The sequence below is a fragment of the Hymenobacter ruricola genome, assembly GCF_015694525.1.
In the GTDB taxonomy this organism is placed as follows: domain Bacteria; phylum Bacteroidota; class Bacteroidia; order Cytophagales; family Hymenobacteraceae; genus Hymenobacter; species Hymenobacter ruricola.
Map to the genome: position 1 here is coordinate 1 of NZ_JADQDM010000022.1, position 56,259 is coordinate 56,259.

General features: G+C 64.2%; 49 protein-coding genes (1 of these 49 only partly in view). 20 read left to right on the top strand and 29 right to left on the bottom strand.

The genetic code is table 11. The annotated features are described in order from the left end of the window. Positions 1-950 precede the first annotated feature (950 nt). The 5 genes from I2H31_RS23155 to I2H31_RS23175 form a co-directional block, all read right to left on the bottom strand. On the bottom strand, positions 951-1,448 hold the full coding sequence (locus I2H31_RS23155) for a hypothetical protein (protein ID WP_196295441.1): 498 nt from the start codon (positions 1,446-1,448) through the stop codon (positions 951-953). 173 nt (positions 1,449-1,621) lie between these two features. Next, positions 1,622-1,855 carry a DUF3817 domain-containing protein gene (locus tag I2H31_RS23160; protein WP_196295442.1) on the bottom strand — a complete coding sequence of 78 codons (234 nt, stop codon included), beginning with the start codon at positions 1,853-1,855 and terminating at the stop codon, positions 1,622-1,624. 66 nt (positions 1,856-1,921) lie between these two features. Next, entirely contained in the window at positions 1,922-2,677 is a 756-nt protein-coding gene (locus I2H31_RS23165) for a succinate dehydrogenase/fumarate reductase iron-sulfur subunit (protein WP_196295443.1), read from the bottom strand. Between the two features lie 156 nt (positions 2,678-2,833). After that, on the bottom strand, positions 2,834-4,768 hold the full coding sequence (locus tag I2H31_RS23170) for a fumarate reductase/succinate dehydrogenase flavoprotein subunit (RefSeq protein ID WP_196295444.1): 1,935 nt from the start codon (positions 4,766-4,768) through the stop codon (positions 2,834-2,836). A 100-nt stretch (positions 4,769-4,868) separates the two neighbouring features. Then, positions 4,869-5,621, bottom strand: a complete 753-nt coding sequence (locus I2H31_RS23175; RefSeq protein WP_196295445.1) for a succinate dehydrogenase cytochrome b subunit — start codon at positions 5,619-5,621, stop codon at positions 4,869-4,871. 276 nt (positions 5,622-5,897) lie between these two features. Here I2H31_RS23175 and I2H31_RS23180 point away from each other — a divergent pair, with 276 nt between their 5' ends. From I2H31_RS23180 to fabD, 3 genes are all read left to right on the top strand, one after another. Next, positions 5,898-8,855 (top strand): T9SS type B sorting domain-containing protein, encoded by a 2,958-nt coding sequence (locus I2H31_RS23180; RefSeq protein ID WP_196295446.1) that lies wholly within the window; start codon positions 5,898-5,900, stop codon positions 8,853-8,855. Positions 8,856-9,083: 228 nt separating this feature from the next. After that, a complete protein-coding gene (locus I2H31_RS23185; RefSeq protein WP_196295447.1) occupies positions 9,084-12,029 on the top strand; it encodes a T9SS type B sorting domain-containing protein in 2,946 nt (981 codons plus the stop codon). Positions 12,030-12,175: 146 nt separating this feature from the next. After that, the gene (fabD, locus tag I2H31_RS23190; RefSeq protein ID WP_230688013.1) at positions 12,176-13,060 is read left to right on the top strand and encodes an ACP S-malonyltransferase; all 885 of its coding nucleotides are present in this window, start codon (positions 12,176-12,178) and stop codon (positions 13,058-13,060) included. 90 nt (positions 13,061-13,150) lie between these two features. Here the strand turns inward: fabD and folK are convergent, their stop codons facing one another. After that, a complete protein-coding gene (folK, locus tag I2H31_RS23195; protein WP_196295449.1) occupies positions 13,151-13,645 on the bottom strand; it encodes a 2-amino-4-hydroxy-6-hydroxymethyldihydropteridine diphosphokinase in 495 nt (164 codons plus the stop codon). Continuing rightward, a complete protein-coding gene (locus I2H31_RS23200; RefSeq protein WP_196295450.1) occupies positions 13,642-14,499 on the bottom strand; it encodes an alpha/beta hydrolase family protein in 858 nt (285 codons plus the stop codon). The genes folK and I2H31_RS23200 overlap by 4 nt, the downstream gene beginning before the upstream one ends. A 90-nt stretch (positions 14,500-14,589) precedes the next feature. Here I2H31_RS23200 and I2H31_RS23205 point away from each other — a divergent pair, with 90 nt between their 5' ends. Next, positions 14,590-15,597, top strand: a complete 1,008-nt coding sequence (locus I2H31_RS23205) for a polyprenyl synthetase family protein (protein ID WP_230688014.1) — start codon at positions 14,590-14,592, stop codon at positions 15,595-15,597. A gap of 184 nt (positions 15,598-15,781) precedes the next feature. Here I2H31_RS23205 and I2H31_RS23210 read toward each other — a convergent pair whose 3' ends face one another. Further along, positions 15,782-16,078 (bottom strand): hypothetical protein, encoded by a 297-nt coding sequence (locus tag I2H31_RS23210; protein ID WP_196295451.1) that lies wholly within the window; start codon positions 16,076-16,078, stop codon positions 15,782-15,784. A gap of 147 nt (positions 16,079-16,225) precedes the next feature. Here I2H31_RS23210 and I2H31_RS23215 point away from each other — a divergent pair, with 147 nt between their 5' ends. Further along, positions 16,226-17,629 (top strand): cytochrome P450, encoded by a 1,404-nt coding sequence (locus I2H31_RS23215; protein WP_196295452.1) that lies wholly within the window; start codon positions 16,226-16,228, stop codon positions 17,627-17,629. Between the two features lie 112 nt (positions 17,630-17,741). On the opposite strand, the gene I2H31_RS23220 is transcribed toward I2H31_RS23215, so the two are convergent. Both I2H31_RS23220 and I2H31_RS23225 read right to left on the bottom strand, forming a co-directional pair. Next, positions 17,742-18,827 carry a T9SS type A sorting domain-containing protein gene (locus tag I2H31_RS23220; protein ID WP_196295453.1) on the bottom strand — a complete coding sequence of 362 codons (1,086 nt, stop codon included), beginning with the start codon at positions 18,825-18,827 and terminating at the stop codon, positions 17,742-17,744. Positions 18,828-19,272: 445 nt separating this feature from the next. Further along, positions 19,273-20,604 (bottom strand): peroxiredoxin family protein, encoded by a 1,332-nt coding sequence (locus tag I2H31_RS23225; RefSeq protein WP_196295454.1) that lies wholly within the window; start codon positions 20,602-20,604, stop codon positions 19,273-19,275. Positions 20,605-20,840: 236 nt separating this feature from the next. Here I2H31_RS23225 and I2H31_RS23230 point away from each other — a divergent pair, with 236 nt between their 5' ends. The 3 genes from I2H31_RS23230 (at position 20,841) to I2H31_RS23240 (ending at position 24,967) form a co-directional block, all read left to right on the top strand. Continuing rightward, complete coding sequence (locus tag I2H31_RS23230; protein ID WP_196295455.1) at positions 20,841-23,132, top strand: aconitate hydratase; 2,292 nt, start codon at positions 20,841-20,843, stop codon at positions 23,130-23,132. Between the two features lie 113 nt (positions 23,133-23,245). After that, a complete protein-coding gene (locus I2H31_RS23235; protein WP_196295456.1) occupies positions 23,246-23,905 on the top strand; it encodes a tetratricopeptide repeat protein in 660 nt (219 codons plus the stop codon). 333 nt (positions 23,906-24,238) lie between these two features. Next, a complete protein-coding gene (locus tag I2H31_RS23240) occupies positions 24,239-24,967 on the top strand; it encodes a class I SAM-dependent methyltransferase (RefSeq protein WP_196295457.1) in 729 nt (242 codons plus the stop codon). Between the two features lie 205 nt (positions 24,968-25,172). Here the strand turns inward: I2H31_RS23240 and I2H31_RS23245 are convergent, their stop codons facing one another. Then, on the bottom strand, positions 25,173-25,382 hold the full coding sequence (locus tag I2H31_RS23245; RefSeq protein ID WP_196295458.1) for a hypothetical protein: 210 nt from the start codon (positions 25,380-25,382) through the stop codon (positions 25,173-25,175). Between the two features lie 368 nt (positions 25,383-25,750). Here I2H31_RS23245 and I2H31_RS23250 point away from each other — a divergent pair, with 368 nt between their 5' ends. From I2H31_RS23250 to I2H31_RS23265, 4 genes are all read left to right on the top strand, one after another. Continuing rightward, complete coding sequence (locus I2H31_RS23250; protein ID WP_196295459.1) at positions 25,751-26,569, top strand: helix-turn-helix domain-containing protein; 819 nt, start codon at positions 25,751-25,753, stop codon at positions 26,567-26,569. Between the two features lie 62 nt (positions 26,570-26,631). Continuing rightward, the gene (locus tag I2H31_RS23255) at positions 26,632-28,173 is read left to right on the top strand and encodes an FAD-dependent monooxygenase (protein WP_196295460.1); all 1,542 of its coding nucleotides are present in this window, start codon (positions 26,632-26,634) and stop codon (positions 28,171-28,173) included. Positions 28,174-28,275: 102 nt separating this feature from the next. Beyond that, positions 28,276-28,617: a cupin domain-containing protein gene (locus I2H31_RS23260; protein WP_196295461.1), complete on the top strand. Its 342-nt coding sequence runs from the start codon at positions 28,276-28,278 to the stop codon at positions 28,615-28,617. An 81-nt stretch (positions 28,618-28,698) separates the two neighbouring features. Continuing rightward, positions 28,699-29,172, top strand: coding sequence for a hypothetical protein (locus I2H31_RS23265; protein WP_196295462.1), 474 nt, complete (start codon positions 28,699-28,701; stop codon positions 29,170-29,172). Positions 29,173-29,476: 304 nt separating this feature from the next. Here the strand turns inward: I2H31_RS23265 and I2H31_RS23270 are convergent, their stop codons facing one another. From I2H31_RS23270 to I2H31_RS23280, 3 genes are all read right to left on the bottom strand, one after another. Continuing rightward, positions 29,477-30,247 (bottom strand): EcsC family protein, encoded by a 771-nt coding sequence (locus tag I2H31_RS23270; RefSeq protein WP_196295463.1) that lies wholly within the window; start codon positions 30,245-30,247, stop codon positions 29,477-29,479. 114 nt (positions 30,248-30,361) lie between these two features. Then, positions 30,362-30,787, bottom strand: coding sequence for a hypothetical protein (locus tag I2H31_RS23275; RefSeq protein ID WP_230688015.1), 426 nt, complete (start codon positions 30,785-30,787; stop codon positions 30,362-30,364). A 35-nt stretch (positions 30,788-30,822) separates the two neighbouring features. Beyond that, positions 30,823-31,584 carry a glycosyltransferase family 2 protein gene (locus I2H31_RS23280; RefSeq protein WP_196295464.1) on the bottom strand — a complete coding sequence of 254 codons (762 nt, stop codon included), beginning with the start codon at positions 31,582-31,584 and terminating at the stop codon, positions 30,823-30,825. Positions 31,585-31,711: 127 nt separating this feature from the next. Here I2H31_RS23280 and I2H31_RS23285 point away from each other — a divergent pair, with 127 nt between their 5' ends. Continuing rightward, the gene (locus I2H31_RS23285) at positions 31,712-32,446 is read left to right on the top strand and encodes an adenine nucleotide alpha hydrolase (protein ID WP_196295465.1); all 735 of its coding nucleotides are present in this window, start codon (positions 31,712-31,714) and stop codon (positions 32,444-32,446) included. 10 nt (positions 32,447-32,456) lie between these two features. Here I2H31_RS23285 and I2H31_RS23290 read toward each other — a convergent pair whose 3' ends face one another. Further along, positions 32,457-34,139, bottom strand: a complete 1,683-nt coding sequence (locus tag I2H31_RS23290) for a MutS-related protein (protein WP_196295466.1) — start codon at positions 34,137-34,139, stop codon at positions 32,457-32,459. A gap of 146 nt (positions 34,140-34,285) precedes the next feature. Between I2H31_RS23290 and I2H31_RS23295 the strand changes: the two genes are divergently transcribed. Then, complete coding sequence (locus I2H31_RS23295; protein ID WP_196295467.1) at positions 34,286-34,975, top strand: TIGR02117 family protein; 690 nt, start codon at positions 34,286-34,288, stop codon at positions 34,973-34,975. A 196-nt stretch (positions 34,976-35,171) separates the two neighbouring features. Here I2H31_RS23295 and I2H31_RS23300 read toward each other — a convergent pair whose 3' ends face one another. Continuing rightward, on the bottom strand, positions 35,172-35,420 hold the full coding sequence (locus tag I2H31_RS23300) for a hypothetical protein (RefSeq protein WP_196295468.1): 249 nt from the start codon (positions 35,418-35,420) through the stop codon (positions 35,172-35,174). A 227-nt stretch (positions 35,421-35,647) separates the two neighbouring features. Between I2H31_RS23300 and I2H31_RS23305 the strand changes: the two genes are divergently transcribed. The 3 genes from I2H31_RS23305 (at position 35,648) to I2H31_RS23315 (ending at position 39,406) form a co-directional block, all read left to right on the top strand. Further along, positions 35,648-36,106 carry a LexA family protein gene (locus I2H31_RS23305; protein WP_196295469.1) on the top strand — a complete coding sequence of 153 codons (459 nt, stop codon included), beginning with the start codon at positions 35,648-35,650 and terminating at the stop codon, positions 36,104-36,106. Between the two features lie 24 nt (positions 36,107-36,130). After that, positions 36,131-37,468, top strand: a complete 1,338-nt coding sequence (locus I2H31_RS23310) for a Y-family DNA polymerase (RefSeq protein ID WP_196295470.1) — start codon at positions 36,131-36,133, stop codon at positions 37,466-37,468. Between the two features lie 132 nt (positions 37,469-37,600). After that, positions 37,601-39,406, top strand: coding sequence for a glycoside hydrolase family 15 protein (locus I2H31_RS23315; protein ID WP_196295471.1), 1,806 nt, complete (start codon positions 37,601-37,603; stop codon positions 39,404-39,406). 129 nt (positions 39,407-39,535) lie between these two features. On the opposite strand, the gene I2H31_RS23320 is transcribed toward I2H31_RS23315, so the two are convergent. The 9 genes from I2H31_RS23320 to I2H31_RS23360 all read right to left on the bottom strand — a co-directional run bounded on the left by I2H31_RS23320 (position 39,536) and on the right by I2H31_RS23360 (position 49,295). After that, on the bottom strand, positions 39,536-41,737 hold the full coding sequence (locus I2H31_RS23320; RefSeq protein WP_196295472.1) for a bifunctional alpha,alpha-trehalose-phosphate synthase (UDP-forming)/trehalose-phosphatase: 2,202 nt from the start codon (positions 41,735-41,737) through the stop codon (positions 39,536-39,538). 64 nt (positions 41,738-41,801) lie between these two features. Next, a complete protein-coding gene (locus I2H31_RS23325; RefSeq protein ID WP_196295473.1) occupies positions 41,802-42,740 on the bottom strand; it encodes an isoaspartyl peptidase/L-asparaginase family protein in 939 nt (312 codons plus the stop codon). Next, entirely contained in the window at positions 42,737-43,153 is a 417-nt protein-coding gene (locus I2H31_RS23330; RefSeq protein ID WP_196295474.1) for a hypothetical protein, read from the bottom strand. Before I2H31_RS23330 ends, I2H31_RS23325 begins: the two co-directional genes overlap by 4 nt. 185 nt (positions 43,154-43,338) lie before the next feature. Then, positions 43,339-46,158, bottom strand: coding sequence for a S8 family peptidase (locus tag I2H31_RS23335; protein ID WP_196295475.1), 2,820 nt, complete (start codon positions 46,156-46,158; stop codon positions 43,339-43,341). Between the two features lie 156 nt (positions 46,159-46,314). After that, complete coding sequence (locus tag I2H31_RS23340; protein ID WP_196295476.1) at positions 46,315-46,581, bottom strand: hypothetical protein; 267 nt, start codon at positions 46,579-46,581, stop codon at positions 46,315-46,317. A gap of 66 nt (positions 46,582-46,647) precedes the next feature. After that, a complete protein-coding gene (locus tag I2H31_RS23345) occupies positions 46,648-46,935 on the bottom strand; it encodes a hypothetical protein (protein WP_196295477.1) in 288 nt (95 codons plus the stop codon). 92 nt (positions 46,936-47,027) lie between these two features. Next, positions 47,028-47,576 (bottom strand): hypothetical protein, encoded by a 549-nt coding sequence (locus I2H31_RS23350; RefSeq protein WP_196295478.1) that lies wholly within the window; start codon positions 47,574-47,576, stop codon positions 47,028-47,030. Between the two features lie 32 nt (positions 47,577-47,608). Beyond that, on the bottom strand, positions 47,609-48,364 hold the full coding sequence (locus tag I2H31_RS23355; protein WP_196295479.1) for a hypothetical protein: 756 nt from the start codon (positions 48,362-48,364) through the stop codon (positions 47,609-47,611). 148 nt (positions 48,365-48,512) lie between these two features. After that, the gene (locus I2H31_RS23360; RefSeq protein ID WP_196295480.1) at positions 48,513-49,295 is read right to left on the bottom strand and encodes a DUF2490 domain-containing protein; all 783 of its coding nucleotides are present in this window, start codon (positions 49,293-49,295) and stop codon (positions 48,513-48,515) included. Positions 49,296-49,376: 81 nt separating this feature from the next. Here I2H31_RS23360 and I2H31_RS23365 point away from each other — a divergent pair, with 81 nt between their 5' ends. Then, positions 49,377-51,482 (top strand): TonB-dependent receptor family protein, encoded by a 2,106-nt coding sequence (locus I2H31_RS23365; RefSeq protein WP_196295481.1) that lies wholly within the window; start codon positions 49,377-49,379, stop codon positions 51,480-51,482. Between the two features lie 76 nt (positions 51,483-51,558). Here I2H31_RS23365 and I2H31_RS23370 read toward each other — a convergent pair whose 3' ends face one another. Then, positions 51,559-51,837, bottom strand: coding sequence for a hypothetical protein (locus I2H31_RS23370; RefSeq protein WP_196295482.1), 279 nt, complete (start codon positions 51,835-51,837; stop codon positions 51,559-51,561). A 30-nt stretch (positions 51,838-51,867) separates the two neighbouring features. Continuing rightward, entirely contained in the window at positions 51,868-52,347 is a 480-nt protein-coding gene (locus I2H31_RS23375) for a hypothetical protein (protein WP_196295483.1), read from the bottom strand. 131 nt (positions 52,348-52,478) lie between these two features. Between I2H31_RS23375 and I2H31_RS23380 the strand changes: the two genes are divergently transcribed. Continuing rightward, a complete protein-coding gene (locus I2H31_RS23380) occupies positions 52,479-52,754 on the top strand; it encodes a GNAT family N-acetyltransferase (RefSeq protein WP_196295484.1) in 276 nt (91 codons plus the stop codon). Between the two features lie 320 nt (positions 52,755-53,074). On the opposite strand, the gene I2H31_RS23385 is transcribed toward I2H31_RS23380, so the two are convergent. Next, entirely contained in the window at positions 53,075-55,414 is a 2,340-nt protein-coding gene (locus tag I2H31_RS23385) for an endonuclease (protein WP_196295485.1), read from the bottom strand. A 178-nt stretch (positions 55,415-55,592) separates the two neighbouring features. On the opposite strand from I2H31_RS23385, the gene I2H31_RS23390 reads away from it, so the two are divergent. Beyond that, the gene (locus I2H31_RS23390) at positions 55,593-55,898 is read left to right on the top strand and encodes a rhodanese-like domain-containing protein (RefSeq protein ID WP_196295486.1); all 306 of its coding nucleotides are present in this window, start codon (positions 55,593-55,595) and stop codon (positions 55,896-55,898) included. Between the two features lie 139 nt (positions 55,899-56,037). On the opposite strand, the gene I2H31_RS23395 is transcribed toward I2H31_RS23390, so the two are convergent. Further along, positions 56,038-56,259 carry the 3' end of a RecQ family ATP-dependent DNA helicase gene (locus I2H31_RS23395; RefSeq protein ID WP_230688016.1) on the bottom strand. Its footprint extends 1,722 nt past the window's final position, so only the last 222 of its 1,944 coding nucleotides appear in the window; the start codon falls outside the window, past its right edge; it ends in the stop codon at positions 56,038-56,040.

Here is a 56,259-nt window from a genome sequence, read left to right on the forward strand (position 1 = left end):
TACCTCGCCCCCAACCACTTCGAATCCCAACTCAAAACCACGTACCAGTTCTGTCCGGCTTAGCTAGACCACCTCAGCTTCATCATGACTGCTGGTGTTGACGTTAGTGACACGGATTCGGGTAAGACCATATAATGCCCGAGGAATCATATCGGATTAAGTTGTTTCCGTTGACAATATACTGGTCTAAGCCGGGGTACCCTCCCGCAGCCGCCTTGTCTTCAGGGCTAGGATTATCAAAGTCGTAACCGGGGTCCAGAGGGTGTGAATGTATAAAGTAGACGATGTTATAGGTGGTAATAACTCCCGAGCCAGAGCTGTAATCGGTGGCATCTATTTGCCACTGTCCAGGCGCCACTTGGAACATGTTCAAGACAATCCTGCCTTGGGTATCTCGGTAAGGAAAATCCGGAACAAAGCCGTGTCTTGTGGTGCCAGCACTAGTGGACGGAAGCAAAATCAGGTGCCCCGTTGAGGCCAGATAGGCTCCTAATTCCAATCCATTAGGGTCTACAAGCCGGTCTACCATCTCGTTCCATCCAGCGCACTCATCAGCATAGATGTGGGGGGTGTTTGGGTCTGCTGTACCACTGGTACCGCCGCCACCGCCGCCGCCGCCTGGGTCAAAGGGCGGCGGGTCATCATCGGGAGTGCAACTCAAATATGCGTGAGAGTCATACTGCGACCAACTCATGCCCCAAGTCTGGCAGGGTTCATAGCCAGGGGGTTCACAGTTTCCAGCGCCCGACGTTTGCGTCATAATCCCCGAATATCGGTCATCGCCTGGGCAGGAAGCGTACCATGTACAAGTATAGTAGTAAATACAACTGTTGCTACTGACACTAATATTCTTGTTAGGATTGGAAGAAGCTCTCGTCTCCGAGGGCTTAGGGCTAGTGCAAAGCCCGTTGTTATAGAAAAAAACGGTTTTTGCAGATGAAGAAAGATAATTAAGCGTCAGGATGCCTGTGAAGGCTGGTGCCTGAGCAGGATGGTGGTGCCTGAGCAGGATGGTTGAAAGCATCCAAGAGCTTCGCGCGGTCCTTAACGGTTGAATTATAAGTCGCGATAATAAAATCAGGTTCACCAGTCCCTTCCTTGATTAGGAGGAACTTGTTCGTTCCCAACAATTGGACGTCATCCCGCCATTTGAGGTTCTTATTTGACCGAAGCTTGAGAGATAGGGGTACAAAGGTATATTGGTAGTTTCCCTTGCTCTTTTTGTAACTGCGACCCCAACCAGGAAACCAATAAATCTCCGCAGTGTCTCCAAATGGTTGGATTAGTGCCTTGTGATAGCCCTTGCTATAGAAGGTAGAGCGAAATTCTTCAATGCCTATGGTTTTGGTCGCTGCCCGTTCAACATCGACCTTGCTACAGCTATATAAAGTAGCGCCGAGAATAAGCAGAACGGACCATACCTTCAGGTAACGGTTCTTTTTTGGCATGTGATGGGGTGTGGAAAAGTGAATAATACACCTCTTCCCAGCTGTCAGCTAACCGGGTGGTAAAGAGGTGCTTAATACGAATTTATGAGAACCTTTTGATATTCAATAAATATTTATACTCTTGTCTTTTTATTAATTTTCGCTTGTAACGGTTGTTCACATATTGAGTCCGGTTAAGCCCTTCTGTATTTAATCATCTCTCTATAAAATATTTTTTGCTGAATCAACAAAAAGCAATACAACACGAACAGCAGCCCGTGCGCCATGCCCACCGGCCGCACCGCCTGCGGCTGCCCGGCCAGGTACTTCAGCGGCATGGCCACCAGCAGCAACACTAGGAACGATACCCCCTCCAGAATGGCCACGAGGCGCAGGCGCCCCAGGCCGGTCAGCAACAGTTCTTTCATCAGCAAACAACAAAAAAGCGCGGCGAGTAACCGCCGCGCTTTTGATAAGACGAACCAGGCGCCGATTTACGCTAGGTTGTTCGACGTGGCTTTGGCCGCCAGGAATTCGCGGTTCAGGATGGCAATGTTTTCCAGCGAGATGCCCACCGGGCACTCCGCCGCGCACGAGCCGATGTTGGAGCAGGCGCCGAAGCCTTCCTTGTCCATCTGGGCCACCATATTTTCGACGCGGGTTTTGCGTTCGGGCTGGCCCTGCGGCAGCAGCGCCAGCTGCGACACCTTGGCCGACACGAACAGCATGGCCGAGGCATTCTTGCACGCCGCCACGCAGGCCCCGCACGAAATGCAGGTAGCCGCCTCAAACGCGCGGTCCGAAATTTCCTTCGGAATCGGAATCTCGTTGCCGTCGGGGGCGCCGCCGGTGTTTACGCTCACGTAGCCGCCCGCCTGAATAATGCGGTCGAAGGCCGAGCGGTCCACGCTCAAGTCTTTGTTCACGGGGAAGGCCGACGCGCGCCAGGGCTCGATGGTGATGGTGTCCCCATCGGAGAACTTGCGCATGTGCAGCTGGCAGGTGGTGGTGCCCTTTTCGGGCCCGTGGCTGCGGCCGTTGATGAACAGGTCGCACGAGCCGCAGATGCCTTCGCGGCAGTCGTGGTCAAAGGCCACGGGGTCCTGGCCGGCGTGCAGCAGGTCCTCGTTCAGCACGTCCAGCATCTCCAGAAAGGACATGTCGGGCGAAATGTCCTTCACGTGGTACTCCACAATTTTCCCCGGCGCGGTGCGGTTGGGCTGCCGCCACACGTTCAGGGTCAGGTTCATCGGTTTAGCGTTGGGGTTGGAACCGGCCATTTTCTGTTTTATCGTTTGTCATCCTGAGCGCAGCGAAGGACCTTCTCACGCCCCGGCTCGTTGGGTTGGTAACTTACTTGATGCGCACGTGAGAAGGTCCTTCGCTGCGCTCAGGATGACAGATTATTACTTGTAGCTCCGTTGCGTGAGCTTCACGTTTTCAAACGTAAGCTCTTCTTTGTTAAGCTTCTCGGGTTGGTTGTCGCCCTGGTACTCCCAGGCGGCCACGTAGGCAAACTCGTCGTCGTTGCGCAGGGCCTCGCCTTCGGGCGTCTGGTATTCCTCGCGGAAGTGACCGCCGCAGCTTTCGTTGCGGTGCAGGGCGTCGTCCACCATCAACTCGCCCAGTTCCAGGAAGTCGGCCACGCGGCCGGCGTTTTCCAGGGCCTGATTCAACTCCTCGCCGGTGCCCGTGATTTTGAGGTCCTGCCAGAATTCCTGGCGCAGCTTCTGGATTTCGGCTTTGGCGTGCTTCAGGCCTTCGGCGGTGCGGGCCATGCCGCAGTATTCCCACATGATGTGACCCAGCGCTTTGTGAAACTGCGTGGGCGTGCGGGTGCCTTTGATGCTCAGCAGGCGCTCGGTGCGGGCCTGCACGAAGGCTTTCGACTCGGCAAAAGCCGGGTGGCTGGTGTCCACCGGCTTGGGCGGCGTCTGGGCCAGGTAATCGCCAATGGTGTAGGGAATTACGAAGTAGCCGTCGGCCAGGCCCTGCATCAGGGCCGAAGCGCCGAGGCGGTTGGCGCCGTGGTCGGAGAAGTTGCACTCGCCGGTGGCGTAGAGACCCGGCACGGTGGTTTGCAGGTTGTAGTCGACCCACAGCCCACCCATGGTGTAGTGCACCGCCGGGTAGATGCGCATGGGCCGCTCGTAGGGATTTTCGTCGGTGATTTTCTCGTACATGGCAAACAGGTTGCCGTACTTCTGGCTCACCGCCTCAGCGCCCGTGCGCTTGATAACGTCGGAGAAGTCGAGGTATACGGCCAGGCCGGTGCTGCCCACGCCGCGGCCTTCGTCGCACATCTGCTTGGCGTTGCGCGAGGCCACGTCGCGCGGCACGAGGTTGCCGAACGCGGGGTACTTGCGCTCCAGGAAGTAGTCGCGCTCGTCTTCCGGAATGTCCTGGGGCTTAATCTGGTTCTGGCGCACGCGCTCGGCCATTTCCACCGTTTTGGGCACCCACACGCGGCCGTCGTTGCGGAGCGATTCCGACATGAGCGTGAGCTTGGACTGGTAGTCGCCGCTGACGGGGATGCAGGTGGGGTGAATCTGGGTGAAGCAGGGGTTGGCGAAATAAGCGCCTTTTTTATGGGCGCGCCAGGCGGCCGTTACGTTGCAGTACTTGGCGTTGGTGCTCAGGTAGAACACGTTACCGTAGCCACCAGTGGCCAGCACCACGGCGTGCGCGGCGTGGGTTTCAATTTCGCCGGTAATCAGGTTGCGCGTCACGATGCCGCGAGCCTGGCCGTCCACCACCACCACGTCGAGCATTTCCGAGCGGGTGTACATCTTCACCTTGCCGTAGGCAATCTGACGGCTCAGGGCCGAGTAGGCGCCCAGCAGCAGCTGCTGGCCGGTCTGGCCGCGGGCGTAGAACGTGCGGCTTACCTGGGCGCCGCCAAAGGAGCGGTTGGCCAGCAGGCCGCCGTATTCGCGGGCGAAGGGCACGCCCTGGGCCACGCACTGGTCGATGATGTTGACCGACACCTGGGCCAGGCGGTACACGTTGGCTTCGCGGGCGCGGTAGTCGCCGCCCTTGATGGTGTCGTAGAACAGTCGGAACACGGAGTCGCCGTCGTTCTGGTAGTTTTTAGCCGCGTTGATGCCGCCTTGCGCCGCAATGGAGTGCGCGCGGCGGGGCGAGTCGTGGTAGGTAAAGGCCTTCACGTTGTAGCCCAGCTCGGCCAGCGAGGCCGCGGCAGCGCCGCCGGCCAAGCCCGTGCCGACCACGATGACGTCGTACTTCCGCTTGTTGGCGGGGTTCACGAGCTTCACGTTGAACTTGTGCTTTTCCCACTTTTCGGCGAGGGGGCCTTCGGGTATTTTGGAATCCAACAGCATACTGGGAGCGGAGTGATGGAGTGACGATTGGTAGTAGAACAGCTAAATGCCCAAGGTGTTGGCGGGCGCGGCCAGTATTCTACGGCACCAACCGGATTACTTAGAAAGCCGACGCGATGGTGTGCAACAGGCTGGGAGCATTGGCGGCTATTTCACCCTGCGGGTTGGTGAACAGGAAGAAATACAGCGGCATGGAGGCAAAGCCCGCCGACACCACCACGGCAAACGCGTAGCCCACGTACTTAATAAGGGGCGTGTACTTGCGGTGGTTCAGGCCCAGGGTCTGGAAGCCGGAGCGGAAGCCGTGCCACAGGTGGTAGCCGAGGCTAATCTGGGCCAATACGTAGAGCAGCACGTACCACCACACGTGGAAAGAGTCCACCACGGCCAGGTACAGGTTGTCGAGGTCGCGCACTTCGGGGTTGGCGCCGCCCACTTTGGGCAGGCCGCCAAAGCGGGCGCGCCAGAAGAAGTTGTACAGGTGCACCAACAGGAAAATCAGGATGATGGTGCCCAGAATGCCCATGTTGCGGGAGGTCCACTCTGAGTTTTTCTCGGCGTGCCACTGCGCGTAGCCTTGGGTGCGGGCGGCCTTGTTGCGGCGGGTGAGGGCCCAGGCTTCAAAAATGTGGAAGCCGAACCCCAGCACCAGGCCCCACTCAATGGTGCGGATGACCGGGTTGGTGCCCATGAAGTGGGAATAGGTGTTGAAAGCCGCACCTTGGTCGTGCTTAAACAGCTGCAAATTACCGATGAGGTGGACGACGAGGAAGGTGCACAGGAACAAGCCCGTCAGCGACATGATAATCTTCCGGCCGATGCTGCTGGTAAAAGTTTTGGTTATCCAACTCATAAAGTAGCCAAACTGGGCGAGTGAAGAGGTGTGTTTTGAGGGCCCAAAGGTAGCCCCCACCCGCTAACCGGGCAACGGACGGGCTTCATTCTTGGCCCGGGCCGGGGTTTGCGAAAACATTGGCCGGAGTGGTGAATCTATCCGCCGCCGGCATCGTTTACACGCCCGGGGGCGGCGCGTGCCGGCTGGTTCTTCGGGCGGGAGGAGGGGTTTCGGCCACTACAGCTGCCGTTGGTCACCTCCTGGTCTGGTTTAAATTTCTACGTTTGCGTTTGTATGATACAGCTTTTTTTACTTCGGATGAGGGTGTGGGCGGCATTGGGACTGCTGCTGTTGCTGAGCTGGCCGCAGCAGGCGCGCGCCTCACACATTCGGGCCGGTGAGATTCAGGCCAGGGTGGACACCACGGCCGGGCGCAACGCCCGGCGCATCTTTTTCAAGATGGTGCTCTACCTGGACATCAGCAAAGGTTTGCCGCCGGCGTCGGTTGACCAGCCCGACGCTACCATTTTCTTTGGCGATGGCACCGCTACCTGCACGCCGGTGCTGCGGGCCGTGGGGCCGCGGCCCCTTCCGGGCAATCCCGACACCAGCCTCAACATCTATTATTTCGAGCACATCTATCCTTCCAGCGGCAGCTTCACGGTTAGCTTTATTGGGGAGAACCGCAACAACAGCGTGCTGAACATGTCCAACTCTGGTACGCAGACGTTTTACATCAGCACCACCATCACCATCGACCCGGCCCTGGGCCTCAACCATTCGCCGGTGCTCACGGCGCCGGCCGTGGACAAAGCGGGGATGAACCAGGTGTTTTTGCACAACCCCGGCGCCTACGATGCCGACGGCGACTCGCTGGCTTTTCACCTGCGGCCCAGCCAGCAGGTGTCGGCCGGCGTGAGCGGGACGCTGGGCGCGCCTTGCCCGGGCCCGGGCACCAACCAGCCAGCGCCCACGGTGGTGCAGAATTTCCGCTACCCCAACGACCCCGCAATAACCGGGGGTGTGGTCTATCAGGTGGCCTACAACGGGGTGCCGGCGGGCATTACCAGCCCCCCGACGCCGGCCATCTTCGTGCAGGACGTGAATACCGGGCAGATTACCTGGAACGCGCCCGCTGCCATTGGCTTCTACAACGTGGCTTTTGAAGTAGAAGAATGGCGCCGCACGCCCCTGGGCCGCCGCCGCATCGGCCTGGTGATACGCGACATGCAGATTATCGTGACGGCGGCTTCCAACCTGCGCCCCGAAATCACCATTCCGGCCGATATCTGCGTGGTGGCGGGCGCCACCGTGACCGGCAACGTGACGGCCGTGGACGTGGCTTCGCCCAGCGCGCCGCAAACCCCCATTACGCTTTTTGCTTATTCGGGCATTTTGCCGCCCGCCACGTTCCGCCAAAGCCAGACTGGCCCGCCGCAGGCCAGCGGCACCTTCACTTGGCGCACCGACTGCAGCAACGTGGCTCGCCAGCCCTACTTGGTAGTATTTAAAGCCCAGGACAGCCCTGCCTCGCCCACGCCGTCTAACCCCCCGCTGATTGACGAGCGCACGTGGCGCATCACGGTGGTGGGCCCGCCGCCCCAAAACCTGCGCGCCGTGCCGGGCACCGGCACTACCACCAACGCCGTGCTCACCTGGAGTTCTTACGCGTGCACCAACGCCTCTCAGATTCACATTTACCGGAAGGTGAATGCGTCGAGCTTCGTGCCGGGCCCCTGCGACACGGGCATTCCGGCTTCGGCGGGCTACGTGCGCATTGCCTCGCTGCCGGCCAGCGCTACCACTTTCACCGACAATAACCTGGACGCCGCGGGCACGCCCCAGGGCCTCGACCGCGGCCAGACGTATTGCTACCGCATTTACGCCGAGTTTCCGCTGCCGGCCGGTGGGGCCAGCATTGCCTCGCAGGAGGCCTGCGTTTCGTTTCAGGGCAGCGCTGCGCGCCTCGTGAAGGTGGACGTGGAAAACACCGACGTGCGCACCGGCCAGATTCAGGTGTGCTGGACGCAGCCCCGGTCGGCCGGCGGCCCCCTCGACGGCACGCCCAGCTACGTGCTGTCGCGCGGCGAAGGGCTGGCTCCGGCCACCTTCACGCCCATTGCCACGCTTAGCTCGCTGGTGGATACCTGCTACACCGACACTGGACTCAACACCCAGGACTTGCAGTACACTTATAAGCTGGAGTTTGTGCGCACTTTCCCGGCCGGCGACCCGCGCGCGGCCATTCGCGAGGCTTCGCCCACGGCCAGCAGCGTGCGCACCAGCACCGCGCCCACCTCGGCCGCGGCCGCGGCCGTGCGCGTGAGCTGGACCTACAACGTGCCCTGGGACAACGCCGCCCGGCCGGCCGTGGTATTCCGCCGCACCGGCAGCACGGGCGCCTTCACACGAGTCGGCACGGCGCCCACCACGGCCACCGGCGGCACCTACACCGATAATGACCCCACCCTGGCGAAGGGCCAGAACTATTGCTACTACGTGCAGACGGAGGGCCAATACGCCGGCGTGCCCTACCTGAGTTCGCTGCTGAATCGCAGCCAGGTCAACTGCCTCGTGCTGATTAGCCCGCCCTGCACGCCGCGGCTGGTGCTGGAACCCACCAACTGCGACGAGCTAGCCGCCCGGCCTCAGTTCCCGACGCCCAACGACCGGTACACCAACCGCCTGAGCTGGACCCTGAGCGACAGCCCCACCGGCTGCGATGCCTCCGTGACGGGCTACCGGGTGTACTACCGGCCCACGCCCACGGGCGCCTTCACCTTCCTGGGCACCACCATCACGCCTAACTACGTGCATTCCGACCTGCCCGCTACGGGCGGGTGCTACGCGGTGCAGGCGGTGGGTTCCGGGGGGGCGGTGAGCGACACGAGCAACGTGGCCTGCCAGGACAACTGCCTGTTCTTCTCCCTGCCCAACGTGTTCACGCCCAACGGGGACGCGCAGAACGCCGTGTTCCGGCCCAAGACCAACTCGCCCGTGCGGCGGGTGCACTTCCAGGCCTTCAACCGCTGGGGCCGCAAGGTCTTCGAGAACACGACCACCGCCCAAGACCCCGTCCTCATCAACTGGGACGGCGGCGGACCGGTGGAGGAAGCCGGCTCGGCCGGCACCACGTCCGGCGCTGGTAAGATGGCGGCCGACGGCATCTACTACTACCTGGCCGAGGTGGAGTTTGCTGATTTCGCTGGCACCAAGCGCACGTATAAAGGCTGGGTGGAAATCATCCGCTAGTCGCTACGTGGCCTGCCACTGCACAAGCCCAAAAGGGGCTCCCGAGGGAGCTTCTTTTGGGCTTAATTTTTTTGAGCGAAGTCGGCATATTTGCCGTGGTTGCGGGGCAACTTTGAGCGCTGCGGGTCACTTTTCGCAAAACCTGGCACCAGCCGCGGAGTTACATAATATCTTGCGTGTGCCGGGGCCGCTGCGGGGCCGGGTCACGTTCAATTAGTCTGGAACAGTATGCTACAATTTTTCCTCTTCCGAATGGGTGCGGGTACTCGTCTGGCGGCGCTGCTGCTGCTGGCGGTGGCCGGGCTGCTGGCCCGGCCCGAGGTGGCCCGCGCCAGCCACATCCGCGCCGGCGACATTCAGGCCAAAGTAGATACCACACCGGTGCACAACCCACGCCGCATTTTCTTCAAGATGGTGCTCTACACCACCGAAGGGCAGAACGTGGTGGACCAGCCGGAGGCGATTATTTTCTTCGGCGATGGCACGGCTACCTGCACGCCGGTGCCGCGGGTGGGCGGCCGGCGGCCGCTGCCGGGCATCTCGGACACTAGCTACAACATCTACTTGTTTGACCACATCTTCCCTTCCACAGGCCAGTACACGATTAAGTTCGTGGGCGAAAACCGTGTGGCAGCCGTGCTGAACATGTCCAACTCCAGCAGCCAGTCGTTTTACATCAGCACCACCATTTACATCGACCCCGCGCTGGGTCTGAACCACACACCGGTGTTTACGTCGCCGGCCGTGGACAAGGGCGCCACCAACCAGGTGTTTCTGCACAACCCCGGCGCCTACGATGCCGACGGCGACTCGCTGGCTTACACCCTGCAGCCGAGTCAGAAGTCGACCCTGCTGGCCGCGGACATCCTGGGCCCGCCCTGTCCCAACGCCACCGGCAACAACAACCCGCAGGTGCTGGACGTGCCTAATTTCCGCTACCCCAACGACCCCATCATCACCCAACCCAGCGTACCGGTGCAGGTAGCTTACAACGGCGACCCGGTAGGGGTGCCGGGGGCACCCGCCATTTTTGAGATTAGCAACCGGCCCCGCAGCCGGGGGCAAATCACTTGGAACGCGCCCTTGCAGTCGGGAACTTATAACGTGGCGTTTCGGGTGGATGAATACCGCCGGGTGCCGCTGGGATGGCGCTGGATAGGGCAGGTGGTGCGCGACATGCAGATTATTGTGGTGAACACCAACAACCTGCGCCCCATTCTCACGCTGCCGCCCAACCTGTGCGTGGTGGCCGGCCAAACCGTGACCGGCACCGTCACGGCCACCGACGGCTACACCAGCACCAGCACCGCCCCCACGCCGATTACCCTGTTTGCCTACTCCGGCATCAGGCCCCCGGCCACGTTTTTCCAAACCACCGCGGGCCCCCCGCAAGCCAGCGGTACCTTCACCTGGCGCACCGATTGCAGCAACGTGGCCCGCCAGCCGTACCTGGTGGTGTTCAAGGCTCAGGACACGCCGGCCGGGGCGCCCACCCCGTCCAACCAGCCGCTGATTGACGAGCAGGTGTGGAGCATCACGGTGGTGGGCCCGCCGCCCCGCAACGTGCAGGCCGTGGCCGGCCTGACCAGCGGCGGCCTCAACAGCACGCAGCTCAGCTGGAGCCAGTACGCGTGCGCCAACGCCTCCAATATCTACGTGTACCGCAAGGTGGGCCCAGGGCCCGCGCCGGGCGCCTGCGAAACGGGCATCCCGGCCTCGTCGGGCTACGTGCGCATCGGCACCGTGTCGCCCACGACCGTGGCGTTTACCGACGACAACGGCGGGCGGGGCCTCGACCGGGGCCTGACGTATTGCTACCGCCTCTACGCCGACTTCCCGCTGCCGGCCGGCGGGGCCAGTCTGGCGTCGGACGAGGCCTGCGTGACCTTTGCCGGCCGCGCCGCCCAACTGAAAAATGTGGACGTGGAAGTGACCAGCGCCACCGCGGGCCAGATTGCCGTGCGCTGGACGCAGCCGCGCAGCGCGTCGGGGGCCTCGTTTGCGGGCACGCCCAGCTTTGTGCTCTCGCGCGGCGAAGGCCTGGCCCCGACCACCTATGCGCCGGTGCGCACCTTCGCTTCGCTGAACGATACGTCCTACGTTGACACCGGCCTCAATACCCTGGACCGGCAGTACAGCTACCGGCTGGAATTTGTGCGCAGCTTCGCCAACGGCCAGCCCAGCGTGACCGAAACCAGCGCGCCGGCCAGCAGCGTGCGCACCACGGCGGTGGCTAGCAGCCCGCCCACGTCTTTCAGCGTGCGCTGGAGCTACAACGTGCCGTGGGACAATTCGGCCCGGCCCGTCACCATCTACCGCCGGCCCTCGGGAAGCCTCAATTTTGTGCAGGTGGCCACCGCCCCGACGGGCCTTACCGGGGGCAGTTACCTCGACAACGACCCCGCCCTGGTGAAGGGCGAAACTTACTGCTACTACGTGCGCACCGAGGGCCGCTACGTCCCCACCGGCTTCCTCAGCTCCTTGCTCAACCGGAGCCAGGAGCAGTGCCGCCAGCTCATTGCGCTGCCCTGCGCGCCGGTGCTGACGCTGCGCCCCACCAATTGCGACAGCCTGGCGGCGACGCAGCCTTCGGGCGGCAACCCCACCTACGCCAACGCCCTGAGCTGGACTCTGGGCAATACCCCGGCCGGCTGCGAGGCAAACGCGGTCAGCTACCGGGTGTATTACCGGCCGGGCGCCACGGGCGCGTTTGCTCTCATCGGCACCCCCACGCAGCCCTCTTTCCTGCACGCCAACCTGCCCGCTACGGGCGGGTGCTACGCGGTGCAGGCGGTGGGTTCCGGGGGGGCGGTGAGCGACACGAGCAACGTGGCCTGCCAGGACAACTGCCTGTTTTTCTCCCTGCCCAACGTGTTCACCCCCAACGGCGACGCGCAGAACGCCGTGTTCAAGCCCCGGTCCAACTCGCCCGTGCGGCGGGTGCACTTCCAGGCCTTCAACCGCTGGGGCCGCAAGGTTTTTGAGAACACGACCACCGCCCAAGACCCCGTCCTCATCAACTGGGACGGCGGCGGGCCCATCAGTGGCGACAACTCGGGTGGCAAGGACGGCAAAGTGGCCGACGGCATTTATTACTACCTGGCCGAAGTGGAGTTTGCCGATGCGGCCGGCACTACGCGCAAGTACAAGGGCTGGGTGGAAATCATTCGGTAGAGAGGGCCTTCAACAGGCTTTCCGGCCCGTTTTCAGCCTATTCAATAACCGGAGCGACCCTAGGGCCCGCTCCGGCTTTTTTGGGGCCAATGCGTGTTTGTGTGCAGCTTGCGCCTCCGTTCATTTTCCCATCTCCCGCAACTTTCATGAGCAACGCCTCCGCAGTACTATTTCCCGGTCAGGGCAGCCAGTTTCCCGGCATGGCCCGCGACTTATTCGACCAAAACCTCGACGCCCGCGCCCTGCTCACCCAGGCCAACGACCTCCTCGGCTTCAGCCTCACCGACGTCATGTTCACGGGCTCCGACGAGGACCTGCGCCGCACCGACGTGACGCAGCCGGCTATTTTCGTGCATTCGGTGGCCCAGTTTGTGGCCCGCCCCGAGCTGCAGCCCGGCATGACGGCCGGCCACTCGCTGGGCGAGTTCTCGGCCCTGGTGGCGGCCGGCGTGTTGAAGTTTGAAGACGCGCTGCCGCTGGTGGCCCGCCGCGCCCAGGCCATGCAGGCCGCCTGCGAGGAGCAGCCCGGCACCATGGCCGCCATTCTGGGGCTCGATGACGCCACGGTGGAGCGCATCTGCCAGGACATCACCGACGCTGGCGACGTGGTGGTGGCCGCCAACTACAACTGCCCCGGCCAGCTGGTCATTTCGGGCTCGTCGGCCGGCGTGGCCAAAGCCTGCGAGGCCCTGAAAGCGGCCGGTGCCAAGCGCGCCCTGCCGCTGCCCGTGGGCGGCGCCTTCCACTCGCCGCTCATGCAAAGCGCCGCCGCCGCCCTGGCCGAAGCCATCGAAAAAACCACCTTCAACGCCGCTAAGTGCCCCGTCTACCAAAACGTAGACGCCCGGCCGCACACCGACCCGGCCGAAATCAAAGCCAACCTGTTGGCCCAGCTCACGGCCCCCGTGCGCTGGACCCAGCTGGTGCAGCGCATGGCCGAAGACGGGGCCACCGAATTCATCGAGTGCGGCCCCGGCAAGGTGCTGCAGGGGCTGGTGAAGAAAATTGTGCCCACGGCCACCATTGGATAGTAGAACGAGTAGGGGCGAGGCCTGCCCCCGCCCGTCGTTGAACAATCGGTTCTGGTTTTGTTCAACGACGGGCGTGGGCAGGCCCCGCCCCTACGGTTCTGACGGGTGCACCGGCAGCGGGTCCGGGCACTCCGCCAATAGCTCCCCCACGCGCAGCCCGAGCACTGGATGCCGCACCTCACCAGCTATTTCGGCCAACGGCGCCAGCGCAAAGCGCCGTTCGGGCAGCCGCGGGTGCGGCACGGCCAGCCCGGGCTCGTCAATGATTTCGTCGCCGTAAAGCAATATATCCACGTCGAGCGTGCGGCTGCCCCAGCGTTCGAGGCGCTCGCGCCCGGCCTTTCGCTCGGTGGCAAGACACGCCTTAAGTAGCTCCTGGGCCGACAACTCCGTGCGCAGGGCCAGCGCTTGGTTGAGGAAAGCCGGCTGGTCTTCGCGGCCCCAGGCGGCAGTTTCATAAATCGCCGAGGCCGCTGTGATTTTGCCCGCTGAGGCGGCCAGTTGGGCGCGCGCCGCGGCCAGCAGCGCGGCCCGGTCGCCGAGGTTGCTGCCCAGCAGCAGATAGGCGGTGACGGCGCGGCTCATGCGCGGCGCAGAAAAAAATCGGCGGTACGCTCGGCGATGAAGCGGGCGGGCTCCGGCAGCTCCGGGCTGGCCCAGGGGTGCGCGCCGCCGAACATGTGCGTGGCGCCGGGCACCAGCAGCAGTTCGGCCTCGGGCCGGAGCGCGTGCAGGGCGTGGGCGGCGGCCACGTTCACGGTTTCGTCCTCCGTGCCGTGCACCAGCAGCAAGGGCTGGCGCAGCTTGCGGCGCACGTTGTGGGCAATGTCGAGGCGCGGGCGGTTGCGGTGGTAGTCTTCCACAATCTGGTAGTGCAAAGGCAACTGCTGGCCTGTGCGCGTGTTGGGCACGTGCAGTACGCCGGTCCGTACCCACTCGTCAAAAACCGTCTGGGGCCACTGCGGAGGCACCTGGGCAATGGCGGCCCAGGCGGCCACAGCCCGCACGCGCGGGTCCTCGGCGGCTTTGAGCAGCACGAGGCCACCCCCGCGGCTGTGGCCCGCTAGAAACAGCCGGTTCAGGTCCATTTCGGCGGCGGGCACCGGCGAATGGCCGTTAAATAATGCGTCGATTATCTGGCCAATATCATCTAGCTCAATGCTGAAGTTATTGCGCCCGAAAGCTTCCAAATCCTCCAAATCGCCGGTGCCGCCCACCACCAGGCCGTTGTGCGACAGGTTAAGCTTCACAAACACGAAGCCGCGCTCGGCAAAGAAGTCGGCCAGCAGTGGGAAATGCCCCCAGTCCTTGAACCCCTTGAAGCCGTGCACGAAAAGCACCACCGGCTTGGCTTGGCCGTCGGGCCGGTAGGTGGCATCGGCCTCGAAGGTCCGGCCGTGGCCGCTGCCGGTGAGCAAAAAAGAAGCGTGAGTGAGCATGCGGCGAAGGTAGGGGCGGTGAGATGATGGACCAATGAGCACCACGAAACCCTGCCACCTTCCTCGTTCTGCCGTATCATTGCCGGCGCAATGCCCCAACACCCCACTTTCTCCCTCGACCAGATTCAGGCCCCCATCGCAGCCGAAATGGAAGAGTTTGAGCACAAGTTCCGCCAGTCGATGCGCACAAAGGTGCTGCTGCTCGACAAGATAATGGGCTACATCGTGAAGCGCAAGGGCAAGCAAATCCGGCCCATGTTTGTGTTTCTCACGGCCCGCGCCGCCCGCCCCGAGGCTAATACCGGCGACCCGCTGCCCGATGCTTCCTTCCGCGGCGCCGCGCTCATCGAGCTGCTGCACACCGCCACCCTGGTGCACGACGATGTGGTGGACGAAAGCAATTACCGCCGCGGCTTCTTCTCCATCAATGCCTTGTGGAAGAACAAGATTGCCGTGCTGGTCGGGGATTATCTGCTCTCGCGCGGGCTGCTGCTGGCGCTGCAAAATGACGACTACGACCTGCTGAAAATCGTGAGCAACGCGGTGCGTGAATTGAGCGAAGGCGAATTGTTGCAAATCGAAAAAGCCCGGAAGTTAGACATCACCGAAGACGTTTATTTCGACATCATCCGGCAGAAAACCGCTTCGCTGATTGCCTCGTGCACGGCCGTGGGCGCGGCCTCCGTGGGGGCTGATAAAGAGACGATTGAGCGCGCCCGGCTATTTGGCGAAAAAGTGGGCATTGCCTTTCAAATAAAAGACGACTTGTTCGATTATGGCACGGCCGAAATTGGCAAGCCGGTGGGCATCGACATCAAGGAAAAAAAAATGACCCTGCCGCTGATTTATGCCCTGCAGCACGCCGGCTGGCTGGAAAAGCGCAAGGTGATTTTCAACGTGAAAAACAACGAAGGCCACCGCGACCGGGTGCAGCAGGTGATTGAATTTGTGAAAAAGTCGGGCGGGTTGGATTATGCCATCAGCACGATGAAAAAGTACCGCGACGACGCCCTGGCCATCCTGCACACCTTCCCGGCCTCGCCGAGCCGGACGTCGTTGGAAGAGTTGATTAACTACACGATAGAGCGGGAAAAATAGGACCGCCGATGAAACGGATTTTAACGGATGAAACGGATTTTTGTGGGTCATCCCTTGCCCTACAAACAAAAAGCCGCTCAATCCGAGCGGCTTTTTGTTTGACGAAAATTTTGGCGATTTCGGCACGGGCGCGAAACCACAAACAATCCGTTTTATCGGTTAAAATCCGTTTCATCGGCGGTCCTTACTCCGCCACTTGGTAGCTCACCGTCTTGGCGTCGCTCACTTTGAACGTCACGCCGTCGAAGGTGCTGTCGACTTCCAGCTGGTGGGTCATATCGCAGCCGGGGCACTTGATTTCCTCGATTTCGTGGTTGTCGGCGTGCTCGGGCGAGTCGGCTTGGTCGTTGGGGGCGGGCACGCCGATGAGGTCGGTGAAGACTTCGGTGTTGCACTGCTGGCACTCAAACTTGAGGCCGACGGCGCGGCCTTGCAAATCGGCGAGCGGCGCGGGCGAGCTGGGGTTTTGCTGAATCCACATAGGGGAAAGGTGTTGGGGGAAAGAAAAGAAAGGCGGGCCGGGGCCCGGTTGGGGTTTACGCGGGCGGGCCGAAAAAGATGGATGGGCCGCGGCCGGGTGGTATTTTTGGCAGTGGCCGGCGCCTTGCGGGCCCCGGGTATGATTGAAATGGAAGCATCAGAAAAAGTGGCGCCAGGCGCATTTCGGCTGCCGCAGGTGCCGCGCTGGCGCTCGCTGCTGCGCTCGTTTGCGCTGGCCAAAGACCCCTTGCCCGTGCTCGATGCCACGCTGGCGCACTTCGGCGACACCGTGGAGCTGTACATTGGCGGGGTGGAGAAAAGCATCCTCACCCGCGAGCCCGGCCTGATACAGCACATTCTCCAGAAAAACCACCGCAACTACGCCAAATCAAAGTTCACGCGGGGCTTTTCGCGCTACATCGGCCACGGCCTGCTGACGAATGATGGGCCTGACTGGCTGCGGCAGCGTCGGCTCATTCAGCCGGGCTTTCACCGGCAGCGGGTGGCGGGCCTCACCGGCCTCATGCAGGAAATTGCGGCCGAAACCCTGGCGCCGCTGGTGGCCCGGGCCCGGCAGCAGGGCGGCGCCACCGCCGTGGAAGTGCACGAGCTGATGACCCGGCTCACGTTCCGCATCATCGCGCGCTCGGTGTTCAGCACCAACTTTCCGGAAGCTGAGCTCGACCGCCTGGCCCGGCTCATTACCGAGATTCAGGCGTTTTTCGTGCGCTCCATCCGGCAGCCCTACCTCAAGCCCTGGTTTCGGCTAAAAGGCCAGTTCACGTACCACGACGCCCTGGCCGCCGAGATGCGCGCGCTGCTCAGCCGCCTCATTGCCCAGCGCCAGCACGATAACGCCCGGCCCCAAGCCCCGCCGCCCGACGACCTGCTGCAAATGCTGCTGGACGTGCGCTACGAAGAAACCGGCGAGCCCATGAGCCCCGAGCGCGTGCTCGACGAAGCCCTCATCCTGCTTGTGGCCGGCCACGAAACCAGCGCCAACGCTCTCACCTGGCTTACCTACCTGCTGGCCCACCACCCCGACGAGGCCGCCGCTATTCGCACCGAGGCCGAGGCTGTGCTGGCCGGCCGCCCGCCCGCGTTTGAGGATTTGCCGCGCCTGGGCCGCGCCCTGTGGGCCGTGCAGGAAACCATGCGCAGCTACCCCCCCGCCTGGATGGTGGACCGCGTGGCCCTGGCCGACGACGAGTACCAGGGCCTGCGCATTCCGAAGGGCACGCTGTTTTCGCTGTACTTCCACGGCCTGCACCACGACGCCAAGTACTGGGACGCGCCGGAAGCGTTTCGGCCCGGCCGCTTTGCGCCCGGTCAGGCGCGGCCGGTGCAGCCCAACGCCTACGTGCCCTTCGGCGGCGGGCCGCGCCTGTGCATCGGCATGCAATTCGCCCTCACCGAAATGCAGCTCGTGACGCTGGAGCTGCTGCGTCGCTTCGAACTGGAATGGGTGGCCGGGCAGGCGCCCGTGACCATGCAGCCGCTCATCACCCTGCGGCCGAAGCACGACTTCCGGGTGCGGCTGCGCTTGCGCTAAACCGGTCCGTCGAAAGTGCCGGGGCTCTTGGTAAAAAAAACGAAACGGGGCCCGACAGATTCCACAACTGCCGGGCCCCGTTTTATTTGCCGCCTTTGCGGTGGCGTGGCGGCTATTCGCCGGCCGTTTTCACCACTTTGAGGGTGGCGCCGGTGGCGTGTTCGCGTAGGTAATACACGCCGTTGGGGTGGGCGCGCAGGTCGAGCTGCTGCGCTTCGTTTACTGAAAAGGTGCCTTGCTGCACCACTTGGCCCAGCCAGTTGAGCAGCGTGAAGCCGGTGGCGGCCGTGCCGCGCAGGGCCAGCAGGCCGGTGGTGGGGTTGGGGTAGGCTGCCAGGGCCGTGGCCGGCGTGGCGCTCACCGCCACCACGGGGCTGTAGGCGGTGGTGCCGTCCTGGTCTACCTGCCGCAGGCGATAGTAGCCCTGCGCCAAAGGCTGCGCGTCCACAAACTGGTAGTCCGAAGCCTTAGTCGCGCTGCCTGCCGCTGCCACCTTGCCCAGGGTCCGGAAGTCGCCCCGGGCGTCGGCCGCGCGCTCCACCTGGAAGTAGGCGCTGTTGCGCTCCGTGGCCGTGTGCCAGCTTAGCTCCACGCCCGTGCCGCGGGCCTTGCCCGTGAAGGCGGTGAGCTCCACCGGCAGCGGGGTAAACGTGGCCGTGACGTGGTAGAGCTGCACCGAGTAGCCCACATTCACCGCTACCAGGCTGCCCGTGCGCACCTCCACTTCCTGGAAGTCGTTGGTGGCCGTAAATTCCACCGGCATCACCTGGTCGCTTAGCGTGGTCAGGTTCAGCACAGTGCCCATGTTCAGGGTTTGCTTGGCGGTGCTGCCGTTGGCGGTGTAGGTGCGAATGGATGTGTTGTTGACCAAGCCCAGGCTCAGCGCATTGCCCGACGTGAAGCTGACCAGCAGCTTCACCCGGGCGCCCGTGGGCACCGGCGCCGCAAAACCCACCCGCAAGGCGGCGGTGCCCAGCGCCAGGGGCGGCGAAATGGAAGCCGCCGTGGCGGGAGCCGCATCTACAGCCATGGCGCTGTCATTGATGTCGCCGCAGACGATAGCAACGCAGCCACGGTCCCGGTCGGTAACGGCCGTGGCTTGCCGCACTACCTGGGCCCAAGCACTCGGCATACCGGCCGCGGCCGTGAGAATAAATAAACCGATGTAAGCGGAAATAATTAAAGTAAAATTGCGCATAGAATTAGGAATTTAATGACACGTTCGACTACAAACAAAATTCGTAAATAATTGACTCATATCATATTAATTCCTAAAATAGGACGTCTTCCAATTTATGGAATTATAATCTAACCAATAGTGGCTAGCAGGTTTTTGATTCTGTTCAAAGCCACGTTAGGCAAACGGCGTTTCACGCGGCTCTCTCATCCACTGAGAATTTTTTTAGGGAAATCGCCCGCTCTCAAAATTGGAATGCAAGCTGGTGGACTGGCTATCGGGCTGGTGGTCGTAGCGGTTTCGCGTCGGTGCGAGCCTGCTCGCACCAACTCCTCCAGTGGGCCGGGGGGCCACGCAAACGTGCCGCCCCGGCCCCGTCGCGCCCAACTCCGCAAAGTGAGGGCAACCGAGGCCGAAGCGGCACGCATGCATGCGGCGTTTCAAACGCCTTTTTGTTGCAGACAGCTTATTCTTTCAGCAACTTGTTCACGGTCTGCTCGAAGCCGGCAACTTCTTCCTGGTAGTACTTGCCCGTGCCGGGCCCCGAGAAACCCGTGTGAATCTTGCGCACGTTGCCCTTCTTATCTAGGAAAATGGTGGTAGGGAAAGCCAGGAACTTGGCCAGTTGCGGCATGGACTTGGCCACCGAATCCTTGTTGCTCACGCCGGCAAAAGCCACGTCGTAGCCCATGTGGAACCGCTCGCGCATGTTGCGCAGCTTGGGGGCCGACTTGGCGTAGTCGCCGCTGCGCTCGTAGCCCAGGCCGATGATTTCAACGCCGCGCGCCTTATTTTTCTCGTACCAGGGCGCCAGGAAGTTGGTTTCGTCCATGCAGTTGGGGCACCACGAGCCCAGGATTTGCAGTACTACCACTTTGCCGCGGTACTTGGGGTCGGTGGGGGAGATGCTGCCGCCTTCAATCACGTTCGGAAACTTGAAATTCAGCCGGCTTTCGCCCTTTTTGAGGTAGGTGAGGGTGTCGGCGTCGGGCAGCTTGGCTTTCGGGTCGGGCACGGCGGTCCAGGTTTCGTGGCCGGATTTGCCGGAGTAGAAGTCGCCAAACAAAGTATTGGGCGCGTAGTGCTTGGTAATGTCAACGGGCTCTTTCGGCCCGTTGTGGGCGGTAAACAAAAAGGCATGGCTGCCGTCGAAGGTGCTGAGACGCAGGTCGCTTTCGCCTGCTTTTCCGGCTAAGTAGCGGTAGTCGCCGGTTGACGTCAGAAAAGTCGCCGTGGTGGGACCCGCTCCGTCTTGGTCAAAGATGCCAACGGCTGGGTAGGTTTCCCCATTCTCGTCCTGAAAAGTCACTTTCCAGGTACCATCAAAAGCAAAAGTCTTCGCATTTCCTTGGTCTGGAAAAAGCGTTTGTGCCCCCGCCGTGGCCGTCATCGGCACGCGGTACGGGTCCTTGGTATCGTACTTCACCCAAATGCCTTTCAGCTTGTTCGCCTCGTCAGCCCGCACAACCAGCGCGGCATCGAAAGCGTGCATGCGGATGGTAGTCGAGTCGCCGGCCGATTTGATGTCCTCGCAGCGCAGCCGCTCTTCACCATTCAAGCCTTGGTTGATGAGGTACACCACCGGCTTGCCGGCTTCGGTTTTAACTTCGAAAAGAAAGGGGATTTCCTGGCCCTGGGTGGCCAGCACGCCGCGCCAGGGGCCGGGCGTGAGCACCGGGGCCGAGCCCGTGCCGCCAGCGGCAGCCGTTTCGGAGGAAGTGGAGTTGTTGGAGTGGCAGGCGCCTAGGCTCAGGCCCACGGCGGCCGTGGCCGCCAGGCGAAGAAATACGTTGTTCATAGGTAACCGCAAAAATGCAAACGGAAGCTCCACAACCGTGGCCTGGGCCAATAGGTTGCCGCTGGCCTCCACAACCGCCTGCAAAGCCTTTTGCGCCCATTGCGACGAAAACTCACCCGAACGTCACCCACAAAACCGACGTTTACCTTTCAAACAGCGCACCCCCGCAATTCGGCTAGGTCCTACTTGCTGGGAGTACTACATTTGCACCACCACTCTTTTTACCTAAGTATCCTATGGCTTTCGACCTGGAAATGATTCGCGCGGTGTACGCCGGCATGGGTTCTCGCATTGAGGCAGCCCGCGCCGCCGTGGCGCGCCCCCTCACCCTCACCGAGAAAATCCTCTACGCTCACCTCTACGGCGGCGAAGTAAAGCAGGCCTACGAGCGCGGCGTCTCCTACGTCGATTTCGCCCCCGACCGCGTGGCCATGCAGGACGCCACCGCCCAAATGGCCCTGCTCCAGTTCATGCAGGCCGGCAAGGCCACGGCCGCTGTGCCCAGCACCGTGCACTGCGACCACCTCATTCAAGCCAAAGACGGCGCCACGGCCGACCTGGCCGAGGCCAACGCCGAAAACAAAGAAGTGTACGACTTCCTGGCCTCGGTTTCTAACAAATACGGCATCGGCTTCTGGAAGCCCGGCGCCGGCATCATCCACCAGGTGGTGCTTGAAAACTATGCCTTCCCCGGTGGCATGATGATTGGCACCGACTCCCACACCCCCAACGCGGGCGGCTTGGGCATGATTGCCATCGGCGTGGGCGGTGCCGATGCCGTGGACGTGATGGCCGGCATGGCCTGGGAATTGAAGTTCCCGAAAGTCATCGGTGTGAAGCTGACCGGCAAAATGAACGGCTGGACTTCGGCCAAAGACGTGATTCTGCGCGTGGCCGGCATCCTGACCGTGAAGGGCGGCACCGGCGCCATCGTGGAATACTTCGGCGAGGGCGCTGAAAGCCTCTCGGCCACCGGCAAAGGCACCATCTGCAACATGGGCGCTGAAATCGGGGCCACTACGTCGGTGTTTGCCTACGACGAGAAGATGGGCGACTACCTGCGCGGCACCGGCCGCGCCGAGATTGCCGAAGCCGCCGCCGCTGTGCGCCAGCACCTGCGCGCCGACGACGAGGTGTACACCCAGCCCGAGAAGTACTTCGACCAGCTCATCGAAATCGACCTCAACACGCTGGAGCCCTACGTGAACGGCCCGTTCACGCCAGACGCCGCCTGGCCCATCTCGCAGTTTGCCGCCGCCGTGCGCGAGCACGGCTGGCCTGAGAAGCTGGAAGTGGGCCTCATCGGCTCGTGCACCAACTCTTCGTACGAGGACATCACCCGCGCCGCCAGCATTGCCGAGCAGGCCGTGAGCAAAGGCCTGACCGTGAACGCCGAGTTCACCATCACGCCCGGCTCGGAGCTGGTGCGCTACACCGTGGCCCGCGACGGCCTCCTCGACACGTTCTCGCAGATGGGCGGCGTGGTGCTGGCCAACGCCTGCGGCCCGTGCATCGGGCAGTGGGCCCGCCACACCGACGACCCCAAGCGCAAGAACTCCATCATCACGAGCTTCAACCGCAACTTCGCCAAGCGCAACGACGGCAACCCCAACACCCACGCCTTCGTGGCTTCGCCCGAAATCGTGACGGCCTTTGCCATTGCCGGCGACCTGACCTTTAATCCCCTCACCGACACCTTGCAAGGCACCAACGGCCCCGTGAAGCTCGACGAGCCCCGCGGTGTAGAAATGCCCCCCCGTGGCTTCGCTGTAGAAGATGCCGGCTTCCAGGCGCCCGCCGCCGACGGCAGCGGCGTGCAGGTGCTGGTGAGCCCCAGCTCCGACCGCCTGGAGCTGCTGGAGCCCTTCAAGCCCTGGGAAGGCACCGATTTGAAAGGCCTGCGCCTGCTCATCAAGGCCCAAGGCAAGTGCACGACGGACCACATTTCGATGGCCGGCCCGTGGCTGAAATACCGCGGCCACCTGGACAATATCTCCAACAACATGCTCATCGGGGCCACCAACGCCTTCAACGGCGAGGCCAACCGCGTGTGCGACTACACCACCCAGGGCAGCGGCTACACCACCGTGCCCCAGGCGGCCCGCAACTACAAGGCCATGGGCATCGGCTCGGTGGTGGTAGGCGATGAGAACTACGGCGAAGGCAGCTCGCGCGAGCACGCCGCCATGGAGCCCCGCCACCTCGGCGTGCGCGCCGTGATTGTGAAGAGCTTCGCCCGCATCCACGAAACCAACCTCAAGAAGCAGGGCATGCTGGCCCTGACCTTCGCCAACAAGGCCGACTACGACCTCATCGAGGAGGGCGACCTCATCGACATCCTCGGCCTGACCACCTTCACGCCCGGCCAGCCCCTGCAGGCCCGCCTGCACCACCCCGACGGCGACACCGACCTCATCACCCTCAACCACACCTACAACGAGGGCCAGATTGAGTGGTTTAAAGCGGGTTCCGCGTTGAACCTGATTCGCCTGATGGAAAGCGGCGCCGCCCAGATGTCGCAGAAGTAAGCGAGTTGAAAAAGCAGCTTCAGTGAATAAGTGAAACGGCCGCCTCGGGAAACCGGGGCGGCCGTTGTGGTTGAGTATATTAGCAGCAGTCAGGTAAATTTAATTTGCATCCTATGCAAAAGCTACCGTCGCTTTTCTCCGGGCTGATGCTCCTTATGTGCGTGGGTGCCACGCCGCCCTGCCTCTCCGGAATCAACTTGCTGCCCATGTATGGCCGGGTAAAAAAGTGCCCGGAACAGCTGGAGGCCGATAAGCGGTTCTTAGCGGATTGCGCCCGTAGGCACAAAAGCCCTCAGGAGGCAGCTTCGGCCTACGCGGCCCTTGGCTGGAAATACTTTTACAACAACCAATTGGACGTGGCAATGCGGCGTTTCAATCAGGCCTGGTTGCTGGACAGCATGAACCAGCAAGTGCCTTGGGGCTTTGCCAACATCCTGGGGAGGCAAGGGCAGTTCATCGAGTCGCTGCCTTTTTTCCGGGTGGCCATCGCCCGCAACCCGACCGAGGCCAATGTGTGGGAAAGCGCTTCGGTTAGCTACGGAAACGTGTACCTGGCTACGAAGAATACAGCGGCCCTGGATAGTTCCGTTCAGTGCCTGAAGCAGGCCATCAAGTTTAACCCCAAGGAGGCGCGTCTGTACGCTACGCTGACGGGCGCCTATTCGTATTATCCGCAAAAAGACAGCGCCAGAAAGTACCTGGCACTTGCCGATAAGCTGGACCCGCAGGCCGTAGACAAGAAGGTGCGAAAGCAACTGACAAAAGCCAAGTAATGGCGCTGGCGCTACTCTCAGCTGAGGCTCTGGAACAGCCTGATAATGCTTCCGCTTTCAATGCCTAAACAGCCACGGCTGCTTCGGGGAACCGGGGCGGCCGTTTTTTGTGCTTTTTGCGCTTTTTCCGAGTGACAAGTGCGCTGGCTACCTTTGGTCTGGTGCTCTTTCGTTTGGTTGCTGTTTGCCCACTAGGTAAAAGCAACTAAACGCAGTGCCATACGCAACTACTTGCTTATGGTAGTAACTTAGTCGTTTTGATGCAATAAAGCGGGATTATGCTGCGCATCACACAGTAAGTTTCTCAACGTTCCTTCATTAAAAAGCAATAAAATGGACTTAAAAGAGGTAGAAAGCGGCGTTAATCCTGACACGCACTGGTACTACCAATCCAAAAAGCTGCCTTTGATACGGTATGCCCAACGGCTTGTGGCGGCTGGCAAGCCCCTGACCATCGTGGACATAGGCGCCGGCTCGGGGTTCTTTGCCTTGGAGCTTGAGAAGGTGTTTGGGGACGCCATCAGCAAAGTGTACTTGGTCGATATCGGGTATTCTGAGGAAGAAATGGCGCCGACCCGGGGCGCAAAAGTGGAAAAAGTGCATGCCATTCCGAGTACGATTACAAACGGCTTGGTCATCATGATGGATGTGCTGGAGCACCTGGCCGACGACTTGCAAATGCTGCAAAGCGTGAAGGCCGCCAGCGTGGGCGATAATAACCATTTCTTCATCACCGTGCCGGCCTTCCAGTCACTCTGGAGCGGGCACGATGTGTATCTGGAGCACTACCGCCGCTACCAGATTCCGATGCTCCGCAAGGTGCTGCAGCAGGCGGCCTTCCGCCAGATTAGCAATTATTACCTCTACGGCGGCCTTTTCCCCTTGGTGTGGATGGTGCGGCGGATAAGCAACTGGCGCGGGCAAAAGCAAGCCGCTTCCAACATGAAGCCAACAAACAGCCTGGCGAACTCCATTCTGCTGGGGCTGAATTCACTGGAAATGAAAATAGCACCGGCGAATAAAATGTTTGGCGTAACCTGCGTGGGGCAGGGCAAAATATAGCGGCGGTGAGGCGTGCCCGTGCCACGTAGTCATTTTGCGCCCCGCAGCGCTCCTGCTACTTGTTTTGAGCTTTAAAACCGACTCCATCCTGAACCGGCTTCGCCCGAAGTGGCCGTGTGCCGGCGCATAAATAAGCGAGTAGCACTAGCCGCGTAAGCGGCCACGGCCGCCCAGGAAACTGAGGCGGCCGTTGTGTTTGCGAGTTTTAGTGAACCCACCGCAACGGCGAGAAGATAGAGGGAAATATTACCAGGGCTATCAGAGCCATTACAAGTAGGATGACGATGCGCTTGTCCCCTCTGGCTCTGAATGCTATCACGATGAACGCAATGAGATAAGCAATAGCGAAAGGGATACCGATGAAAATAGCGCCGAACACACCGAATATCGCAGTTTCATCAAGCAGGAGCGGCATGGGCTAAAGGATTAAGCTTCTTAAAAGAACAAGTATTCCTGCCGCGACAATGAGCATCGCCCCATATCCTAGCCTGCGAGTAAACCCCGTGGTTGTTAGTCTCAGCAGCGCGAGCAGGGCGAAGTAACCAACTGCGCACAGTGCCACAACCAAGGTTAGAAATGGATTGACGCTAGTGGTTTCCTCAAGCAGCAAGGCCATAGCCAAAGGTAGGCCTGGCAACTCCAAGCCATTATCCAAGGCCGTACCCACCGGCAGGCGCCATCAGCCGGTGCGTGTGCGAAGCCGTGCTGCGAAACCGCCGGGCCCCACGCCTGAGCACGTCGGCGCTAGTCTCCGAAGAGCAAGGCGCGGCAGTATCTTGCCACATGCACTACCAAAGTTTAGCGCCTCCGGAAGAGCTGCGGGATGCCATCAAAGGCTTTTGGTACACCCGCCGGGAGTTGGGCGAAGAGGTAGCGGGCTTTGAAGTGGTGCCGGACGGCTACGCGGAAATCATTTTCCATTTCGGAAGCTCCTGCAGCATCGCCGTTGAGGGCGGCTTGCAGGCCCTGCCGTCGCCGTTTATGGTGGGGCTGCTCAACCGGCCGGTGACTTTTTATTCGACCCACCGGTTGGAAATCATTGGCGTCCGCTGCTTTCCCTGGACGGTGTTCGACCTGCTCGGTTTGCCGTCCGGCCAGGATGCCGTGCGCGTGGTGGAGCATCCCATGGCCCATCTGCAAGCCCCGCTGCAGCAGTGCCTGCGGGCGGGCAACGTGCCGGCAGCGCTGGCGCAGGTGAGGCAGTATTTCGTGCACGACCGGGCGCAAAAGGCCCGCGACGCCATGCTGGGCAAAGCCGGCGCGGCCATGCGCGCGGCCAACGGCACCCTGCCCGTCAGCCAGGTGGCGGCCGCGGCGCATGCCACGGTGCGCACCTTGGAAAGGCGGTTTAAGCAAGCCGCGGGCCACAGCGTGAAAGACGTGTCCGGGCTGATGCGCTTCGAGCAGGCGCGCAACCACCTATGGCTGCACCCGGCGGCCAACCTGGCCGGCCTGGCGCACGAGCTGGGCTACGCCGACCAGGCCCATTTCAGCCGGGAGTTCAGGCGCTACAGCGGCACCACGCCCGCCGCCTTCGCCCGCAAAGCCACGAGCGGGCACCGGGCGATGAGCAACGATTTTGTCGTGTTTATTCAAGGCTAAGGCGGGGGCCGGCCGGAGTTTTGTGTCGCAATTATCCTTTTTAAAAGCGACACTTTACTCAAATGCGACCCACACAAAATCAAGCTGTCTACGACGTTATTATCTCCGGTGCGGGGCCGGTGGGGCTATTTCTGGCCTGCGAGCTGGCCCTGGCCCGCTGCTCTGTGCTGCTGCTGGAAGCGGCGGAGTACCCGCACTCGCCCATCAAGCAGCTGCCGTTTGGACTGCGGGGGCTCAACGCGCCTTCGGTGGAAGCGCTGCACCGCCGCGGGCTGCTGCACGAGCTGGAGGTGCCCAAGCGTTTGAAGGCGCCCCATTTCACGGTTGCGGCCGCCGGCAAACCAGTGCAGGCCGGCGGGCACTTCGCCGGCATCCAGTTTCCGGTCGACAAAATCGACGCTTCCCAGTGGCCGCACCGGCTGCCCGGCTCTCCCGAAACCCAGCTATTTTCCGAACTGGAGGAGCTGGAAACGGTGCTGGCCCGCCGCGCCGGGGCCTTGGGCGTGGCCATCCGGCGCGGGCTGGCCCTTGCAGGTTTTCAGCAAACCGCGGAGGGCGTCACGGTGCAGGCCGGGGGCCACTCGTGGCGGGGCAAGTGGCTGGTGGGCTGCGACGGCAGCCGCAGCGCGGTGCGCAAGGCCGGCGGTTTCGACTTTGCCGGCACCGAACCGGAGTTCACCGGCTACTCGGCGCAAGTGGACCTGGCCGACCCCGAGAAGCTAAAACCCGGCCGCCACATGACGCCCACCGGCATGTACATGCAGGCGCAGCCCGGCTACCTGATACTGCAGGATTTCGACGGCGGCGCCTTCCGCGAGGCGGGCCAGCCCGTCACGCGCGAACACGTGCAGGCTCTGCTGCGCCGCATTTCCGGCACCGACGTGACCGTCACGGCCCTGCACCACGCCACCACCTGGACCGACCGCGCCCGGCAGGCCACCGCCTACCGCCGCGGCCGGGTGCTGCTGGCCGGCGATGCCGCGCACATCCATTCGCCACTGGGCGGCCAGGGCCTGAACCTGGGGCTGGGCGATGCCCTGAACCTGGGCTGGAAGCTCGCCGCCACGGTGCACGGGCACGCCCCGGCCGGCTTGCTCGACAGCTACCACACCGAGCGCCACCCCCTGGGGGCCCAGGTGCTGGACTGGTCGCGCGCCCAGGTGGCCATCATGGAGCCCAGCCCCAAGGCCCGCGCGCTGCACGCCATCATCCGTGACCTGATGAATACGCGCGACGGGGCCACCTATTTTGCCGGGCGGGTGTGGGGCGTCTCCACGCACTACGACCTGGGCGGCACGCACCCGCTGGTGGGCCGCAGCGTGCCCAATTTCGAGTTTGAAGACGGCACGACGATGGGCGAGCACCTGCGCGCCGGCCACGGCGTCCTGCTCGATTTCGATGGCCGCGCTTCCCTGAAAACGTGGGCCGGTGAGTACAGCGGCCAAATCAAGCACCTTTCCGGCCGCGCCAACGACCAACTGGGCCTACGCGCCGCCCTGATACGCCCGGACGGCTTCGTGGCCTGGGCCACCGACGGCGAACCCGATGCCAACGAACTACAGGAGGCCGCGGCCCGCTGGTTTGGGCCCGCAGCCCGGCCGTAAGACCGGTGTGAGGCCCGCGCAACGTTATTTTGGCTGCGCAACAACGGGTGCGCTTTCGCCGCGAAAGCGCGGAACAGGCCCGCCAACCCGCTCGAATAAGCCATGAAAACTTCGACCCGCACCGCCGAGCACTACACCTGGGGCGACCACTGCGACGGCTGGCACCTGCTGCGCTCCGACTCGCTGAGCGTGATTCAGGAACGCATGCCGCCCGGCACGGCCGAGCAGCGGCACCGCCACGCCCGGGCGCAGCAGGTGTTTTTCATCCTCTCGGGCGAGGCCACGTTCGAAATAGGGGAGGAAACAACGCAGGTAGTGGTGCAGGAAAGCCTGCACGTGCCGCCCGGCACCCCGCACCGCATTGCCAACCACGGGCCGGAAGACCTGCATTTTCTGGTGATTTCGGAGCCCAAAGCGCACGGCGACCGGGTGAACCTGCCGTAGTGCCCGGGCACTGGTAGCGGCGGCGTAGGTGGGGCAGCTTTCGGAGAATACATTCGCAGCACACTTAGCGGAAATACGTGCTTGCTGACGCCCTTCAACCCCACCACCAACGCACCCTACACGGCAGCTGAGCAAGCCCGGCTGCGGGCCGAGTTCGCGCCCGTTGCGGCCACCTATCGCCGGCAAAAGCGCTTCGTGGGCTGGTGCGTGGGGATTTTAGCCGCGGGCATGCTGCTGTCGGCGGTAGGGCCCGCGTCGGTTTCAACCATCGTGGGCCCGCTGGTGGGCTTTGGCTTTGTGGCGTGCGTGGTGGTGGGGGTGGTGATGGCCGTCCGGATGGCCGGCCAGCTCAGGTGCCCCGGCTGCGCCGGCGACCTGGAGCAAATAGGAACCTACTGCCCGGAGTGCGGCAGCGCGGGCCTGGAGCCGGGCAGCTGGTTTTCGGCGCCGCATTGCCCCACCTGCGACAGGAAAATGCGCCGAAACAAAGGCCGGCACTACACCATCCGGGCGTGCTCGCACTGCGGGCTCTACCTCGACGACGAAGGCGTGTAACCGCCCGCAGTGCCGAAACGCCGGCCGCTACCCCGGCGGCAGCCCCGGCAACGCTGGCTGCCGCCGTGACAACGGTGCCGGCCGGGCTGGCAAGCATAGCGGCCGACCTGACAACGATACGTGCCGACCTGACAACGATACGTGCCGGGGTGACAACGATACAAGCGCAGGCGTCAACGATACAAGCGCAGGCGTCAACGATACAGGCCGAGCTGGCAACGATACAGGCGCAGGCGTCAGCGATACAGGCCGAGTTGGCAACGATGCCAGCCGGGGCGTCAAGCGTGTCGGCGGGGCTGGTGGGCTAGGCGGGCAGGGGCGGCGCCTGCGGGGGCGGGGGCAGCAGCGCGTCATCGGCGGCGGCGAAATGGCGCATCCGGTAGCAGTTCATGGCCGTTTCGCCCAGCAGCTCGATGAGCTTGTAGTTGGCCACGGCGCCCACGGCGGCCCCGATGACGGGCACGAGCTGGGCCATTTTGGCAAGGTCGATGTAGTCGCGGTATTCCTGCTGAAAAGTGCGCCAGTCGAAGGCGTGCACGTCGGCGGGCAGGGTGTGGCGGTAGGCGTCCCAGGTGGCGAGGCGGCGGTACGTTTCGTTGCGGGCGTGCTGGCTGCTGAACGCCAGCTGGAAGACGTGCAGCAGGTAGAGGCGCTCGGGAAATTCCTTCACGTCGTGGCCGTAGAGGGCAGCGATGTCGAACAGCAGCTTTATTTTGAGGCCGATGAGCAGCGGAAAATCGGCCAGGCCCAGCAGGAAGCCGCCCGCGCCGGTCACGGCGCCTTCGGCCGTGGCCATGGTGCGGTAGTCGCGGATGCGGGCGCGCACCTCGGCCTCGCGCGCGGCGAAAGGAGCCTCGGCCAGGGGCCGGCCGGTGGTGTGCTGCGAGCCGAAGAGCACCCCGCGTACCATCTGCTTGATGGCGCCGGTGATGGCCTGGTGCACCTTTTCGGGCAGGAAAGCATTGAGCCGGACCTGCACGCGCCGGGCAAAGTTGTTCAGCCGCGAAGGCTTCCGCTGCATGCGCAGCTGCCAGGCGCGGAGCTCGATGCGGGCGTGCTGTTCTTCGGGAGTCATGGGCGTGGCGCAGTGGCGCGAACTTTGTAGTTCGCGTCCCCGGAGGATACCCGAACGATGGCAGGGGCTTCGATGGCGCGGGGACGCGAACCACAAAGTTCGCGCTGCCGTGTTTTACAGCGTGGCCGTGGCCGCCCGGTTTTCGCGCGGTTTCGTCACCAGGTAATAGTACAGCAGAATGCCCAGCCCCAGCAGAAACGGCACCAGGGCCAGGTGCTTGCCCGTGATGGTGGGCGTCACGTGCACCGTGTCGAACCCGAAAAACTCGCTGGTCATCCAGTAGGAGTTGGCCGTAATCCAGAACACGATGGCTAGGTTGTGGGCCAGCTCGGAGGCGTAGGCGCGGGTGCGCCAGGCAATGACGATGGCAATGCCCAGCGTGGGCACCACCATGGCCAGGCCCAGCGGCCGCCACACCATGCACCAGGCAATGTCTTTGAGAAGCCAGAACAGGATGTGCGTGTTTTCCATCTTCCGGTAAGCGGCCGGAATGCTGTACACTTCGGTATCGACGGGGGCGGGGCTGGGCGCGGCGGACATGGGCAGGCGGGTGAAAGCCCAAAAATAAGCGGTGATTACGTTCCCGGTTCTCCGATGCCGAGCGCCCGCAGCGGCCCCGCGTATTTCTGGTAAATCACCCGCAAATCGGCGTTGTGCTTGTCGGCATCCACCCCGATGCTCACGTTGCGGGCGTGGAAGCGGTGCAGGTGGCTGATGTGCGGGCAGAGCACCGGCAGCTGCCCCGCCAGCAGGAAGCGCACGTACAAATCCAGGTCCTCGGCCATGGCCAGCTCGCCGTCGTAGCCCCCCACTTCGTCCACAAAAGCGCGGCGGTAGCACACGTTGCCCTGAATGAAATGCTCGGCCCGGAAAATGGCCTGCAGCATGGCCGCCGGCGAATCGAATTGCCAGGCGTAGTAGTCCTCATTGGGCAAATAGCGGCCCTGCTCGTCCACGCGCAGAAAATCGGCCACGAACCAGGGCCGGCCGGGGTGGGCCTGAATTTGGGCGGCGTAGTGGTGCAGCGTGCGCTGCAACAGGATGTCGTCGTCATCGAGCGGCACCACCCAGGCATCGGCGGGCGCTTGCTGAATGAGCCAGTTGCGGGCGTGGCCGGCCAGCTGGCGGCCCGCCGAGTGCCAGTGCCGCAGCGGGGGGCCGGGCTGGGCGGCGGCCTGGCGCAGGTAAGCGGCCGTGCCATCGCGCGAGCCGTTGTCGTAAATCAGGTGCTCGAAGGAGAAATCGAGGGGGGCGCTCACGGTGGCGCGCACGCTGGCCACGGCTTCGGGCAGCAGCTCCCGGCGCTGGTGGGTGGGGGTGATGACGGTAAAATGCATGGCCTGTTTGTTCGGTCCCGGGCCGGAAAAGGTTGCCCGTAGCGTGGACTCTGCGAGTCCGCGCGTGGCAGAAGGTTCGTTCGGGCGCGGACTCGCAGAGTCCACGCTACAGCCTTTCTTTGCTCCGATGACACAACCGGCCATTTTCAACTGGAGCGGGGGCAAGGATTCTGCTTTGGCTCTCTACAAAGTGCTGCAAGGCAAAGAATACGGCATCCAAACCCTGCTCACCACCGTGAGCGAGCCCTACCAGCGCATTTCCATGCACGGCGTGCGCGTGGCGCTGCTCGACCGGCAGGTGGCCAGCCTCGGGCTGCCCTGCCGCAAGCTGTTCCTGCCCGAAATGCCCAGCATGGAGGTGTACGAGCAGCTCATGGCCGCCACGCTACAGGACCTCAAGAGCCAGGGCGCCAGCGTTTCCATCTTCGGCGATATTTTCCTGGAAGACCTGCGCCGCTACCGCGAATTGCAGCTCGACAAGCTGGGCCTGCCCGTCGTGTTTCCGCTCTGGGGCGTGCCATCGGGCCAGCTCATCCGCGAGTTTCTGGGGCTGGGATTCAAAACCATCACCACCTGCGTCAACGACAAATACCTCGACCAAAGCTTCGTGGGCCGCGTGATTGACGAGCAGTTTCTACGCGACCTGCCGCCCAACGTGGACCCCTGCGGCGAAAACGGCGAGTTCCACACCTTTGTGTTTGACGGGCCAATTTTCCGCGAGCCCATTGCCTTTGAGAAAGGCGAAATCGTGCACCGCAAATACACGCCCGCGCCCAAAGCCGACACTTCCGATTACGAGTGCGGCGACGAAACTGACCCTAACCCGTTCGACACGGGGTTCTGGTACTGCGACCTGGTGTGACTCAAAACGGTCATGTCGAGCTTGCCGAGACATCTCGCGTGCCGAAGTAATCCTTGTTGATTAGTGGTGGCACGCGAGATGTCTCGGCAAGCTCGACATGACCGTTTAAGCCTCCGCATTCAGCAAGCGAGTGGCTCAGCGCCTGCGCGGCCTGCACGATGCTGGCCGGGTAGCCGGCCCGGGCCAGCAGCCGGATGGCGTTGCGGGTGCGGAGCGGGCCGGGCTTGAGCAGGTAGTCGAAGTACCAATCCGTGTCGGTCACGGTTTCGGAGAAGTGGTATTCGGTGAAAGCGGGCGCGAGCAGGGCGCCCAGCTCGCCGTCGTGCGTGGAGGCCACCACCAGGCTGCGCGGCTGCAAATAGGCCAGCACGGCCTGCGTGGCGGCGATGCGCTCCACCGTGTTGGTGCCTTTGAACAGCTCGTCGAGAATGAACAGGTAGCCGCCCGCGCCCGCTTCGGCCGCCCGAATGAAGCCAAGAATGGTTTCGGCTTCGGCAAAGTAGTAGCTCTTGCCTTCGGGGAGATTGTCGGCGAGGTTGATGCTGGACACCACCCGGCGAAACGGGCCCGCGTAGGCCGTGGCCGGGCAGGTGGCAATGGTTTGGGCCAGCAGCGCATTCAGGCCAATGGTGCGCATGAAGGTGGTTTTGCCCGACATGTTGGAGCCCGTCAGCAGCACGCTGGCGGCGGCCACGGCCAGGTCGTTGGGCACGCAGCCGGCCACCAACGGGTTGTAGGCGCCCGCGAGGCGCAGGCCGGTTTCGGCCGTAAAAGCCGGCGCGCAATGCACCTGCCGCGCCCGGAACCCAGCCACGGCCAGCGCGCAATCCACGTAGCCCACGCCCTCATACACGGCCCGGATGGCGGCCGCGTGCAGCTCCACCTCGCGCCGGCAACTGTGGTACACGATGAAATCGAGCAGCAGCACAATCTTCACGTACTGCAGCATCAGCCAGGGCAGCGCGGCAATGTCCGACTGCAATTGCCCCTCAAACTGCAAAAACGCCACTTTATTCACGATGGAGCCCAGCCGGCTCAGCGGCTCGCCCAGCCCGCCCACCGCCGCCACAGGCACCTCCAGCCGGGCCAGCTTGCGGCCGGCGTTGTACAGGCTGCCCAGCTGCAGCATGGGCCGCACGCCTGCCACAATTCGGGTGCGATACACGAAATGCAGCACCGTGTGCAGCAAAAACAGCGCCGCCGACCCCAGCCACAGCGCCGGCTGCCAGAACCCGCCCACCACCGTGGCCAGCAGCAGCAGCACCAGCGCCGGTGCGGCGGCCGTCCAGCTCAACTCGGGCAGGGCGTTGCCGGCCAGCAAATCGGGCAGGTAATAAGATTCGGGGGAAGTGAGGCCGCGCAGGGCCAGCAGGGCCTGCCCGCGCGGAGCGGGCCCGGCCAGAACCCGGGCGGCCTGGTCGAACTCCTGCAGCGCCGGCGCATCGGCCAGCGGGCTGCGCAGGCGATGGTAGAGGCACTGCTGGCCCACCCGGCTCACGGTGCCGTCGAGCCGGGCAAACAGGTCGTCGCCGTTGAGGTCGGCCCAGGTCTGGTCGTCGAGGCGGTGGTAGGCTGGCTCACCCGCCACGGCCGCGTGGTAGCGGGCAATGAGCGGCAGGTTGCGAAAGCGCGGCGTCGGGGTGCGCCACTCGGCTTCGAGCAGGGCCAACTGGTCGGCGGTAGAAGTCCACATGGGGGCAAGAGGAGGGCCCGTCCCACCAGCGGGCGGGGCCGGACAAAAGTACAGGCGGCCGCGCGGCACACGGGTTGGGTTACTTTTTCCGTTCTGCCGTATTTGGCAGCGGCGATGCTTTTTTTTACTTTGCCGCCGTTTCGCCCATGCCGTTTACTTTCCGAAAAGTGCTGAAAGGCCTTGCCTACACTGCCGTGGCCCTCAGCGGCACCGTGGCGGCCTACATGGCCTCGGCCTTCGTGCTCTCCCACATTCCGGTGGCCAAAGCCGACCCCCGCGCCGCGCCCGACGTGGCCGTGTTCCTGCACACCAACGGCGTGCACACCGACATCGTGGTGCCCGTCAAAACCACCCAGATGGACTGGAGCCAACAGTTGCCCTACGCCAACATTCCGTCCGGCGACACCACCCTGCGCTACATTGCCTTCGGCTGGGGCGACAAAGGCTTTTACCTTGACACGCCCACCTGGGCCGACCTCAAGTTCAGCACCGCCTTCGTGGCCGCGTTCTGGCTGGGCTCCTCGGCCATGCACGCCACCTACCTGCACGGCCTCCCGCCCGGCCCCGATACCGTGCCGCTGCACCTCAGCCACGACGAGTACGCCCGCCTCATCCGCTACATCCAAACCAGCTTCGCCTACGACGCCGCCGGCCGCGCGCAGCACATCAAGGGCCACAGCTACGGCCCGGACGACGCTTTTTACGAAGCTCGCCGCGTCTATAGCTTTCTCTACACCTGCAACACCTGGACCAACAACGCCCTCAAAGCCAGCGGCCAAAAAGCCTGCCTCTGGACGCCCTCGGACAAAGGCATCTTTTATCAGTACAGTCACTGACAATGAGAACGGTCATGCTGAGCTTGTCGAAGCATCTCGCCTGCAACAGTAAACCCCTGCAATTGGATTGCCACCCCGAGCGAGATGCTTCGACAAGCTCAGCATGACGTTCTGTCGAACCCGATAGAAACAAACCGGCCCCGCCGGCGATGAAGCCAGCGGGGCCAAAATGGGTGAAACCATGGGGTTGGATGGCTTAATTCAGCCACACCTCGGCCACCTGCTCGAAGCGGTGGGCGGCGAAGGCGCCGTAGGGCCGCTCGGCGTAGAAGCCAAGAACGTGCACCTGCGGCTGGCCGGTGCGGACGTGCGGCAGCACCCGAACCGGGTACACGCGGCCGGCCACGGGCCAGTCGCCGATGTAGTCAGCGGGGCGCTGCGCGTCGTTCACGCAACGGGCAAATTGCTGCAAGGGCAGCGGCGTGGGGAGCTTGACGTTTGACATGTCCAAAGATACTAATTATGCGATAAACTAAAAAATTTGGAGAATAATTTTTAGTCTTTTTCAGAGACAATGCAGCCTATTTATCAAACTCAACATGATTATTGGGTGAAGCGGGGTGATGTACGTCGGCAGCCCGGCCGTGGATTGGGAGACCTGGCAAAACTATTTACTAATTTAATTAGTAAATAGCAGCCCCAAGCCGTCGGGGTAGACGGCTGGGCCCGCTTATGCTTACATCTCTGCACGATTTTATTTCGGCGTCCCTGCTCACCACTCGGGAGTTGCCGCTGTTCGGTTGCCCGGTGCCGGCGGGCTTCCCCTCGCCGGCCGACGACCACCTCGACTCGCCGTTCGACCTTGCCCGGCACCTGTTCCGGCACCCGGCGTCCACGTTCCTGGCCCGCGTGAGCGGCGACTCGATGATTGGGGCCGGCATTCACCCCGGCGATTTGGTGGCCGTGGACCGCGCCCTGCAGCCGCGGCACGGCAGCATCGTGGTGGCCGTGGTGGAGGGCGAGCACACCATTAAGCGCCTGCAGCACCGCGCTGGCCAGCCCTGGCTGGTGGCCGAAAACGCCCGCTACGCGCCCGTGCCCGTGAGCCAGGAGGCGGGGCTGCTGGTGTGGGGCGTGGTCACGCACGTCATCCACGCGCTGGGCGAGCACCAGCTGACGCAGGTGAAATAGGGCATCCTTAAAACGTCAAAAGCCATGTACGCGCTGGTCGACTGCAACAATTTCTACGTGTCCTGCGAGCGGGTTTTTGCGCCGCAGCTGGAAAAAAGGCCTGTGGTGGTGCTGTCGAACAACGACGGCTGCCTGATTTCGCGCTCCCAGGAAGCCAAGGATTTGGGCCTGAAAATGGGCGAGCCTTACCACTTGTCGCGCCCGCTCATCGAGCAGCATCGGGTGAAGGTGTTTTCGTCGAACTACGCGCTGTATGGCGATATGAGCCGGCGCGTGGTGCAGGTACTGAGCCATTTTACGTCGGAAGTGGAAGTGTATTCCATTGACGAAGCTTTTCTGGATTTCAGCGGCCTGAAGTGGCTGACGAAAGGCTCGGACCTGCGGGCCTACGGCCAGCGCGTGCACGAAACCGTGAAGCAGCACACCGGGATTCCGACGTGCGTGGGCATTGCGCCCACCAAAACGCTGGCCAAGCTGGCCAACCGCCGCGCCCGCCTGCACGGCACCAACAACGTGTTGCTACTCGAAACGCCGGCGCAGTGGGAACACGCCCTGAGCGAAATATCGGTCGACACCATCTGGGGCGTAGGCCGGCGCTACGCCCGCAAGCTGACCGACATGGGCATTGACACGGGCCTGAAACTGGCCAATATGCCCGAGCACTGGCTGCGCCGGCACCTGGGCGGCGTGGTGGGCCAGCGCCTGTGGCGCGAGCTGCACGGCCAGCCCTGCCTGGACTGGAACCCCGCTGAATGGGACGAGGACGACCAGCTGCATCCCAACCGGGCCAGCCGCCACAGCGTGACGTGCACCCGTTCCTTCGGCCGCCCGCAGCACGAGGCCAGTGCCCTGAACGAAGCCGTGGCCACCTTTGCCGCCAAAGCCGCGGAGAAGCTGCGCCGGCACGGCCTGGCGGCCCATGTGGTGACCGTGATATTGGGCACGGACAAGTACGCGCCCATTGCGGGCCCCAAAACGCACACCGCCGTGGTGAGCCTGACCGACGGCTCCAACCACACCAGCCAGCTGACCCAGGCCGCCCTGCAGGGCCTGAGCCGCTTGCGCCGCCCCGGCACGGCCTACCACCGCGCCGGCGTGCTGCTCAGCGGGTTGGAGCCGGAAGGGCAGGGGCAACTGGGCTTGTTTTCGGCCCCGGCCGCCGACCAGCCGCGCCGCCAGCAGCTCATGACGGCGCTGGATGGCCTGAACGCCCGCTTTGGCCGGCAGCTGGTGCGGCTGGCGGCCCAGGGCGTGGCCAAAAATGCGGCGGGGGAAGTGCAACAGCCAGTGTGGGCGGGGCGGGCGGCGCACCGCTCGCCCTTGTACACCACCGGCTGGGACGAGCTGTGGGAGCTGCGCTAAGCTCGGCGGTGGGCACCTGCGCGCAACTTTGGGGCGGAGCGCGCGTACGTTTTCACGGCCCGGCAGGCGACTGCCGGGCTTTTTTGTGGCTGCCGGCGTGGGCTGGCGCCTGGCTTATTTAGCTCGTTTCCGATGACCGATTCTCAGCCGACTTCCGCCGCCAAGCACACCTACGACATGGGCCTGATTGGCAACTGCGCCTTTTTGGGTTTGATTAAGATGGACACTTCCGTGGCTTGGCTGTGCTGGCCGCGCTTCGACAGCAGCTTTGTGTTTGGCAGCTTGCTCGACACCAAAAAGGGCGGCGAATACAGCGTGAAGCCGGCCGAGGGCGCGTTTGAGTCCACCCAGTACTACCTGGAAAACACCAACGTGCTGCGCACCGAAATTGACGCTGGCGACGGGCGCTACCGCGTCACGGACTTCGCGCCGCGCTTTGCGCAGTACGAGCGGTACTACAAGCCGCTGATGTTTATTCGGAAGCTGGAGCCGCTGGCCGGCGCGCCGCGGGTGCGCGTGGTGTGCAACCCCGTGGGCGAGTACGGCCAGAAGCAGCTGGACCGCCGCCGCAGCTCCAACCACATTGCCTACCTGGGCCTGGAAGAGGAAATCCGCCTCACCACCAACATCCCGCTCACCTACATTCTGGAAGGCGAGGATTTTGCCCTCAACGAAACCAAGTACCTCGTGCTCACCTACGGCGCGCCGCTGGAAGCGCCGCTGGAAAACACCGCCGAGCATTTTTTGCGCTACACCGTGGACTACTGGCGCAAGTGGGTGAAAAGCACCAGCATCGGCGACTTTTTCCAGGCCCAGGTCATCCGCTCGGCCCTGGCCCTAAAGGTTCACCAGTACGAAGACACGGGCGCCATCATTGCGGCCAGCACCACCAGCCTGCCCGAGGCGCCCGGTAGCACCCGCAACTGGGACTACCGCTACTGCTGGATGCGCGACACCTACTACATCCTTACGGCCTTCAACAACATCGGCCATTTTGAGGAAATGGAGCGGTATTTTCACTACATCGCCAACATCTCCACCAAGCTCAAGGGCAAGTACCAGCCGCTCTACGGCATCAGCGGCACCTCGGAGCTGGTGGAGCAGGAACTGGATTTGGAGGGCTACCTGGGCAACCAGCCAGTGCGCATCGGCAACGACGCCTACACCCACATCCAGAACGACGTGTACGGGCAGGTGCTGGTGGCCCTGCTGCCGCTCTACGTGGACCGCCGCTTCGTGAACCCCGAGCGCACGGCGCCCGAAAAGCTGGTGTACGAGGCCCTGAGCTTCATCGAAAGCACCATGGACCTGCCCGACGCGGGCCTGTGGGAGTTCCGGCACATTGCGCAGTTTCACTGCTATACCTACCTGTTTCACTGGGCGGGCTGCCACGCCGCCGGCCACGTGGCCCGCAAGCTGGGCAACGCGGAGATGGAAGCCCGGGCCAACCACCTGCTGGCCGAGGCCACGCGCCGCATCGAAGCCTGCCTGGACGAGCCGCGCGGCGTGTATACCAACGCCATCGGCTCGCCGCACCTCGACGCCAGCACGCTGCAGCTCATCCTCATGGGCTACCTCGACCCGGCTTCGGAGCTGGCCCAAACCCACCTGGCCGCGCTGGAAAAGGAGCTTATGACGCCGGAGGGCCTGTTTTACCGCTACCGCCACCCCGACGATTTCGGCACGCCCGAAACCACGTTTCTCATCTGCTCTTTCTGGTACGTGGAGGCGCTGGCCTGCGTGGGGCGCATCGACGACGCCATCCGGGAGTTTGAAAAGCTCACGCGCTACACCAACCACCTCGGCCTGCTCTCGGAGGACGTGGACGCCAAAACGGGCTCGCAGTGGGGCAATTTCCCGCAGGCCTACAGCCACGTGGGGCTGATGAACGCGGCCTACCGCATTTCCAAAAAGCTGGACAAGCCGAATTTTGTGTGAGGTGCGAGGGAAGCAGCGAAACGTCATGTCGAGCTTGTCGAGACATCTCGCCGCGGAAAACTAATTACTTCAGCACGCGAGATGTCTCGACCAGCTCGACATGACGTTCTGTTTACGCGGCTGTCAACCTCACTTCTTCACCGCACCTGCTTCCACTCCCAACAAGCTCTGCAGCAGCTTGCGCACTTCCGCCGGGCCCGTCAATGAATAACGCGCCAACGAGCGCGGGGCCCGGCCCACTTTGACGGTGTACGCCTCCGGAGGCAGCGCCCCGAACGTGTCTTCGTCGGTGCGGTCGTCGCCCAAGGCGAGGATGAAATCGGGCTGTTCGGTGCTCACCCAGCGGGCGGAAGCCGTGCCTTTGTTGACGCCCGCGTTCTTGATTTCGATGACTTTGCTGCCTTCCAGCACCTGCAAATCGGTATTCGAAGTCATGAATGTGAGGTGGTTCATCAACTCGCGGGCGCGCATGGCCCCCAACTCGGCGTCGGCCCGGCGGAAGTGCCAGACCAGTGAGTAATCCTTCTCTTCAATGAGCGAGCCGGCGGTGCGGCGCACGTATTGCTCCAGAATGGGCCGTAGCTCCACTTTCCAGTCGGCCCGCAGCTCCCGGAACAAGCTCCAGTCGTCGCCGTGGCGGCGCAGCCACACGCCGTGCTCGGCAATGAAGTCGAGGGGCAGGTGGCCCAGCCAGCGTTCCAGGGTGCCGTGGTCGCGCCCGCTGATGATGACCACGCGGTTGCGTGGGTTGTCGGCCAGGGCCTGCAGCAGCTCCAGCAGTTCGGCATCGGGCTGGGCGCGCTGCGGGGTGGCGTAAAAGCGCATCAGCGTGCCGTCGTAGTCGAGCAGCAGCAGGCGCTTGGGGGCCGTTTCGTAATCGCGCAGGAGCTGGGTTCTGGTGTCCGCGTCGAGGGCGTCTACGTCCAGCAGGTGTTGCTTGATTTTGCTGTACGCCAGGCGGTCCATGAACAGCTTGGTCCAGGCAAAGACGTCGTATTGGCGCACTAAATCCTGCAGGTGAGTCATGCGGGCGGTTTGCTCTTCCTTGGGCATGAGCAGGGCCTCGTGCAAGGCCGCCACCATCTGGTTGGTGTCGGTGGGGTTGATGAGCAGGGCGTCGGACAGCTCGCGCGCCGCGCCGGCCCGCTCGCTGAGGATGAGCACGCCGCGCTGGTCGGTTTTGCAGGCAATGAACTCCTTGGCCACCAGGTTCATGCCGTCGCGCACGGGCGTTACCAGCGCCACGTCGGCCAGGCGGTACAGCGCCACCAGCTCCCCAAAGGGAAACGAGCGGTAGAAGTACTGGATGGGCGTCCAGGCGATGGTGCTGTACTTGGCGTTGATGCGCCCCACCAGCTCGTCAATTTCCACCTTCAGCCCCTGGTACTGCGCCACCTGGTCGCGCGAGGGCACCACCACCATCAGCAGACTGGCCTGGCCGCGCCACTCCGGGTGGCGCTTCAGCAACTGCTCGAAGGCCAGCAGGCGCTCGGCAATGCCCTTGGTGTAGTCGAGCCGGTCGATGCTCAGGATGACGCGCATGCCCGGCAGCGCTTCGCGGTAGGTGCGCTCGTGCTTGATGACGGCCTCCGAGGCGGCCGTTTCGGCGTAGCGCTGGTAGTCGATGCCCATCGGGAAAGCGTCGACCAGCACCGTGCGGTCGGCGGTTTCCACCAGCCCGTTCTGGTTGGGCAGGCCCAGCAGGTGCGCCACTGCGCTGAGGAAATGCCGCATGTAACCGAAGGTGTGAAAGCCCACGAGGTCGGCCCCGAGCAGGCCTTCCAGCAGCTGCGGGCCCCAGGGCAGCACCCGAATCAGCTCGTAAGAAGGAAACGGAATGTGCAGGAAGAAGCCGATGGTGGCCTCGGGCCGCTCGCGGCGCAGCATGGCGGGCAGCAGCAGCAGCTGGTAGTCGTGCACCCAGATGGTGTCGTCGGGCCCGGCCAGCTCCAGCACGGCCTGGCAGAATTTCTCGTTCACGGCCACGTAAGCCTGCCAGTGCTTCTCGTTGTGCAGCGCAAACTGGCTGAAATAGTGGAAGGTAGGCCACAGCGTGCCGTTGCTGAAGCCTTCGTAGTAGTCCTGGATTTCGTTTTCGGTGAGGAACACCGGCGCCATGCTGTCGGCCTGCAGCTGCTGGGTCACGTGGGCCTGCTCGGTGGGGTCGTCCACGAACAGGCCGGGCCAGCCCACCCACACGTTGCCATCGGCCCGGTATATCGAGCCCAGGCCCGTGGCCAGTCCGCCCTCGCTGGGCTGGAAGGTAAGGCCGTCTTCGCTCCGCAGCACTTTGGTCGGCAAGCGGTTAGATACAATGATTGTTCTGGACATCTAGATAAGTACGTAAGCTGCGCCGAAGCGGCCTCTCATCCCACTGGTAACTTCGGCGTCGTACTCAGCGGGTTTGGGGCGTTTGGGGCGGGGCTTCTTCGCGCCACATGGCCACCACGGGCTCGGCCTCGCCCACGCGGTAGGCGCGGCGCATCAGGTTGCAGTTGAATTCGAGGGCGATGTTGCCGTCTTTGTCGACGGCAATCATGCCTTTGTCGCCCTGCAGGTCGGCGGCGCGCAGCTCAATGGCTTGCTGGCAGGCGTCGACCAGGGGCGTTTTCGTCAGCTTCACCAGGGAAAAAACCTCGTGCGCCAGCGCACCGCGCATGATGACTTCGCCGTCGCCGGTGCACGACACCGCGCAGGCCTCGTTGCCGGCGTAAGTGCCGCCCCCAATCACCGGGCTGTCGCCCACGCGGCCCTTCAGCTGGCCCTCGATGCCGCCGGTGCTGGTGGCCACGGCCAAGTTGCCGGCCTGGTCTAGGGCCACGGCGCCCACGGTGTCGTGCATGGCCTCGGCGCCTTCTTTCTGAATGATTTCCAGCCATTGCTGGCGGGTTTTCTCGGTGAGGAAGTAGGAGGGCGGCTGCATAGCAAGGCCTTTTTCGAGGGCCAGCTCCACGGCGCCTTCGTCGGAGAGGCACACGTGGGGGCTGTCGTCCATCACCGCGCGGGCCAGGCTGATGGGGTTTTGCACGTAGCGCACGGCGCTCACGGCGCCCGCGTTCAGGGTGCGCCCGTCCATGATGGCGGCGTCCATTTTCACCTCGCCCTGCTGGGTGAGGCCGCTGCCGCGCCCGGCGTTGAAGTGCGGGTTGTCTTCGAGGCGGCGCACGGCGGTTTCCACGGCATCGAGGGCGGTGCCGCCGTCGTGCAGGATTTGCCAGCCGGCTTGCAGGGCGTCGCGCAGGCCTTCGCGTTGGATGTTTTCTTCTTCCGGGCTGAGCTCGCCGGGTTTCATCGTCACGGCGCCGCCGTGAATGACCAGGGCGTAGGGCTTCATGCGTGGCTGATGGGGGTGAGCTGCCAGAGTTGGCCGTTGCCGCCGCTCAGGCAGCGCAGGCGGTGGTAGCCGCGCAGCAGCTGGCCCCCGAAATTGAGCTGCAGCAGCCCTTTCAGGAGCAGGGTGCGCAGGTCGGGGGCCTGGTCGAGGTGCCGGGGCGCGAGCTGCACGGCGCCGGCTTCCACGCAGGCCGTGGCGTCGGGGGCCGGGGGCGTAGGCAGCAGCCACAGCAGCACGGGCTGCCGGGCCAGCTGCTTGAGGGCCACCGGAATCACCCACTGGGCCACGTTGCCGTGGGCGTCTTCCAACAGCAGCTGGTGGTAGGCGGGGGCCTCGGGCGACTGGCGCACCCGGAAGCTGGGTCCGGCGCAGGCCAACTGCGTCGCCTCAGCCGGAGAGGGTTGGGAATTCATGGGAAGGAGCGAAGGTGAACTACGTTCGCTCTCTAACGTACCCCGCCCACGTCGCAGGCAACCGATAAATACGGGTTTTTGCAGCTACTGACGGGTTTTTTGCTCCGTATTCTTACTGGTATGTCCGGATAAATACGGTCGCAACCTGCCACTAAAAGCGCTGATTCACCACCCGGTGCGGCATCCTACTGCACCACAATGGCCTTCGTCAGCACGCCGCTCGCCCCCAGAACCCGCAAGGTGTACACGCCCGGCGCCAGCCCCAGCAAGTTCAGATTGAGGTTCCGGCCGTTGGCCGGCTGGCGCCGCACTATTTGGCCCAGGGCATTGACAATCTGCGCGCTTTCCGCCCCGAATTGCGCCGGCAATTCTACTTGCAAAGGCCCCACGGTCGGGTTGGGGTACACGCTGAAACCGGCCACCGGGGCCGTTAGCCGGGTTGGTAGGATGGTGGCGTACACCTGCGCCGCTGCATCGGCGCTGGCTTGCAGTTGGGCCAGGGTGGGCGCCAGCAGCAGCGCGAAGGTCACCGTGGTCGAGTCGCCGGGGGCGAGCCGGGCCAGGCGCGTGCCCACCACCTGCGACACGTCGGCGCCAGCGGGCAGCCCGGCGGTGCGCTGGGCGGGCGCCGTGCCGCTGCTCAGCGTCAGGAATTTTTCGGCCGGCGAGAAGCCATCGGCCAGGCGCACGGCCGCGCCCATTGGCGCCCCGTTGTTAATGGAATACACGGCCGGCGTGCCGCCCCGCAGCAGCCGCAACCCGGCGTAGATGGCGGGGCCCATCTGGGGCGTGGGCGTGCCCAGCACGTAGCAGTAGCCCAGGGCCCGGGTGCTGTCCCAGGCCGCCGCGTTGCGGGCCGCGCCGTCGGGGTTGGGCAGGTCCCAATCGGTGAAAATGCCCGCGTACAGCGGCTTGAGGGTGTCCGGCGTGATGTTCTTGAGGGAATATTCCAGCAGCACGAAGTCGCGGCGGCCGGGCGTGGCCCAGGCGTAGGCGCGCTGGCGCACGGCTACGCCCACGCTGCGCACCCGCGGCGTGGTGCCCGGAACGGTGTCCCGGAAGGCGATGCGGGCTTCCTGGTCAGCGCGGGGGCCGGGCTCCTGGCGGGCAGCTTGCATGAGGCTGAAAAACGACTCGCGCGACAGCCGGCCGGTGCTGCGCAGCCGGTCCGATACCTGCGTGGGGGTGGTGGCCAGCAGCAGGCCGCCTTCGCTCAGCACGTTGCCGCTGCCGCGGTAGGTGAGGCCCGCGCCGACGGTGGCAGTGACGTCGTTGTATCCCAGGTTGCCGCGGCTGGTGAGGGTGACGGCCAGGTCGTTGGCGTTCAGCACCACGTAGTCGGGGTTTAGCAGCAGGTCCACGTACTGGTCGTACTGAAAGCCGCCGGCGGCCGTGAGGCGGTAGCGCAGCGTGGCCGTGGTGTTCAGGGGGATGCCGCTGGTGGCCACGGCCAGGCGGAAGGGCGCGGCGGCGTTGGTGGCGCGGGCCAGCGTGGCCAGGCTGCCCGCCGCAAAGCTGCCCTGCCGCACCGTGACGTAGGGCGAGAGCGAGGTGAGCGTGACCGTGAGGCCGGTCACCGGCTCCAGCAGGTTCTGCACGTCGGCCGTGAGGCGCAGGGTGTCGCCGGGCGCGTAGGCCGGGCGGGCCGGTGCAAACGTGCTGCTGATGACGCGGGCCTCGCGCAAATTGGCGCGCGTGAGGGCCTTGAGCACGTTGAGGCGGCCCGTGCCGAGGCGGCCCGCCCAGGCGGCGTTGGCGGGCAGGGCGTCGATGTTGTCGGTGGTTTGGCGCAGCCGGGCCATCACCTGCGCCGAGGTGTACTGCGGAAACACCTTGCGCACCAGCGCCGCCGCCGCCGCCGCCAGGGGCGAGGCAAACGAAGTGCCGCCCACGGCCGTGTAGTCGTCGTCGCGCCCGCCGTTGACGGTCACGATGCTCAGGCCCGGGGCCACCATGTCGACGCGGTGGTTGAAGGTGGCGCCCCCGCTTTTCTGGTCGGTGCTCTGCACGCCGCTCACCGACAGCACGTGGTCGTAGGAAGCGGGGTAAAACAGCACGTCGGTGTTGGAATTGCCGGCGGCGGCCACCACCACGGCGTCGCGGTTCACGGCGGCGTAGGTGATGACGTCCTGCTCGAAGCGCGAATAGCCGCCGATGGCGCCCCAGCTCATGTTGATGACCTGGCAGCCGTGGTCGGCGGCGTACACAATGGCCTCGTACCCGCCAAACGAACCCGTGGGCGTGTTCGGGTAGATGTTCAGCGGCATGAACCGGCACAGGTTGCCCAGCCCGGCCAGGCCCAGGTCGTTGCCCACGCGTGCCGCCGCCGCGCCGGCCACCTGCGAGCCGTGCAGAATGGTGGGGTCGTAGCCGGAGTCATTGTCGTTATTCGCAAAATCCCAGCCCGTGAAATTGTCCACGTAGCCGTCGTGGTCGTCGTCGAGGCCGTTGATGGGGTCGGCGTAGTTGTGCTTCACCTGCTGGCGCAGGTCTTCGTGGGTGAGGCGCACGCCGCCGTCGGTGATGGCGATGACGAGGCTGCTGTCGCCGCGGGTGATGTCCCAGGCGCGGTAGGCCTGGATTTGCTTGAGGTAGAACTGGCTGTTGGCGATGTCGGTGAGCGTGGAGTCAGCCAGCGGGTCGTTGGGCTGGTACAGCGGCTCGCGGATGTAGAGCGGCTCCACGTACTCCACGGCGCCGGTGGCCAGCAACGCAGCGCGGGCTTTGGCCACCGGCAGGCCGGCCGGAGCCGCAAACTGGTAGATGCCGCGCAGGTCCACGCTGCCGGGGCGCTCGGGGCTGGGGGCCTGGGTGTGGGGGAATTTCTGCTGCAGAGCGCCCGCGCCCAGCCGGTCCAGCACGGCCGTTAGCTGGGCCGGCATCTGGCCGGCGCGCATCTTCAGCACCAGCCGGCCAGCAATGGTGGGGGGCGTGGCGGCGGCCAGCAGCGGCCACGCCAGTCCAATTGCGAACAGGAATATGAATAGACGTAACGTGTTTTTCATCAGGCAGAAGGCTACGGAATGTGGGATACGTAAAGGTACCCTTTTACGAAGTTCCGGCCCGCCCGGCTTGCCCACGCTCCCGAAATAATTGCGCCGCCAACCGCGGCCTTGCTCAGAAATGAAAAAGCCCCGCTTCGGTGAGGAAGCGGGGCTTTTTCATTTCGCGGGTTTGAGGCGGGTGCCGTTGCTGTATTTATAGGGCTTGGGCGCTTTCACGGTTTTGGAGCGTTCGAGGCTGTGCGGCCGAAGCTCAATCACCGGCCGAATTTTTTGGCTTCGGAACTGGGTCTTGGCTGTTTTGCCGTGGCTGCTTTCGGAAGTATGGGAGAAGGCGCGCTTGGCTTTCACTTTGGGTTTGGCCTGCGCCTGAACGGAGCCAGCGGCAAACACGGTAAACAAGAGCAGGAGAAGTACTTGTTTCATGGCAGGGAAAGATGAATGAGTGAAAAAGTGAAACGGCCCGGCCGTGATGGCCGGAGACGGACCGGGCTAAAGCAGCCCGCGCACGTCGTCGCGCAACGCTTCAATACCGTGCCGGATTTTGGCAAGCACCCCGCTCTCGGCGTCGTCGGCTGGGGCCTGGCCCAGCTGCTCGGCCAGCAGGGCGCGCTTGGCTTCCAGGGCGTCGGCGTGTTCCAGGTAGGTGTTGGGCGAGCCGGCGGCCGTGGCGTGGGCGCGGTTGCGCAGGGTCTGAATCTTGGCGTCGAGCTCTTCGAGCGCCTGGCGCAGCTCGGCTTCGGAAAGTTGGGGTGCGCGCGGGTTGGTGGGAGTGGACATGGCGGGGGCGGGGCAGTGCAACGAAACGTAGGCTTTGTACTGCGATTGAGCCGGAAAAGATGCCCGCGCAGCGGCCAGCTCGCCAAAAAAGCTCAGAGCGCCCGGGGCAGGCCCAGCTCGCGGGCCAGCGGCGCGGCGCCCGACTGCCAGAGCGCGGCCAGCACGGCGTTGGCGGTGTCGGCCAACTCCAGGTGGTAGTCTTCGTGCAGCCGGGCGGTTTGTTTCAGGGCCTCCTGGGTGCGCTTGGTGAGGTGCTGCAGCAGCGGCTGGGTGGGGCCGTGCAGGCGGGCCGTCACCTCGGGCTGGTGCCGGAAGACGTTGGCCAGCAGGCGCCAGCTCAGCTCCACTTCGCCGAAGGTGTCGTCCGTAATCTTGGCGTGGTAGGCCAGCCGGGCCTGCAGCTGCCGCAGTATCACCAGCAGGTCGTTGGGAGTGGGGTGGTAGCCGCGCACGGGGTCGTCGACCTGGGCGCGCAGGGCGGCGCGGCGGGTTTCCAGCGCGTCGGGCCCTTCGAGGAGGCGAAAGGCCAGCTGCTCGGTCAGGACGGGGTCGAGGGCCACGAGGCGGGCCAGGAGCTGGTCTTTTTCTTTCTCGGGCAGGCTGAACAGGGCGCGGCGCAGGTCGGGCGGGAGGGCGGGCATGGCGCAAAAATACCGCCGGAAACCGGGCCGGATTACGCCCGCCCCGGCCGCCCCCGCCACACGGTGAGGACGCCCAGCAGCGCCAGTAGCAGCGCCGGGCCTCGCCACTCCGGGGCTTGGAGCAGCTCCCAGCTTTCCGCGAGTTGGGAAACGTCGGGCGCCCAATTCTCCGCGCTGCTCATGCGAACCCAGAGCGGGAGCGAAACCGGGGCTAGTGCCTCAGTTTCTGCTTTAGTTTCGGCGACTAAGGCGAGAGGACGAAACCAGGAGTCGCGCCAGTACCGCCGCTGAATGCCGCCATCGAACGCATAGAAAGTGGAGCCGGTGCGCGGGTGGTACACGTCGAGGAAGTACTTCTTGACGCCGTACCGGTTCATCAAATCGAGCACCAGCACCAGGGAAGCGTAGCGAGCCCGAGAGCCAAACCGGACGCGCAAGCCGTCGTGCAACGGCCGGGTTTGCCACCCTGCTGCCAGGTCGTTGATTTCTGCTTTGAGCTGGCGGGTGGCGAGTGTATCGAGCAGGCCACCCCCGCCAAACTCGACCGTCCGCCACTGGCGGAAATAGGGCAGTTGTGAGTAGCGCAGGTGCGGCCCGCCGTACTGCATCTTGCCCCATAAAAAGTCGGAATCCGGCCGGGGCGGCATGGTCAGCTGCATTACGCTGCGCCGCTTCAGCTGCTCCGGGTGCCCGCCCAGCAACGCGCACCCCAGGCACAGCAGCCCCGCCAGTGCCAGCAGGCCCGGCGGCAACAGCAGCTGGCGGCGATGACGGCGGGGGAGGTGCATGGCTGGGCAGTAGCGCAAACTTTGGCTACGCCGACCTTCGGTTGTAGTTCGCGTGGCAGAACGATGCCAGTGGCGCGTGGACGCGAACTACAACCGAAGGTCGGCGTAGCCAAAGTTCGCGCTACTCCCAACGCCCGCCGGCTGTCGTTTATTCTATCAGCGTCAAATTGTAGGTCACCCCCAGCCGGAAGCCATTGTTGAACTCGAACACCGGAAACCGGGTGGCCGGGTCGGGGTCGTAGTGCTGGGTAATCTGATTCAGGAACTGCAGCTCGATGCGAAAATCCTCACTGAACTGATAGCCCACGCCCGCCGCCACGCGGTTTTGGTTGAAGACGTTGGCGGTGATGTCGCGGCCGAAGTTGAGGAACACCTCGTCGAAGGCCGTGAAGTACCATTCGTGGTCGTCGAGGGTGGGGCCCTGCAGCGGAAACTCGCCCGCCAGCTGGTAGCGAATGCGGTTCTGGCGCTGCCACACGGCCTCGTTGTTTAGAGGGCCGCTGGCGCCGGGCACCCCAATCCAGCGCTGCTCCAGGCGCAGGCGGTGGCTGAGGGCGAGCCGGCCCAGGGTGTCGGCCAGGGTCACGTCTTCGTAAAAGCGTTTTTCGGGGTAGGTGCCGGCGTCGGCCGTGGGGTGGTTGCCGTAGGGGTGGGTGCTGAGGAAGGTGTAGCCGCCGCCCAGCCGGAGGCGCGGCAGCACCTGGTAGCCCGCGTCGGCCCGCAGCAGCGCCTGCTGCCAGCCGGTGATGAACCCCGTGCGGCGGGCCTGGTACTCGGTGTGCACCGTGAGGCGCGGGCCCAGCCGGTGGTCGCCCTCGTACACGTACCAGCCAATGCGGTTGAAGTCGTCGATGCGGTTGGCCTGCTGGCCCGCTGCTGCCCGCGAGAACAAGCAACCCGCCGCGACCAAAAGGGGTAAAAACGATTTCATGCGGCAAGATGCGCCCAAATGCGCGGACGCTCGCTGGGCCGGCGGCTCACCACCCGGCAGCCGGGCAGCCGGGCAATTACCATGACCACAATCCGACGCATTCCTTTGCTGCTGGCGCTGCTGCCCTGCGCTGCCCGCGCCCAGACCCCGCTCGATACCGCCCGCGCGGTGGCCCTGCCCGAAGCCACCGTTACGGGCTACGGCCAGCGCCTGCCGCTGCGCCGCACCGCCGCCGCCATCGGCGTGCTCGATGCCCGCACCCTCCAGCAGTTCAACCCCGCCGCCCTCACCCAGGCCGTGAACACGCTGCCCGGCGTGCGGCTGGAAGAGCGCGCCACGGCCAGCTACCGGCTCAGCATCCGGGGCAGCACGCTGCGCTCGCCGTTTGGGGTGCGCAACGTGAAGGTGTACTACAACGGCATCCCGTTCACGGAAGCCGGCGGCAGCACGCCGCTCAACCTGCTCGACCCGGCCATCATCGGGCGCTTAGAAGTGTTGAAAGGGCCGGCCGGCAGCGTGTACGGCGCCGGCACGGGCGGCGTGGCCCTGTTTGGCACGCCGGAGGTGGCGGCGGGCCGCAGCCGGGTGGCGGTGGGCGCCACCGTGGGCAGCTACGGGCTGCGCCGCGCCACCGCCACCGCCGAAACGGGCAGCGCCACCAGCAGCGTGCGGGCCCAATACGCCCACCAGGAACTGGACGGCTACCGGGTGCAAAGCGCGTTGCGGCGCGAGGTTTTCGCGCTGGACGTGCGCACAGTGGCCTCGCCCAAAACCACGCTGGCCGCCCACCTGCTCTACACCGACATCAACTACCAGCTGCCCGGCGGCCTCACCCGGGCGCAGTTTGAGGCCGACCCGCGGCAGGCGCGGCCGGGCACGGCCACGGCGCCCGGCACGGTGGCGCAGCAGGCGTTTTACGCCTCGCGCACCGGCCTGCTGGGGCTCACGCACGAGTACCGCTTCACCGATAAGCTGGAGCTGCAAACCACGCTGTACGGCAGCGGCACGGCCATTCGCACGCCGTATCTGGTCGATTATGAGCGCAACACGGGGCTGGGGCTGGGCGGCCGCTCGGCCCTGAGCTACCGCACGGCGCTGGCCGGGCGCGTGTTGCGGCTGCAGGGCGGCGGCGAGGTGCAGGCCGGCTTCACCAACGGGCGCAGCTACCAGAACAACGGCGGCACGCCCGGCGCGCTGCGCTACGACGACGAAATCACGACCACCACGGGCTTCGTGTTTGCCCAGGCCGACTACCAGCTGCCCGCCGATTTGCTGCTGACCGTGGCCGCCAGCTACAACCGGCTGCGCTACGGCATCGCCCGCGTGAGCAACGCGGCCGCCACCCCCAGTGGCTACGAGTTCAGCCGCGATTTCCGGCCGGAAGTATCGCCCCGCGTGGCCTTGCTGAAGGAATTTGGCTCCAATCTATCCGTGTACGCCAGCGTGAGCACGGGCTTCTCGCCGCCCACCATCGAAGAAATCCGGCCCTCCGACGCCAGCCTCAACGGCAGCCTGCAGGCCGAGCGGGGCACGAGCTACGAGGTGGGCACCCGCGGCAGCTGGCTAGCCAACCGGCTGCGCTACGAGCTCAACCTGTTCGATTTCGAGCTGCGCGAAACCATCGTCAGCAGCACCACCGAGCAAGGCATTGTCGTGTTTCGCAACACCGGCAGCACCCACCAGCGCGGCCTCGAAGCGGCCCTGAGCGGCTGGTTGTGGCAGGTAGCGCCCGCCGCTTCGGCCGCCGAGCCCGGCGCCCCCACTGGCCTGCGCGCCTGGGCCAGCTACGCCTACAACGACTTTCGCTTCGGCAGCTACCCCAGCGGTGGCGCGGACCTGCGCGGCAATCGCCTCACCGGCACTGCGCCGCACACCCTCAGCGCCGGGCTCGGTTTCAGCGAAGCCCACGGCTTTTATGTTAATCCCAACCTGAGCCACCAGGCCCGCGTGGTGCTCAACGATGCCAACACCGACACCGCGCCCGGCTACTGGGTATTTGGCGCGCGCGGCGGCTGGCGGCGCACGCTGCTGGGGCACCTGGAAACCAACATTTACGCCGGCCTCGACAACGCCACCGACCGGCGCTACAGCCTCGGCAACGACCTGAACGCTTTTGGCGGGCGCTACTTCCAGCCGGCGCCGGGCCGGGCCTGGTACGCGGGCGCGCAGGTGGGGTGGCGGTGGTAGCCAAAGGCAGACGCAAACAAAAAAGGCTTCCGTGTGCTAACGGAAGCCTTTTTCATGGCGCGAAGCGACGAAAGCCTTAGTTCGGGCCTTGCTCTTCGGGCAAGGTGAAGGCGCGGTCGCTGGGGTCGGTCAACTCTTTGGGCAGGTTTTCGTCCGAAGCGGGGGCGGGGCCGGGCTGGTTCATGGCCTGCGTGTCGGGCCGGAGCGAGTCGTCCATCTCATCGGATTTCTCCTGGCCCGACGCGTTGTTGTCGTCGAGCTGCTGGCCGTAGGTTTCGGCGTTGAGCATGGGCGTGGAAGCACCATCCTCAGCGTTGGGCTCTTCGTTGAAAGTGTTGGGGTTGTCGGGGGACATGGGACGGGCTAAAAAGGTGAAATCGGGGGGTTATTCTTCGTCGTTGGCCGGGCGTTTATCATCGGCGGGCTCCTGGCGGGTATTGTGCGAGCCGCCGCCGGCGTAGCGCGGGTCGTCCTGGGCCCAGGCGGCGCGCTGCACGTCGCTGTCGGCGTTCCGGGTGGCGCGCACGGCGGCCGGGTCCTGGTTTTGCTCCACGTGGCCGGGCTGGTCAGCAGGGTTGTCGGGGGCTTTTTGGGCGTCCTTCTCGCGGTCGCGGAATTCGCTGAACTCGTCGGGGTTGTCGTTCGAGCCGTCGCGGCCGGCGGGGGCTGCGCTATTGGTGGGCTGGGCGGCGTAGTTGGCCGCGAGGGGAGCCGAGGGGGCCACGCCGCCGAACTCGCCATAGTTGGGGCTGTCAGCGTTCAGAATGGGGTCGTTGGGGTTGGGTTGCGCGGCGGCGGCGCGGTCCTGCTGGTCCTGGGGGCGGTAATCGTTTTCCGGCGGCAGGGGAGGGTTTTGCGTATCCATGGGAAGTGAAGGGGGTAAGAGAGAAAAACCAACGGACCGGGCCCGTCTTCCCTTGTCTGTACGCAAACCAGCCGCCACCGTTCACCCCGGCCCGCAAGGCCGGCCATTTCCACCCAAAACCGTCAGTACGCATGTCCATTACCCACCACGCCGCCGACCAGGAATTCGTTACTATTCGCCAGGGCTACCAGGCCGAGCTGGCCTACGCCCGCCCCGCCAACGACGTCATCGACTTCACCCACACCTTCGTCGACGAGGGCCTGCGCGGCCAGGGCGTGGCCGAAGAGCTGGCCCGCGCCGGCCTCGACTTTGCCCGCAAAGAAGGCCTGAAAGTGAAAACCAGCTGCGTGTTCATGGCCGGCTTCGTGAAGCGCCACCGCGCCGAGTACGAAGACATCCTGGCCTAAGCCCCTGCCGCCCGGCCCCAAAGCCGCCTCAGAGGCCCTGCAAAAGAGCCGACGGCCCCCCGGCGCTGCCGGGAAGCCATGCAGCAGTGGCGAATGGCTTCCCGACGGCACCGACCGGCCCTGCAGCTCCCTTGCAAGGCCTCTCGGTGCCGTCGACCGGGCCTGCAGCTCCCTTGCAGGGCCGGTCAACGGCACCGAGAGGCCATATTGCTCAGCCGCCTGGCCGGTCGGCGCTACCGAACGCCCCGACTGCGCCGGACGGGGCACAAAAAAGCCCCCGGCCAGCTGGCCGGGGGCTTTTTTGTGCGGGTTGGGGCGGACTATTGCACCACCACGCGGCCGGTGTATTCCACCGCGTCGCAGGTCACGCGCACGGCGTAGAGACCGGCGGGCAGGCCGCGCAGGTCCACCTGCACGGCGTCGGTGGCACTGAGCTGGGCGGTGCGCTGGCGCACGGCGCGGCCCAGCATGTCCAGCACTTCCACGGTGGCGGGGCGGGCGGCGGGCACGCCGGGCAGGCGCAGCTGCACCGTTTCGGAGGCGGGGTTGGGATAGATTTCCAAGGCGTTGCGCAGCGTGGCCGCGGCGCGGCTGGCCGTGGGAATGAAGCAAGCCGCGCTCACGTAGGAACCCACGCCGGTGTAGTTGTCCACGCCGCCGGCGCTCCAGGTGCTGCTGCCGAAGGGGCCGTTCCAACGGCCGCCCTGGCTGGTGGTGGGCTGGCGCACGAGGGTGTTGTTGAGGGTCGAGCCGTTGGGCACCGTCCAGGCGCCGCCGGTGGGGTCCTGGCCAATCACGCCAATCACGTCCAGCGTATCGGTGCCGTCGAACAGGGCCACGGCGTCGTTGCCGTTGAAGAAGGCCACGTTGCTTTGCACATCGGCCTGAGCGGCCACGCCCGTGTCCACCACGCCGGTGTTGGCGATGACGTACACGTCACCCGGGGCGATGGTGCCCGTCAGGTTCAGCGTAGAGGTGGGGGTGGAGGTGCCGTTGGCGTAGAGCGCCACGCGCTTGCCGGCCAGGGGCATGGGGCTGGTGGTGGGGTTGTAAATCTCCAGCACCTTGGTGTTGGTGGCCGAGCCTTCCACGTACTGCGAGAAGTAGGGCTTGGTGCAGGGCGCGCCGGCCGGGGCCTGGTCGTCGTTGAGGATGGTGAGGGTGTGGCCATTGGGCTGGCCCACAATCACCGTGGCGTTGGAGGGTGTGCCCAGGCGCAGGCGCACCGTTTCGTTGGGCTCGAAGGTGGCGTCGCCGTTCACGGTGATGGTGATGGGCTGGGGCGGGGCCACGCCGCCAAAGGTGACGCTGGTGGTGTTGAGCACGTAGTCGGCGGGCGAAGCGGCCGTGCTGTTGGCCACGTCCACGCTCACGGGCACCGAGAAAGCGCCCGGCGAAGTGCCCGTAAACACCAGGTTCACGGTGTAGGTAGTGGTGCCGCTGTTGCCTTCGGTGATGCTGCCGTTGGCCGAAGCGAAGGCCACGGTGGGGGCCGGGCCGTCGTCATTCGTGATGGTGAGGGTGTGGCTGCCGGGCGAGCCCACGCTGTTGCCGGTGCTGGGGTTGGTGAGGGTGAGCACCACGGTTTCGTCGGCTTCGGGCTGGGTGTCGCCGTTCACCGTCACCGTCACCGTCTGCGACGTGGAGCCGGCCGGAAACGTCACCGTGGCCGGTGCGCTGAAGCTGAAGTCGGTGCCGCTGGTGGCGGTCGAGTTGGTGCCGTCCACGTTCACCTGCACCGTGGTGGCGGTGGTGGCAGCGGGCGCCAGGTTCACCGTGAAGGTGTAGGTGCTGGTGCCGCTGTTGCCTTCGGCGATGGTGCCGCTGGGGGTGGCGAAACTGAACACCGGGCCGGCCGGTGCCAGGCCCCAGGCCGTGGCCACGGTGCCGGGGTAGGTGATGTAGGGGTTGAAGTTGCCCTGGCTGGCGGCCACGCGGTTGTTGCGCTCAATCTCGTGGGCGTCCACCGGGTCGGCGAGGTGCCAGGCGTACAGCGTGTTGATGTCGGCCACCGAGTTGATGTCGCCGTGGCCGGTGGCGATGAGGGCCTGCTGCCCGCCGTGCATGGTGTAGAAGTAGAACACCGAGCGGGCCAGGTTGCCCTTGTGGTCTTCGCGGGGCTCAAACTGGGTGTTGGTGTCTTCGCTCCACTCGGCGATGTTGGCCGTGGGGATGGTGGCCTGGCTCACGAGGCCGCGCATCCAGGTCTGGGTGGTGGCGTCGGGGATTTCGGCAAACGGGTCGGAGCCGCGCAGGTTGTTCCAGGTGTCGTAGGTGGGGTAGAGGTGGTGCATGTCGGAGCGCATGCGCACCACTTCGCTGAACCACGACTGCGGCACGGTGTGCTCGCAGTTGATGCGGTTCACGGTGCCGGTGCTGGTGTTGGTGGCGCTGTAGGGCACCGTTTCCTGGTAGCCCGAGTACACGCAGGTCACCAGGTTGTTGTAGTTGTCGGCGTAGTTGTACATTTTGCCGCGGGCCGTGGCGTAGCTCAGCTCCACGCGCTTGCCGTCGTACCAGTTTTGGCGGTACCAGTCGCGCAGGGCCTGGCCGGAGAGGTTGGCGGGCGGTGCGGGCGGCATGGGGGGCACCGTCTGGGCCTGCAGCGCGGCCGGAACCAGCCCGAGCACCACGAGGCACGAAGTGAAAAAGTGTTTCATGAAAAAGGGACTTGGGGGCTTAGGAACGTGGGGACTTGGATGGGAATAAGAAACAGGGCATCAAAGGTAACCATTTGGCCGCACGCGCCGGCCGATTAGCCGGTTACGAAATCAAGAAACGTTCGGCTTACTTTCGTTCTCCCTTTCCCCTTTTTCACTTTTCCCCTCTTCCCTAACCATGGCCGATATCACCCCCGCCGAACTCCGCCAACGCCAGCAGGCCGGCGAAACCCCCACCCTCATCGACGTGCGCGAAACCTGGGAGCACGAAGAAGGCCGCATCCCCGGCGCCCAAAACATTCCCCTCGGCACCCTGCCCGACAAGCTCGACGACCTCGACGAGTGGAAAAACCAGGAGGTCATCGTGCACTGCAAAGGCGGCGGCCGCTCGGCTTCGGCCAAGGCCTTCCTCACCCAGCAGGGCTTCACCAACGTGCGCAACCTGCTGGGCGGCTACCAGGCATATTCGGCCGAAGGCAAATAGCGGATATCGAAACGCAAGAGCTAAAAAACGTCATGCTGAGCTTGTCGAAGCATCTCGCGTGCAAGAGTATTCCTTTTTGATTGGATTACTTCAGCACGCGAGATGCTTCGACAAGCTCAGCATGACGTTCTGTTTAAGGCTAACCAGCCGGCAGCACCAGCCGCCCATCGGCCGCATAGGCCAGCTCGCCCCGGTCCACCATTTCGCGCACGGCGGCCGTCACCGCTGCCGCATCCCGGGGCGGAAACGCCGCCAGCAGCTCCCGCGGCGACAGCGGCTGTTGCCGCACCTGCGCCAACACCGGCTCCCGCAGCGAAGGCGATTCGGCCGCAACCTGAGCCGCTTTTTTTTCGGCCAGGCA

Bases quoted from the DNA above. Each gene is read 5' to 3' on its own strand.
- I2H31_RS23295 (WP_196295467.1), top strand. From the start codon at position 34,286: ATGCCGTTTACTTTCCGAAAAGTGCTGAAAGGCCTTGCCTACACTGCC.
- I2H31_RS23255 (WP_196295460.1), top strand. From the start codon at position 26,632: ATGCGACCCACACAAAATCAAGCTGTCTACGACGTTATTATCTCCGGT.
- I2H31_RS23215 (WP_196295452.1), top strand. From the start codon at position 16,226: ATGGAAGCATCAGAAAAAGTGGCGCCAGGCGCATTTCGGCTGCCGCAG.
- I2H31_RS23290 (WP_196295466.1), bottom strand. From the start codon at position 34,139: ATGTGGACTTCTACCGCCGACCAGTTGGCCCTGCTCGAAGCCGAGTGG.
- I2H31_RS23375 (WP_196295483.1), bottom strand. From the start codon at position 52,347: ATGGATACGCAAAACCCTCCCCTGCCGCCGGAAAACGATTACCGCCCC.
- fabD (WP_230688013.1), top strand. From the start codon at position 12,176: ATGAGCAACGCCTCCGCAGTACTATTTCCCGGTCAGGGCAGCCAGTTT.
- I2H31_RS23280 (WP_196295464.1), bottom strand. From the start codon at position 31,584: ATGCATTTTACCGTCATCACCCCCACCCACCAGCGCCGGGAGCTGCTG.
- I2H31_RS23275 (WP_230688015.1), bottom strand. From the start codon at position 30,787: ATGTCCGCCGCGCCCAGCCCCGCCCCCGTCGATACCGAAGTGTACAGC.
- I2H31_RS23260 (WP_196295461.1), top strand. From the start codon at position 28,276: ATGAAAACTTCGACCCGCACCGCCGAGCACTACACCTGGGGCGACCAC.
- I2H31_RS23185 (WP_196295447.1), top strand. From the start codon at position 9,084: ATGCTACAATTTTTCCTCTTCCGAATGGGTGCGGGTACTCGTCTGGCG.
- I2H31_RS23300 (WP_196295468.1), bottom strand. From the start codon at position 35,420: ATGTCAAACGTCAAGCTCCCCACGCCGCTGCCCTTGCAGCAATTTGCC.
- I2H31_RS23345 (WP_196295477.1), bottom strand. From the start codon at position 46,935: ATGTCCACTCCCACCAACCCGCGCGCACCCCAACTTTCCGAAGCCGAG.
- I2H31_RS23370 (WP_196295482.1), bottom strand. From the start codon at position 51,837: ATGTCCCCCGACAACCCCAACACTTTCAACGAAGAGCCCAACGCTGAG.
- I2H31_RS23210 (WP_196295451.1), bottom strand. From the start codon at position 16,078: ATGTGGATTCAGCAAAACCCCAGCTCGCCCGCGCCGCTCGCCGATTTG.
- I2H31_RS23250 (WP_196295459.1), top strand. From the start codon at position 25,751: ATGCACTACCAAAGTTTAGCGCCTCCGGAAGAGCTGCGGGATGCCATC.
- I2H31_RS23380 (WP_196295484.1), top strand. From the start codon at position 52,479: ATGTCCATTACCCACCACGCCGCCGACCAGGAATTCGTTACTATTCGC.
- I2H31_RS23235 (WP_196295456.1), top strand. From the start codon at position 23,246: ATGCAAAAGCTACCGTCGCTTTTCTCCGGGCTGATGCTCCTTATGTGC.
- I2H31_RS23285 (WP_196295465.1), top strand. From the start codon at position 31,712: ATGACACAACCGGCCATTTTCAACTGGAGCGGGGGCAAGGATTCTGCT.
- I2H31_RS23230 (WP_196295455.1), top strand. From the start codon at position 20,841: ATGGCTTTCGACCTGGAAATGATTCGCGCGGTGTACGCCGGCATGGGT.
- I2H31_RS23270 (WP_196295463.1), bottom strand. From the start codon at position 30,247: ATGACTCCCGAAGAACAGCACGCCCGCATCGAGCTCCGCGCCTGGCAG.
- I2H31_RS23240 (WP_196295457.1), top strand. From the start codon at position 24,239: ATGGACTTAAAAGAGGTAGAAAGCGGCGTTAATCCTGACACGCACTGG.
- I2H31_RS23155 (WP_196295441.1), bottom strand. From the start codon at position 1,448: ATGCCAAAAAAGAACCGTTACCTGAAGGTATGGTCCGTTCTGCTTATT.
- I2H31_RS23305 (WP_196295469.1), top strand. From the start codon at position 35,648: ATGCTTACATCTCTGCACGATTTTATTTCGGCGTCCCTGCTCACCACT.
- I2H31_RS23315 (WP_196295471.1), top strand. From the start codon at position 37,601: ATGACCGATTCTCAGCCGACTTCCGCCGCCAAGCACACCTACGACATG.
- I2H31_RS23330 (WP_196295474.1), bottom strand. From the start codon at position 43,153: ATGAATTCCCAACCCTCTCCGGCTGAGGCGACGCAGTTGGCCTGCGCC.
- I2H31_RS23350 (WP_196295478.1), bottom strand. From the start codon at position 47,576: ATGCCCGCCCTCCCGCCCGACCTGCGCCGCGCCCTGTTCAGCCTGCCC.
- I2H31_RS23160 (WP_196295442.1), bottom strand. From the start codon at position 1,855: ATGAAAGAACTGTTGCTGACCGGCCTGGGGCGCCTGCGCCTCGTGGCC.
- I2H31_RS23165 (WP_196295443.1), bottom strand. From the start codon at position 2,677: ATGAACCTGACCCTGAACGTGTGGCGGCAGCCCAACCGCACCGCGCCG.
- I2H31_RS23225 (WP_196295454.1), bottom strand. From the start codon at position 20,604: ATGAACAACGTATTTCTTCGCCTGGCGGCCACGGCCGCCGTGGGCCTG.
- I2H31_RS23320 (WP_196295472.1), bottom strand. From the start codon at position 41,737: ATGTCCAGAACAATCATTGTATCTAACCGCTTGCCGACCAAAGTGCTG.
- I2H31_RS23365 (WP_196295481.1), top strand. From the start codon at position 49,377: ATGACCACAATCCGACGCATTCCTTTGCTGCTGGCGCTGCTGCCCTGC.
- I2H31_RS23220 (WP_196295453.1), bottom strand. From the start codon at position 18,827: ATGCGCAATTTTACTTTAATTATTTCCGCTTACATCGGTTTATTTATT.
- I2H31_RS23360 (WP_196295480.1), bottom strand. From the start codon at position 49,295: ATGAAATCGTTTTTACCCCTTTTGGTCGCGGCGGGTTGCTTGTTCTCG.
- folK (WP_196295449.1), bottom strand. From the start codon at position 13,645: ATGAGCCGCGCCGTCACCGCCTATCTGCTGCTGGGCAGCAACCTCGGC.
- I2H31_RS23355 (WP_196295479.1), bottom strand. From the start codon at position 48,364: ATGCACCTCCCCCGCCGTCATCGCCGCCAGCTGCTGTTGCCGCCGGGC.
- I2H31_RS23310 (WP_196295470.1), top strand. From the start codon at position 36,131: ATGTACGCGCTGGTCGACTGCAACAATTTCTACGTGTCCTGCGAGCGG.
- I2H31_RS23325 (WP_196295473.1), bottom strand. From the start codon at position 42,740: ATGAAGCCCTACGCCCTGGTCATTCACGGCGGCGCCGTGACGATGAAA.
- I2H31_RS23335 (WP_196295475.1), bottom strand. From the start codon at position 46,158: ATGAAAAACACGTTACGTCTATTCATATTCCTGTTCGCAATTGGACTG.
- I2H31_RS23245 (WP_196295458.1), bottom strand. From the start codon at position 25,382: ATGCCGCTCCTGCTTGATGAAACTGCGATATTCGGTGTGTTCGGCGCT.
- I2H31_RS23175 (WP_196295445.1), bottom strand. From the start codon at position 5,621: ATGAGTTGGATAACCAAAACTTTTACCAGCAGCATCGGCCGGAAGATT.
- I2H31_RS23340 (WP_196295476.1), bottom strand. From the start codon at position 46,581: ATGAAACAAGTACTTCTCCTGCTCTTGTTTACCGTGTTTGCCGCTGGC.
- I2H31_RS23205 (WP_230688014.1), top strand. From the start codon at position 14,590: ATGCCCCAACACCCCACTTTCTCCCTCGACCAGATTCAGGCCCCCATC.
- I2H31_RS23200 (WP_196295450.1), bottom strand. From the start codon at position 14,499: ATGCTCACTCACGCTTCTTTTTTGCTCACCGGCAGCGGCCACGGCCGG.
- I2H31_RS23170 (WP_196295444.1), bottom strand. From the start codon at position 4,768: ATGCTGTTGGATTCCAAAATACCCGAAGGCCCCCTCGCCGAAAAGTGG.
- I2H31_RS23390 (WP_196295486.1), top strand. From the start codon at position 55,593: ATGGCCGATATCACCCCCGCCGAACTCCGCCAACGCCAGCAGGCCGGC.
- I2H31_RS23180 (WP_196295446.1), top strand. From the start codon at position 5,898: ATGATACAGCTTTTTTTACTTCGGATGAGGGTGTGGGCGGCATTGGGA.
- I2H31_RS23385 (WP_196295485.1), bottom strand. From the start codon at position 55,414: ATGAAACACTTTTTCACTTCGTGCCTCGTGGTGCTCGGGCTGGTTCCG.